At 71.7% G+C, this 57,671-nt stretch carries 46 protein-coding genes (1 of these 46 running past the window's edge); 25 read left to right on the top strand and 21 right to left on the bottom strand.

Annotation, left to right across the window (positions count from 1 at the left end; all coding sequences use genetic code 11):
• The 3 genes in view from ACFWJ8_RS15845 to ACFWJ8_RS15835 are tightly spaced (at most 47 nt apart) and all read left to right on the top strand, a layout consistent with a single transcriptional unit that may run on beyond the window.
• Positions 1-808, top strand: the 3' portion of a protein-coding gene (locus tag ACFWJ8_RS15845; RefSeq protein ID WP_378813325.1) for an ABC transporter permease. Its footprint begins 74 nt before the window's first position; the window shows 808 of its 882 coding nt (coding positions 75-882); the start codon falls outside the window, past its left edge; its stop codon occupies positions 806-808.
• The gene (locus ACFWJ8_RS15840; protein WP_378813323.1) at positions 805-2,349 is read left to right on the top strand and encodes an ATP-binding cassette domain-containing protein; all 1,545 of its coding nucleotides are present in this window, start codon (positions 805-807) and stop codon (positions 2,347-2,349) included. Before ACFWJ8_RS15845 ends, ACFWJ8_RS15840 begins: the two co-directional genes overlap by 4 nt.
• Positions 2,350-2,396: 47 nt before the next feature.
• Complete coding sequence (locus ACFWJ8_RS15835) at positions 2,397-4,028, top strand: hypothetical protein (RefSeq protein ID WP_378813321.1); 1,632 nt, start codon at positions 2,397-2,399, stop codon at positions 4,026-4,028.
• Between the two features lie 10 nt (positions 4,029-4,038).
• On the opposite strand, the gene ACFWJ8_RS15830 is transcribed toward ACFWJ8_RS15835, so the two are convergent.
• Entirely contained in the window at positions 4,039-5,772 is a 1,734-nt protein-coding gene (locus ACFWJ8_RS15830) for a hypothetical protein (RefSeq protein ID WP_378813320.1), read from the bottom strand.
• A 120-nt stretch (positions 5,773-5,892) separates the two neighbouring features.
• Here ACFWJ8_RS15830 and ACFWJ8_RS15825 point away from each other — a divergent pair, with 120 nt between their 5' ends.
• From ACFWJ8_RS15825 to ACFWJ8_RS15815, 3 genes are read left to right on the top strand one after another with little or no spacing between them, the layout of a single operon-like run.
• Positions 5,893-6,867: an ABC transporter permease gene (locus ACFWJ8_RS15825; protein ID WP_378813318.1), complete on the top strand. Its 975-nt coding sequence runs from the start codon at positions 5,893-5,895 to the stop codon at positions 6,865-6,867.
• Entirely contained in the window at positions 6,864-7,856 is a 993-nt protein-coding gene (locus ACFWJ8_RS15820) for a carbohydrate ABC transporter permease (RefSeq protein ID WP_378813316.1), read from the top strand. The genes ACFWJ8_RS15825 and ACFWJ8_RS15820 overlap by 4 nt, the downstream gene beginning before the upstream one ends.
• Before the next feature lie 59 nt (positions 7,857-7,915).
• A complete protein-coding gene (locus ACFWJ8_RS15815; RefSeq protein ID WP_378813314.1) occupies positions 7,916-9,550 on the top strand; it encodes an extracellular solute-binding protein in 1,635 nt (544 codons plus the stop codon).
• A gap of 57 nt (positions 9,551-9,607) precedes the next feature.
• On the opposite strand, the gene ACFWJ8_RS15810 is transcribed toward ACFWJ8_RS15815, so the two are convergent.
• The 6 genes from ACFWJ8_RS15810 to ACFWJ8_RS15785 form a co-directional block, all read right to left on the bottom strand.
• A complete protein-coding gene (locus tag ACFWJ8_RS15810; protein WP_378813312.1) occupies positions 9,608-12,265 on the bottom strand; it encodes a transglycosylase domain-containing protein in 2,658 nt (885 codons plus the stop codon).
• A 77-nt stretch (positions 12,266-12,342) separates the two neighbouring features.
• A complete protein-coding gene (locus tag ACFWJ8_RS15805) occupies positions 12,343-13,257 on the bottom strand; it encodes an oxidoreductase (protein ID WP_378813310.1) in 915 nt (304 codons plus the stop codon).
• Positions 13,258-13,319: 62 nt separating this feature from the next.
• A complete protein-coding gene (locus ACFWJ8_RS15800) occupies positions 13,320-14,408 on the bottom strand; it encodes a mandelate racemase/muconate lactonizing enzyme family protein (protein ID WP_378813308.1) in 1,089 nt (362 codons plus the stop codon).
• Between the two features lie 35 nt (positions 14,409-14,443).
• On the bottom strand, positions 14,444-15,610 hold the full coding sequence (locus tag ACFWJ8_RS15795; RefSeq protein ID WP_378813306.1) for an ROK family protein: 1,167 nt from the start codon (positions 15,608-15,610) through the stop codon (positions 14,444-14,446).
• Positions 15,611-15,662: 52 nt separating this feature from the next.
• Entirely contained in the window at positions 15,663-16,613 is a 951-nt protein-coding gene (locus ACFWJ8_RS15790) for an acetylxylan esterase (protein WP_378813304.1), read from the bottom strand.
• A complete protein-coding gene (locus ACFWJ8_RS15785; protein ID WP_378813302.1) occupies positions 16,603-19,011 on the bottom strand; it encodes a glycoside hydrolase N-terminal domain-containing protein in 2,409 nt (802 codons plus the stop codon). The genes ACFWJ8_RS15790 and ACFWJ8_RS15785 overlap by 11 nt, the downstream gene beginning before the upstream one ends.
• Positions 19,012-19,146: 135 nt before the next feature.
• Between ACFWJ8_RS15785 and ACFWJ8_RS15780 the strand changes: the two genes are divergently transcribed.
• The 4 genes from ACFWJ8_RS15780 (at position 19,147) to ACFWJ8_RS15765 (ending at position 25,402) form a co-directional block, all read left to right on the top strand.
• Positions 19,147-21,333, top strand: a complete 2,187-nt coding sequence (locus ACFWJ8_RS15780) for an alpha-galactosidase (protein WP_378813301.1) — start codon at positions 19,147-19,149, stop codon at positions 21,331-21,333.
• A gap of 84 nt (positions 21,334-21,417) precedes the next feature.
• Positions 21,418-23,877 carry a X2-like carbohydrate binding domain-containing protein gene (locus ACFWJ8_RS15775; RefSeq protein WP_378813299.1) on the top strand — a complete coding sequence of 820 codons (2,460 nt, stop codon included), beginning with the start codon at positions 21,418-21,420 and terminating at the stop codon, positions 23,875-23,877.
• Positions 23,878-23,980: 103 nt separating this feature from the next.
• A complete protein-coding gene (locus ACFWJ8_RS15770) occupies positions 23,981-24,904 on the top strand; it encodes a S1C family serine protease (protein WP_378813298.1) in 924 nt (307 codons plus the stop codon).
• 69 nt (positions 24,905-24,973) lie between these two features.
• Positions 24,974-25,402, top strand: a complete 429-nt coding sequence (locus ACFWJ8_RS15765; RefSeq protein ID WP_378813296.1) for a nitroreductase family deazaflavin-dependent oxidoreductase — start codon at positions 24,974-24,976, stop codon at positions 25,400-25,402.
• Here the strand turns inward: ACFWJ8_RS15765 and ACFWJ8_RS15760 are convergent.
• Positions 25,399-25,971, bottom strand: a complete 573-nt coding sequence (locus tag ACFWJ8_RS15760; RefSeq protein ID WP_378813294.1) for a TetR/AcrR family transcriptional regulator — start codon at positions 25,969-25,971, stop codon at positions 25,399-25,401. The two genes, ACFWJ8_RS15765 and ACFWJ8_RS15760, sit on opposite strands and share 4 nt — an antisense overlap.
• Positions 25,972-26,065: 94 nt before the next feature.
• Here ACFWJ8_RS15760 and ACFWJ8_RS15755 point away from each other — a divergent pair, with 94 nt between their 5' ends.
• Positions 26,066-26,494 carry a hypothetical protein gene (locus tag ACFWJ8_RS15755; protein WP_378813292.1) on the top strand — a complete coding sequence of 143 codons (429 nt, stop codon included), beginning with the start codon at positions 26,066-26,068 and terminating at the stop codon, positions 26,492-26,494.
• Between the two features lie 34 nt (positions 26,495-26,528).
• On the opposite strand, the gene uxaC is transcribed toward ACFWJ8_RS15755, so the two are convergent.
• Positions 26,529-27,938: a glucuronate isomerase gene (uxaC, locus tag ACFWJ8_RS15750; protein ID WP_378813290.1), complete on the bottom strand. Its 1,410-nt coding sequence runs from the start codon at positions 27,936-27,938 to the stop codon at positions 26,529-26,531.
• A gap of 24 nt (positions 27,939-27,962) precedes the next feature.
• Positions 27,963-28,979: a LacI family DNA-binding transcriptional regulator gene (locus ACFWJ8_RS15745; protein ID WP_378813288.1), complete on the bottom strand. Its 1,017-nt coding sequence runs from the start codon at positions 28,977-28,979 to the stop codon at positions 27,963-27,965.
• 152 nt (positions 28,980-29,131) lie between these two features.
• Between ACFWJ8_RS15745 and ACFWJ8_RS15740 the strand changes: the two genes are divergently transcribed.
• Genes ACFWJ8_RS15740 through ACFWJ8_RS15720 form a run of 5 tightly spaced genes read left to right on the top strand, consistent with a single transcriptional unit; the run spans position 29,132 to position 34,548 of the window.
• Entirely contained in the window at positions 29,132-29,980 is an 849-nt protein-coding gene (locus ACFWJ8_RS15740) for a sugar phosphate isomerase/epimerase family protein (RefSeq protein ID WP_378813286.1), read from the top strand.
• Complete coding sequence (locus ACFWJ8_RS15735) at positions 29,977-31,137, top strand: Gfo/Idh/MocA family protein (RefSeq protein ID WP_378813284.1); 1,161 nt, start codon at positions 29,977-29,979, stop codon at positions 31,135-31,137. The genes ACFWJ8_RS15740 and ACFWJ8_RS15735 overlap by 4 nt, the downstream gene beginning before the upstream one ends.
• Positions 31,134-32,444: a mannitol dehydrogenase family protein gene (locus ACFWJ8_RS15730; RefSeq protein WP_378813282.1), complete on the top strand. Its 1,311-nt coding sequence runs from the start codon at positions 31,134-31,136 to the stop codon at positions 32,442-32,444. Before ACFWJ8_RS15735 ends, ACFWJ8_RS15730 begins: the two co-directional genes overlap by 4 nt.
• Entirely contained in the window at positions 32,441-33,679 is a 1,239-nt protein-coding gene (manD, locus tag ACFWJ8_RS15725) for a D-mannonate dehydratase ManD (protein WP_378813279.1), read from the top strand. The genes ACFWJ8_RS15730 and manD overlap by 4 nt, the downstream gene beginning before the upstream one ends.
• 11 nt (positions 33,680-33,690) lie before the next feature.
• On the top strand, positions 33,691-34,548 hold the full coding sequence (locus ACFWJ8_RS15720) for a sugar phosphate isomerase/epimerase family protein (RefSeq protein ID WP_378813277.1): 858 nt from the start codon (positions 33,691-33,693) through the stop codon (positions 34,546-34,548).
• A gap of 58 nt (positions 34,549-34,606) precedes the next feature.
• Here ACFWJ8_RS15720 and ACFWJ8_RS15715 read toward each other — a convergent pair whose 3' ends face one another.
• The 9 genes from ACFWJ8_RS15715 to ACFWJ8_RS15675 all read right to left on the bottom strand — a co-directional run bounded on the left by ACFWJ8_RS15715 (position 34,607) and on the right by ACFWJ8_RS15675 (position 44,273).
• A complete protein-coding gene (locus ACFWJ8_RS15715) occupies positions 34,607-35,704 on the bottom strand; it encodes a Gfo/Idh/MocA family protein (protein WP_378813275.1) in 1,098 nt (365 codons plus the stop codon).
• Entirely contained in the window at positions 35,689-36,603 is a 915-nt protein-coding gene (locus ACFWJ8_RS15710; RefSeq protein WP_378813274.1) for a hypothetical protein, read from the bottom strand. The genes ACFWJ8_RS15715 and ACFWJ8_RS15710 overlap by 16 nt, the downstream gene beginning before the upstream one ends.
• Entirely contained in the window at positions 36,600-37,889 is a 1,290-nt protein-coding gene (locus tag ACFWJ8_RS15705) for an ROK family transcriptional regulator (protein ID WP_378813273.1), read from the bottom strand. Before ACFWJ8_RS15705 ends, ACFWJ8_RS15710 begins: the two co-directional genes overlap by 4 nt.
• Entirely contained in the window at positions 37,886-39,142 is a 1,257-nt protein-coding gene (locus tag ACFWJ8_RS15700) for an enolase C-terminal domain-like protein (protein ID WP_378813272.1), read from the bottom strand. The genes ACFWJ8_RS15705 and ACFWJ8_RS15700 overlap by 4 nt, the downstream gene beginning before the upstream one ends.
• Positions 39,143-39,162: 20 nt before the next feature.
• Positions 39,163-40,044, bottom strand: a complete 882-nt coding sequence (locus ACFWJ8_RS15695; RefSeq protein ID WP_378813271.1) for an NAD-dependent epimerase/dehydratase family protein — start codon at positions 40,042-40,044, stop codon at positions 39,163-39,165.
• Complete coding sequence (locus ACFWJ8_RS15690) at positions 40,041-41,012, bottom strand: carbohydrate ABC transporter permease (protein WP_378813270.1); 972 nt, start codon at positions 41,010-41,012, stop codon at positions 40,041-40,043. The genes ACFWJ8_RS15695 and ACFWJ8_RS15690 overlap by 4 nt, the downstream gene beginning before the upstream one ends.
• Positions 41,009-41,923: a carbohydrate ABC transporter permease gene (locus ACFWJ8_RS15685; protein WP_378813268.1), complete on the bottom strand. Its 915-nt coding sequence runs from the start codon at positions 41,921-41,923 to the stop codon at positions 41,009-41,011. The genes ACFWJ8_RS15690 and ACFWJ8_RS15685 overlap by 4 nt, the downstream gene beginning before the upstream one ends.
• A gap of 100 nt (positions 41,924-42,023) precedes the next feature.
• Positions 42,024-43,406: an ABC transporter substrate-binding protein gene (locus ACFWJ8_RS15680; RefSeq protein ID WP_378813266.1), complete on the bottom strand. Its 1,383-nt coding sequence runs from the start codon at positions 43,404-43,406 to the stop codon at positions 42,024-42,026.
• A 180-nt stretch (positions 43,407-43,586) separates the two neighbouring features.
• Positions 43,587-44,273 (bottom strand): alpha/beta fold hydrolase, encoded by a 687-nt coding sequence (locus tag ACFWJ8_RS15675; protein WP_378813263.1) that lies wholly within the window; start codon positions 44,271-44,273, stop codon positions 43,587-43,589.
• 118 nt (positions 44,274-44,391) lie between these two features.
• On the opposite strand from ACFWJ8_RS15675, the gene ACFWJ8_RS15670 reads away from it, so the two are divergent.
• Entirely contained in the window at positions 44,392-45,171 is a 780-nt protein-coding gene (locus ACFWJ8_RS15670; RefSeq protein WP_378813261.1) for an AraC family transcriptional regulator, read from the top strand.
• A gap of 15 nt (positions 45,172-45,186) precedes the next feature.
• Here the strand turns inward: ACFWJ8_RS15670 and helR are convergent, their stop codons facing one another.
• Together helR and ACFWJ8_RS15660 are read right to left on the bottom strand one after the other, a co-directional pair.
• A complete protein-coding gene (gene helR, locus ACFWJ8_RS15665) occupies positions 45,187-47,325 on the bottom strand; it encodes an RNA polymerase recycling motor ATPase HelR (RefSeq protein WP_378813259.1) in 2,139 nt (712 codons plus the stop codon).
• A gap of 183 nt (positions 47,326-47,508) precedes the next feature.
• The gene (locus ACFWJ8_RS15660; RefSeq protein WP_378813258.1) at positions 47,509-48,234 is read right to left on the bottom strand and encodes a FadR/GntR family transcriptional regulator; all 726 of its coding nucleotides are present in this window, start codon (positions 48,232-48,234) and stop codon (positions 47,509-47,511) included.
• A 134-nt stretch (positions 48,235-48,368) separates the two neighbouring features.
• On the opposite strand from ACFWJ8_RS15660, the gene ACFWJ8_RS15655 reads away from it, so the two are divergent.
• The 8 genes from ACFWJ8_RS15655 (at position 48,369) to ACFWJ8_RS15620 (ending at position 57,396) form a co-directional block, all read left to right on the top strand.
• A complete protein-coding gene (locus ACFWJ8_RS15655; protein ID WP_378813255.1) occupies positions 48,369-49,967 on the top strand; it encodes an ABC transporter substrate-binding protein in 1,599 nt (532 codons plus the stop codon).
• 62 nt (positions 49,968-50,029) lie between these two features.
• A complete protein-coding gene (locus tag ACFWJ8_RS15650) occupies positions 50,030-50,986 on the top strand; it encodes an ABC transporter permease (RefSeq protein WP_378813253.1) in 957 nt (318 codons plus the stop codon).
• Between the two features lies 1 nt (position 50,987).
• A complete protein-coding gene (locus ACFWJ8_RS15645) occupies positions 50,988-53,054 on the top strand; it encodes a dipeptide/oligopeptide/nickel ABC transporter permease/ATP-binding protein (RefSeq protein ID WP_378813250.1) in 2,067 nt (688 codons plus the stop codon).
• Positions 53,051-53,857 (top strand): ABC transporter ATP-binding protein, encoded by an 807-nt coding sequence (locus ACFWJ8_RS15640; protein ID WP_378813248.1) that lies wholly within the window; start codon positions 53,051-53,053, stop codon positions 53,855-53,857. The genes ACFWJ8_RS15645 and ACFWJ8_RS15640 overlap by 4 nt, the downstream gene beginning before the upstream one ends.
• 11 nt (positions 53,858-53,868) lie before the next feature.
• A complete protein-coding gene (locus ACFWJ8_RS15635) occupies positions 53,869-54,843 on the top strand; it encodes a dihydrodipicolinate synthase family protein (RefSeq protein WP_378813245.1) in 975 nt (324 codons plus the stop codon).
• Positions 54,843-55,802, top strand: coding sequence for an ROK family protein (locus ACFWJ8_RS15630; protein WP_378813243.1), 960 nt, complete (start codon positions 54,843-54,845; stop codon positions 55,800-55,802). The genes ACFWJ8_RS15635 and ACFWJ8_RS15630 overlap by 1 nt, the downstream gene beginning before the upstream one ends.
• Complete coding sequence (locus tag ACFWJ8_RS15625; protein ID WP_378813241.1) at positions 55,799-56,494, top strand: N-acetylmannosamine-6-phosphate 2-epimerase; 696 nt, start codon at positions 55,799-55,801, stop codon at positions 56,492-56,494. Before ACFWJ8_RS15630 ends, ACFWJ8_RS15625 begins: the two co-directional genes overlap by 4 nt.
• The gene (locus ACFWJ8_RS15620) at positions 56,491-57,396 is read left to right on the top strand and encodes a DUF4862 family protein (RefSeq protein ID WP_378813238.1); all 906 of its coding nucleotides are present in this window, start codon (positions 56,491-56,493) and stop codon (positions 57,394-57,396) included. The genes ACFWJ8_RS15625 and ACFWJ8_RS15620 overlap by 4 nt, the downstream gene beginning before the upstream one ends.
• The last annotated feature ends 275 nt before the right edge of the window (positions 57,397-57,671 follow it).

Below are 57,671 nucleotides of genomic sequence, written 5' to 3'. Positions count from 1 at the left end.
CGGCGCCTGGGCCGCCCTCCTGCGACGCCCGACGTTCACCCTCTCGGCGGTCGTCATCGTGTGGTGGGTGTTCGTCGCGATCGCGTGGCGCTGGTTCGGGCTGGACCCGTTCGGCGACACCGGTGCGAAGCTCGCCCCGCCGAGCCCGGAGCACTGGTTCGGCACCGACCGCATCGGGCGCGACGTGTTCGCCCGCGTGCTCGCCGGGGCCGAGTCGGCGCTGCTCATCGGCCCGCTCGGAACGCTCATCGCCACCGTCCTCGGCACGGCGCTCGGCCTGATCGCCGGGTACCGGCGGGGCTGGGTCGACCAGCTCTTCATGCGCACGTTCGACGTGTTCCTCGCGCTGCCGACGCTCATCTTCTTGCTGGTGATCGTCGGCGCCTTCGGGAGCAGCCCGCTGGTGCTGGCGGGCGCGATCGGCGTGCTGTTCGCTCCCGGCATCGCCCGCATCATCCGTGCCGAAGTGCTCGTCGAGATGGGCAAGGACTACGTCACGAGCGCGCAGGTGCAGGGCGAGCGCACGGGGCTCATCCTCGCGCGCGAGCTGCTGCCCAACGTGTGGCCGCAGGTCGCGGTGCAGGCGGCGCTGAGCATCGGCGGTGCGGTGTTCGTGGCATCCTCGCTGTCGTTCCTGGGACTGGCGGCCGCGCCCCCGTCGCCGGACTGGGGACTCGCCGTCAACGAGAACCGCGCGTACCTGCAGGGGGCGTGGTGGACGCTCGTCTTCCCGACCCTCGCGATCGCGTCGCTCGTGGTGTCTGTCAACCTCGTGGCCGACAACCTGAAGGAGGTGCTGCGCGGATGACAGGTCTCGTCTCGGTGCGCGGGCTCACGATCGACCACCGCGTCGACGGCGGGCTGCGCACCGCCGTGCAGGACGTCGACCTCGACATCGCCGAGGGCGAGGCCCACGGGCTGGTGGGCGAGTCGGGCTCGGGCAAGAGCACGATCGCGCTGGCGCTCACGCGGTACCTCCCGAAGGGCGCACGGGTGCACGCCGACCAGCTCCGGGTGGCCGGGCGCGACGTGCTCGGGCTCGACACCCCTGCCTTGCGCGCGTATCGCCGCGATGACGTCGGCGTGGTGTACCAGGAGCCGTCGCGTGCGCTCAATCCGACGGCATCCATCGGCGCGCAGGTCGCCGAGGCCCACCGCCTGCGCGGTCTTGCCCGGCCCGCCGCGCGCGAGGCGACGCTCCACTCGCTCCAGGAGGTGGGACTGCCCGACCCCGAACGGCTCGCGGCACGGTACCCGCACGAACTGTCGGGCGGGCAGCAGCAGCGCGTCATGATCGCGATGGCGCTCGCTGCGCGACCGCGTCTGCTGATCCTCGACGAACCGACGACCGGGCTCGACAGCCAGGTGCAGGCGGAGGTGCTCGCGCTCATCGGCCGCCTGCAGCAGCGCCTGGGGTTCGCGAGCCTGCTCATCAGCCACGACCTGCCGCTGGTCGCCGCCCACAGCGACCGCGTCGGCGTGCTCGAGCACGGCCGGCTGCGGGAGACGACCTCGTCGGCGCGGCTCGTCGTCGATCCCGCGCACGAGTACACGCGGCGGCTGGTCTCGGCGATCCCCGCGTTCGACGGCGCGGTGCGCGAGAGAGTGGATGCCGCCGGCCCGCCGCTCCTCGTCGCCACCGGCCTGCGCAAACGGTACGCCGGGCACGCGGCCATCGACGGCGTGGACCTGCACATCGGGCGCGGCGAGACCCTCGGGATCGTCGGGGAGTCGGGGAGCGGCAAGACGACCCTCGGCCGCGTGGTGGCCGGGCTCACGGCGTTCGACGGCGAGGTCGTGCTCGATGCGCCCCGCACTCCGCCTCCCGTGCAGATCGTGTTCCAGAGCCCCGACGCCTCGCTCAACCCGCGCCGCACGGTGCGGCAGACGCTGCGGCGGGCCATCGAGCTGCTGCACGGCGACGGCACGCCCGAAGGCCTGGTGGCGCAGACCGGGCTCCCGGCCGACGTGCTCGACAAGCTGCCGCATCAGCTGTCGGGCGGGCAGAAGCAGCGTGTCGCGATCGCACGGGCGTTCGCGGGCAGGTCACCGCTCATCGTGTGCGACGAGCCGACCTCGGCGCTCGACGTGACGGTGCAGGCGACCGTCGTCGATCTGCTGATCGACCTGCAGCAGCGAACGGGCGTCTCGTACCTCTTCATCTCGCACGACCTCGCCGTCGTGCGGCGCATCTCGCATCGGGTGGCCGTCATGCAGCGCGGGCGCCTGGTCGAGACGGCTCCCGCGTCCGAGATCTTCGGCGGGGCGCGGCACCCGTACACGCAGAGCCTCATCGCGGCGGCCCGTCACGGCCGCGGCGACCGGCCCGCGGATGCGATCGCGAACTGACCGGGATTCTCTGCCCGTTCACAGAGGATGAGGAGCACGCTGAAGGGGTGAGCGTCTCACCGGAGAGGTTCGGGTCGGGCCCGGTCGGCGCCGCCGGAGCGCCGGTGGCGGACCGGACGCCGGCGGCGGCTGCGGCGAGCGATCGCGAGTCAGCGTCGCATGAAGCGCCCGGCGTCGACCCCCTCCGGCTGGGACGCGCCGCCGGGATCGTCGGGGTCGTCGCAGCGCTCGTGAGCATGGCCGGCTCGTGGATCCCGTCGCTGTGGGGCGACGAGGCCGCGAGCGTGCTGTCGGCCACGCGCCCGCTCGACAGCCTGCTGTCGATGCTCACCCGCGTCGACGCCGTGCACGGCGCGTACTACCTCGGGCTGCACGAATGGGTGCGGCTGTTCGGGTCGGGCCCGTTCGCCGTGCGGCTGCCGTCGGCGCTCGCGATCGGCGTGTGCGCGGCGGCCGTGACGTGGCTGTGCGGGCGGCTGGGCGGGGCCGGCCGCCCCGGGTCGATCCGGTTCGCCGTGCTCGCGGGCGCCGTGACGGCCGTGCTGCCGCGACTGACCTACGCCGGCGAGGAGGCGCGCGGCTACGCGTTCTCCGCCGCCCTCGCGACGCTGCTCTGGGTCGTGGCCGTCGAGCTGCTTCGGCGAGGGATGCCGTCACGCCGCGGCTGGGCCGTCTACGCGGTCGTGCTCACCGTCGGCGTCTACGTCTTCCTGTATCTGGCGCTCCTCGCCGTCGCGGTGGGCGTCGTGCTGGCGACGGACCGCGACCGGCGCCGCCACCTGCGGCACTGGGCGGTCGCGTCGGGCGCTGCGCTCGTCGCGGTGAGCCCGCTGCTCGTGCTCGCCCAGCTGGAGAAGCATCAGATCGCCTTCCTCGCCCACCGCGACGTGGTGACGCCGAACACGGTGCTCGTCAAGATGTGGTTCGGCGCGTGGCCGTTCGCCGTCGTCGCGGGGGCGCTGATCGTCGTGGCGGCGGTGCTCTGGGTGCGCGCACGGGTGCGGCGGCGGCAGGAGCCGCAGCTCCTCGACCTCGAGACGGTCGCGCTCGCCTGGCTCGTGATCCCCACCGGCGCGCTGCTGCTCGCCAGCACCGTGATCGCCGACTACACGCCGCGATACGGCACGTTCGCCGCCCCGGCCGCCGCGATCCTCATCGCTCTCGGGGTGCGGCGGCTGGACGGCATCCACTGGTCGCGTCGGATGCCGCACACCGCGATCGCCGCGATCGCCGTCGCCGCGGTGCTCGTCGCCGCGGCTCCGGTGTGGGTGGGACAGCGCACCGCGTGGGCGAAGAACCAGTCCGACTGGAACGACATCGCCGCCACCGTGCAGGGCCACGCGCAGAGCGGAGACGCGATCGTGTTCGACGACTCGGTGCGGCCGTCGCGCCGACCGCGGCTCGCGCTCGACACCGACCCGGCGGCGTTCGCCACGGTCGACGACGTGCTGCTCAAGACGCCGTACGCCGACAGCGCCACGTGGCACGCGACGACCTACGGCATCCCGGAGGCGGCCGCGCTCGGGCGGTTCACCGGCGTGACGCGGGTGTGGCTGGTCGAGTACGAGAGCGGCGCGGCGCCCGACACGTGGGGTGTCGCCGACCTCGAGGCGCTCGGCTTCCGCGTCGCGGAGCACGTCGACCTGCATCGCAGCGACGTCTACCTGCTGACGCGCTGATCCGGCGACCTCAGCGGCAGAGGTCGACAGCCGGCGGCTCGGGTCCGTCCCAGTCGACTCGGCCGCCGGCATCCACGTGGATCACGGGCGGTCCTCCGTCGGCGAGGTGCACGCGGTTCTCCCGGGCTACCAGGGCCCGCAGCCCCCGAAGCTCGGCGAACAGCGGCTCGGCGAGCTCGACGTCGTTGCCCTCGAACGTCACCGCGCCGTGGACCGGCAGACCACCGGAGGGGACGCCCGGGGCCACCTCGAGCACGCCGGCGGTGACGTCCCGGAAGACGTTGCCGACGATCGCGACGTCGGTGACGGGGCCGGACTCCCACCAGTCCGACGCGTCTGCGGCGATCTGGATGCACGGCATCGCGATGCCCTCGAAGCGGCACCCCTCGATGCGGACCGGGCGGCGGGTGGTCACCAGGATGGCGCGCGTCGGCACTCGCCGGAAGGCGCACCCCGAGATCGTGACCTCGGGGGTGCGGGTGAGGTTCTCGGCGGCGAGGAGGCCCGCGTGCGCCGCCGCCAGCACGTCGGGGGGCAGCGGCTCGGCGAGCCCGACGCGGATCGGCAGCCCCGCCGACGCCAGGTCGCGCCCGCTGGGCCCCGTCGCGCGCCGGACGGTCGTCGCGTGCACCGGCTGCAGCGTCCGTCGGTCGACGAGCTCGATCTGCTCGCCCTCGCCGAACGAGGGGAACCCGGCGGTCTGGTCGTGGCGGTACTCGAGCGTGACGGCATCCCGCTCCGCCGCGGCGACCGCGAGATACGTGCCGTGCACGTTGATGGGGTCGTCGTGGGGGCCGTCGAACTCGCAGTCGCGGATCGTCACGCGGCCGCGCATGCCCGAGCACTGCACGAAGTCCGCGAATCCTGCGGTCACGCGTCCGTCGCCCTCGGGCGCGCGGAACACCACGCCGTCGAGGGTGAGATCCGCGCTGTTCTGCGCGACGAGCCCGAATCCGTGCAGGTAGTCGATGCGCAGGCGTCGCAGCGCCACGTCCGCCGAGTCGAGCACGAGCATGCCCGGATGGTCGCGATCCGTCTCGCGCAGCTGATAGACCAGCCCCCGATCGTCGGGAGGGGATGCCGTCGCGTACGAGATCCGCAGGGTCCGGGCATCCACGCGCTCGACGGCGGCGACGTCGTCGAACAGCGGGCAGGGGGCGCGCCGCACGCGGCCGGTCGCCGGATCGCACACCTGGCTGTACGCGAGCGCGTTGCGCCCCGCCCAGTAGAGCTCGCCGGTGAAAGGCGAGCGCTCGGACCGCCACACGACATCGGTGCCGTCGAGGTCGAACCCGTTCTGAGCCGGGACGGTGAGGACCCGCCACGCGCCGGCGGCGTCGACACCCGCATCCGCCACCGCCACGTCGATCACCGTGGGCACCGCCCAGTCGATCTCGAGCCCCTGGACGTCGACCCCGCGGCCGTCGATCACCGCGAGGGAGGTCTGTCTGCCGTGCACGACGAGCCGGGCGCCGTCGGCCTCGACCGAGAGGTCCGTCACCCCGTCGAGCAGCATGCCGATCGACTTCTCCGCGAAGCGCGGGTCGATGCCGACGGTGTTCGAGACGAACAGCTCGCGGTGGATCGAGGTCTCGGGCCACAGGTGGAAATCACCCGGCGGGAGCACCAATCTGGCGCGTCCCGGCGTGGATCGGGCCGCGTCGATCGCGGCCCGGAGAGCTTCGCCGGCGTCGTCCGCGCCCGGCTGCCAGCCGTAGTCGCGCACGTCGAAGAGAGCGGACACCCAACGCCTCCTTACGAGGGCCCCGAAGCGACGTTCCCAAAAAAGGTCGGATCATTCGGTAGCGGAATCGAGATCGACAACATAATATTACGACGTAAAGTAACTCCCCGGAGGATCCAGATGAAGCTCAGTGCCGAGCAAGCGCCGCCCATCGAGGCGGTGATCGAGCAGCCGCCGCGTGTGTCGAATCGCACCCGATTCGTCCGCAGCCTGCGGCGCTACTGGCAGCTGTACCTGCTCCTGCTGCTGCCCATCGTGTGGTTCATCGTGTTCCGCTACGTGCCGATGGCCAACGCGGTCATCGCGTTCAAGAACTACAACCCCATCGACGGCGTGTGGGGGAGCCCGTGGGTCGGGTTCGACAACTTCGAGCGACTGTTCCGCAACCCGGTGTTCCCGCGCCTGGTGGGCAACACGTTCATCCTCGCGCTGTACACCCTGATCGCGAGCCTCCCGCTGCCGATCATCCTGGCGCTCGCGCTCAATGAGGTGCGGCTGCGGTTCTTCAAGCGCACGGTGCAGCTCGTGACGTACGCGCCGTACTTCATCTCGACCGTGGTCATCGTGTCGATGACGATCCTGCTGCTCTCGCCACGCGTCGGACTGCTCGGGCGCACGTTGAGCTTCTTCGGCGCCGGCCAGGTCGACCTGCTGGCGAACGCCGACTTCTTCCGGCACATCTACGTGGCGACCGACCTGTGGACAACCACCGGGTACTCGGCGGTCATCTACCTCGCCGCGCTCGCCTCGGTCGACGTGTCGCTGTACGAGGCGGCCAAGATCGACGGCGCCTCGCGGCTGCAGAAGATCCGCCACGTCGATCTGCCGGCGCTCATGCCGACCGCCACCATCATCCTCATCCTGGGTGTCGGCAACATCATGGCGATCGGGTTCGAGAAGGCGTTCCTGCTGCAGAACCCGTTGAACCTGTCGACATCCGAGATCATCCCGACCTACGTGTACAAGACGGGCATCCTCAACGCGAACTTCAGCCTCGGAGCCACGATCGGTCTCTTCAACGCGGTGATCAGCCTCGTGCTGCTGCTCGTCGTCAACACCGTGTCCAAGCGCGTCACAGGAAATGGGTTGTGGTGAGCACTGTCATCAAGAACGAGGCGTTCCTCGCCGAGGAGGCCGCGACGGCCGCCGTGGTCGTGCCCGGTCGCAACCGCAACCGCCGGCGCTCGCCGTACCTGGGCGTCAAGGTCAAAGAGACCAAGGGCGACCGTGCCTTCGTGATCGCCGCCTATGTGCTGCTGACGGTCTTCCTGCTGGTGGTGCTGCTGCCGCTGCTCAACATCATCGCGAGCTCGCTGTCCAGCCCGCGGGCGGTGTCGTCGGGGCAGGTGCTGTTCTGGCCGGTCGACCTCACGTTCCTCGGCTATCAGGAGGCGCTCGGCAACCCCGCGATCCTGCGAGGCTTCGCCAACTCGGTCTTCTACACCGTCGTCGGCACCCTGATCAGCGTCGCCGGCACGGTCGCCATCGCCTACCCGCTGTCGCGGCAGAACCTGTTCGGCCGCAAGGTGCTCACCGGCGCCGTCGTCTTCACGATGCTCTTCAGCGGCGGCGTGATCCCGATGTACCTCGTCGTGCAGTCCCTCGGACTGCTCGACACCCGGTGGTCGATGCTGCTGCCGAACGCGATCGGCGTGTGGCAGGTCATCATCGCGATGGTGTTCTTCCGCTCCTCGATCCCCGACGAGGTCTACGAGGCGGCACAGCTGGACGGCGCGAGCGAGCTGCGCATCCTCTGGACGATCGTGCTGCCGCTGGCGAAGCCGCTCATCGCGGTGATCGCGCTCATGTACGCGATCATGCAGTGGAACTCGTACTTCGACGCGCTCATGTATCTGCGCAACGCCGACCTCCAGCCGCTGCAGCTCGTGCTGCGCGGGCTGCTGATCCTCAACGACACCGGCGCCGGCGGCGGCGACGTCACCGAGCAGCTGCGGCGTCGCGAGCTCGCCGACCTGCTGCGCTACTCGACCGTCGTCATCGCGACCGTGCCGATGCTCGTCGTCTACCCGTTCGTCGCGAAGTACTTCAACAAGGGGATCATGGTCGGCGCCGTCAAGGGCTGACCCACCCCTCCCACAGACCCACCACCACTCGAATGACCCGGGCAAAGGAGATTCCGGCAATGAAACACAGCATGATCCGAGGCGTCGCAGCCGTCGGCGCCGTCCTGGCGATGACCGTCGCCATGGCGGCGTGCACCCCCGCGGCCGACGACGACAACGGCAAGCTCGTCGCCTTCGGCCCGCAGGGCGACAACGGTTCGCTCAAGGACAACCTGTTCACGCAGGAGGTCGAGAAGAAGTTCGACATCGACTTCGACTGGCAGACGACGACCTACGACGGCAGCGTCGCGGGCGAGAAGCGCCAGGTGTCGCTGGCGAGCGGTGACTATCCCGACGCGTACTTCCTGGTGCCGTGGGTGGACGCCTTCTCTCGCAGCGAGATCCTCAAGTACGGCCAGCAGGGCGTGCTCGTGCCGCTGGACGACCTGATCGACGAGTACGCGCCGAACCTCAAGGAGCGCTTCGAGGAGAAGCCCGACTGGAAGCAGTCGGTCACGGCTCCCGACGGCCACATCTACGCCATCACCCAGTGGAGCGAGTGCTTCCACTGCAGCTTCCCGTCGAAGCTGTGGATGAACACGACGTGGCTCGACAAGCTCGGCCTGGAGGCCCCGACGACCACCGAAGAGCTGCGCGACGTGCTGCGGGCGTTCAAGAACGACGACCCGAACGGCAACGGGCAGGCCGATGAGGTGCCGCTGAGCGCCTCCGCCGCGGAGCCGATCATGAACTTCTTCATGAACGCGTTCACGTACGCACCGGTCGGCGGTCCGTCGAGCCCGCCGCCGCTGGTGATGGACGACGGCAAGGTGCAGCTCGCTGCGACGTCCGATGCGTGGCGCGAGGGTCTCAAGTACCTCGAGTCGCTGGCGGCCGAGGGTCTTCTCGACAAGGGGTCCTTCACGCAGAACGGCGACGCCCTGAAGGCGCTCGGCGACAACGCGGGCGCCGAGATCCTCGGTTCGGCCGCGGTGCTGCACCCGTACGAGTTCGTCACGGCGAACTCTCCGGACGGCCGCGACACGCACTACGACGCGATCGCACCGGTCGCCGGCCCCGACGGCACGCAGCTGGCCACGTGGAAGTCGCCGGTCAACCCGCTCGGCATGTTCGCGCTGACCAACAAGTCCAGCGAGGAGGAGCGCATCAAGGCGATCAAGCTCATCGACTACATCGTCACGGACGACGGCACGAAGCGCGCCGCGATGGGCCCCGAGGGCGAGGCCTGGGTGCCGGCCGAGGCCGGCGACGTCGCGCTCGACCCCGAGCTCGACCCGACGTTCCGCCCGCTGACCTACGACGAGACGTCCAACGCGGCGTGGCGCTCGATGGGCCAGTACTGGGACTCGCTGGAGTTCCGCAACTCGCAGGTGTTCCCCGAGGACATCTACACGACCGACGGCTACGAGCGCCGGCTGCTCCAGGCGACGCAGCTGTACGAGCCGTACCAGCCGGACGAGAGCATCCTGTTCCCGGCCGAGAAGCTGTGGCCGGACGCCGACACGTCGGCCGAGCTCGCCGACCTGCAGACGAACATCGCGAACTACGTCACCCAGGCGCAGGCCGAGTTCGTCACGGGTCAGCGTGACATCAACGACGACGGCGCGTGGCAGGCGTACCTCAGCGATCTCGACGGTCTGGGCCTGTCCCAGTTCCTGCAGATGGAGCAGGACCTCTACGACGCCCTGAAGTAGTCGCACGAACCCCGGACGAGTGGATGCCGTACCCGCGGCATCCACTCGTCCGCTGTGTCACCCGTGGGTGCCGGTGCCGGTGCCGGTGCCGCTGTTGCCGGTGCCGGTGCCGGTGCCGCCGGTGTCGGTGTCGGTGTCGGTGCCGTTGCCGTTGCCGTTGCCGTTCCCGTCCCCGGTGCCGTCGTTCCCGTTCCCGGTGCCGTCACCCGGGCTTGAGGGCGACATGCCGGTGCTCGGGTGGAGCGTGACCGTCGTGCCGGCGGTGACGCGGCCCGCACCCGGGTCCTGGGTCGCGACCAGCCCGGCGGCCACGTCGGAGTCCACGGCGTCGCCGACGCTGACGGTGAACCCTGCCGTCTCGAGCCGGCTCTGCGCGTCGGCGACGCTGAGACCCGTGACATCGGGGAGCGTGACCTGCGCGGTCTTGACGAGATCCGCGTCGGGCGTCGGGAACGCGTCGCCGCCGTAGGCGGCGTTCGCGGCCGACTGCACGGCCTTGCCGATGCGGTAGCGGATGTCCGACAGCCGGTTGCCGTTGTAGCGCGTGTTGAAGACGTCGCCGAAGCCGTCGGCGTTGCCGGCCCACGTGGCTGTCGTCACCTTGGTGCTCGACTCGATGAGCCACGTCTGCCATGCCTCGTGCGTGCCGGTCTTGCCGAGCACGGGCGTGCCGTCCCAGGGGTTGCCCTGCGTACCGCTGCCGCCCGAGGCCATCACGCCCTGGAGCGCGTAGGCGGCGGTCGCGGCGATCTCGGGATCCAGTGCGGCGGTGCACGAGTGCTCCAGCCCGGCGACCTCCTTCCCGTCGGCGTCCGTCACGCGGTCGATCGGAGTCGGCTCGCAGAAGGTGCCGCCGTTCGCGACGGTCGCGTAGGCCGCGGCCATCGCGATGGGCGACACCGCGGCGGTGCCGATGACCGAGTTGAGGTTCTTCATCGTGATCGCGTCGCCGTCCGCCTGTGTGACGCCCAGGCGGCTCGCGACCTTCTCGATGTCGCACAGATCGAGCTTCTCGGCCATCGCGAAGTACCCGGTGTTGAGCGAGCTGGCGGTGAACTGCAGCGGCGTGCCCCACTTGCCCGCAGCTTTTCCGAAGTTGTTCACGAGGGTGTTCGAGGTGTTGGTCCAGTCGCCCTCGCACGAGTTGGTGAGGTGCTCGAACACGCGCAGCCGGCCATCGAGCGACTCGTTGACGGAATGCCCCTTCTCGAGCCAGTCGAGCAGCGTGAACAGCTTGAACGTCGAGCCGGCGTTGAAGCCGGTGGAACCTCCGGTGGCGAGGTCGCCGGCGAACACGAGCGACGAGTAGGAGGGGTCGCCGTCGTGTGCCGCGTCCTCGCTGAACGTCGTGTTCTGCGCGATCGCGAGGATGCGGCCGGTCGAGGCCTCGATGCTGACCGACGTCGATCCGAACCGGCCGGTCGCGGCATCCTTCGCCGTCGGCATGTCGGCGGAGGCCGGCGCGTACGTCGTCATCGCCTGCTCGGCGGCGGACTGCACGCGCGAGTCGAGCGTCGTGTACACGTTGAGACCGCCGCGCTGGAGGGTCTGCAGGCGGTCGGCGCGGGTCTCGCCGAACGCCGGATCGTTGAGGATCGTGTCCTTCACGTACTGGCAGAAGTAGGCGGCGCCGCCGGCGGCCGCGCATCCGGTCACGGTGGGCGTGATCGTCGGGGAGATCGGCTCGATCGCGGCAGCCACGTACTGGTCGTGCGTGATCTTCTTGTCGGCGAGCATGCGGCTCAGCACGTACAGCTGGCGCCCCTTGGTGGAGGTGTAGCCGTCGGCGGCGGCGACGTACTGTTCCTGCGTGATCGTGCCGTCGGCCAGCAATGAGTCGAGCGCCGCGAGCTCGTTGCCCTGCACGTCGTCGACCGCGCCGTCGGGCGCCTTGTTGAGCTTCGCGCCGTCGGACGTCGTGATCGACCCGTCCGTGCGGTCGATGCGGTAGCTGTTCGGGTTCTGCACCATGCCGGCGAGCGTGGCGGCCTGGCCGAGCGTGAGGTTCGCCGCGGACGTGCCGAAGTAGTACCGCGCGGCCGACTCGATGCCGTAGGTGGTGCCGCCGAAGTTCGCGATGTTGAGGTATCCGAGGAGGATCTCGTCCTTGGAGTACTTCTGCTCCAGGGCGATCGCATACCGCATCTCCTGCAGCTTGCGCTCGATGCCCTCGGTGCCGCTGGACGTCGTCGCGTCCGTCCAGCACGCGTACTTCTCGTCGGAGGTCTTGGCGCTCGCCTCGCACTGCTGGACGAGCACGTTCTTGACGTACTGCTGGCTGATCGTCGATCCGCCCTGCGTCTCGCCGCCACCCGCGAGGTTCGACAGCACCGCGCGGGTCGTGCCGATGGCGTCGACGCCGCCGTGATCGTAGTAGCGCGGGTCCTCGCTGGAGAGGATCGCGTCGTACATCACCGGCGCGACCTGGTCGTACGAGACCGGTGTGCGGTCCTGCTCGAGGAACTTCGCGAGCAGCACCGGCTGCCCGGTGTCGGGGTCGGTGGCGTAGAAGTTGCTCGGCAGCATGAGCTGGTCGATCTCGAGCGTGCTCGGCAGGTCGTCGAAGAGAGTGAGCGCCCCGCTGGCCGCACTGCTGGTGAGGGCGACGGCCGGGGTGACCGTCGCGGCGATCAGCACCCCGGTGACGGCGCTGAGGCCCACCAATCCGGCGAGTCCGGTGAGGATCCCTCTTTTCGGGCGCGACGAATCAGGCATGGTTCCGAGGGTAGGAACCCAGCCTGTGCGGTCACGGAGCGCCGCCTATGCGTGAGGTGGATGCTCCCCGCCCAGGTTCACCGGTTCGGCAGCGAGGCCGGGAACCCGACGCCGGTGAGCTGCTCCGAGGCGTCCCACAGGCGCCGGGCGACCTCGGCGTCGGACGCCGCCGCGGAACGGTCGACGAGCACCGGCGCGCCGCGCAGCTCGAGCCGCCCGCCGGGGCCGGCGTAGCTCGCCCCCGGCAGGTCGGCGACGGCTGCATAGAGGGTCGGCCGTGCGCCGCCTGCCGGATCCTGGGCGACGAACCGGTTGCCGAACAGCATGAGGGCGCGTCGGACGGCGTTCGCGTCGTGGCCCTGCAGCTCGGTGGCCGCCCAGCCCGGGTGCGCGGCGAGGGCGCGCACCGGAGAGCCCGCCTCACCGAGCCGCCGCTGCAGCTCGAGCGTGAACAGCAGATTCGCGAGCTTGGACTGGCTGTACGCCGCGCCTGGGGAGTACTCGCCGTCGAGGGCGAGGTTGTCGAGATGGATCCGCGTGCCCCGTGCCCGGTGCATGCCCGACGAGAGGGTCACGACGCGGTCGGTGATGTGCGGGAGCAGCAGGTTGGTGAGGGCGAAGTGGCCGAGGTGGTTGGTGCCGAATTGCATCTCGAAGCCGTCGGCGGTGCGGGCTTGCGGGAGGTTCATGACGCCCGCGTTGTTGATGAGCACGTCGACCGGGGCATCCCACGCCCCCGCGAACGCCCGCACCGAGGCGAGGTCGGCGAGGTCGAGCCGGCGCACCTCGATGCTGCCGGGGATGCCGGCGGCCGCGGCCTCGCCGCGCACGGTGTCGCGCACGGCCAGCACGACATGAGCGCCGGCTGCCGCCAGGGCGCGGCTGGTGGCGAGCCCGAGCCCGCTGTTCGCCCCGGTCACCACGACGGTGCGTCCGGACTGGTCGGGGATGTCGGAGACGCTCCAGGACGGAGCCTTCGTCGCGCGGGCCATGGGCCCAATGTAGGCCGTGAGGCCCGGCGCCGCGTCCTTCGGAAGCGCCCCGGCGCCGGTCTTCACGCCACGCGCAGGTTCTCCAGGGCGTCTTCGTCCCACGAGATGCCGATTCCGGGGGCGTCGGGGGCGGTTGCGCTCCCGTCTGCGACGACGAGGTCGGCGGACGTGACGGCGCGCAGCTGCGGGATGTACTCGACGATGCGACCGTTCGGGACGGCGGCGACGAGGCTCACGTGCAGCTCCATCAGGAAGTGCGGGCACACCGGCACGTTGAAGGCTTCGGCGAGGTGCGCGATCTTGAGCCATGGGGTGATGCCGCCGACCCGCGCGACGTCGGGCTGGACGATGGTGGCGGCATCCCTCGCGAGGTACTCCTTGAACTGGCCGACCGAGTAGAGCGACTCGCCCACGGCGATCGGGATCGTCGTCGACTCGACGAGCTTCGCGTGCGCCGACACGTCGTCTGCGGGCAGCGGCTCCTCGAGCCACGAGATGCCCGAGGGCTCGAGGGCTCGGGCCAGCGCGCGAGCGTCGGCGAGGGTCAGGCCCTGGTTGGCGTCGACCATGAGCCGGTAGCCGGGACCGACGGCCTCGCGCACCGCGGCGAGGCGCTCGACGTCGCGGCGCGCATCGGGCGAGCCGACTTTGAGCTTGGAGCCGTGCCAGCCGCCGTCGCGGGCGGCGAGCGTGTTGGCCACGAGCGTGTCGGTGTCGATGTGGAGCCAGCCGCCCTCGGTGTCGTACAGCGGCACCTCCGGGTTCGCACCACCGGCGGCCCGCCACAGCGGTTCGCCGTCGCGGCGGCAGCGGGCGTCCCACACGGCGGTGTCGATGGCCGCGAGCGCGAGCGATGTGATGGCGCCGACGGTGGTGGCGCGTGTCTGTGTGAACGCGTGGCGCCACACCGCCTCGGGGCGGCGGACGTCCTGTCCGACGACAGCGGGCAGGAGGTGGTCCTGCAGCATCGACAGCACGGCGCGCCCACCGGTGCCGATCGTGTAGGAGTATCCGCGCCCGGGTGTGCCGTCCGACGTCTCGAGGTCGACGACGACGGTCTCCTGCTTCAGGAACGACTGCACCGCGTCGGTGCGGACGGTCTCGACGGGGATGTCCACGAGCATGGCTCGGGCGTGCGTGATGACGGACATGTCTTCTCCGGACAGGTGGATGCCGCGCAGCGGCGTCAGCGGACCAGTGACTGGATGGCGGCCGCGGCGGCGCCCCGTGCCCAGTCCTGGAAGGTGTGCGGCCGCACCACGATGCGGCACTGGGCGGCAGCCCCGAAGGCGTGCGCGGCGAACGCGTCCCGCAGCGTCGCGTCGTACAGGTCGAAGTCCGCGACGCCTTCTCCGCCGATGATGACGAGCTCCGGACCGGTCAGGTTGACCAGTGTCGCGATCGCGGTGCCGACGAGGGCCGCCGCTTCGCGGAAGGCGGCGTCGGCGACCGGGTCGCCGGCGTGGGCGAGGCGCACCGCCTCTTCGATGCCGATGTCGCGTCCGAGCGCGGCTGACAGCGACGCCTCGATCGCAGGGGTCGAGGCGACGGCCTCGACGCAGCCACGGCGCCCGCACGGGCAGATGCGCGACGGGTCGGCCAGCGGCAGATGCCCGATCTCGCCGGCGACCCCGTAGGCGCCGGTGACGACCTGCCCGTTCAGGTGCAGGCCGCTGCCGATGCCGCGGCCGATCGTGACGATCGCGAACGATTCGGTGCCGAGCCCGACGCCGAACCAGTGCTCGCCGACGGTCAGGGCGTGCACGTCGTTCTCGAGCGTGACGGGGCGGCCGAGGCGGTGCTGCAGCTCGGCGCCGAAGGCCTCGTCGGACCAGCCCATGATGGCCGACTCGCGGACGACGCCCGCCGCGGTGTCGACGTCACCCGACACCGACACCCCGACACCGGCGATCGCGTCCGCCTTGTCGCCGAGGCCCGCCTCGAGCGCCGCCACGACCTCGACGATCGTGTCGGCGGCGGTGTGCGGGTCGTGCGCCGCGAGCGGGCGGCTCTCGCACACGAGGACGTCGGTCGACAGATCGGTGGCCACGCCGATCACCTCGTCGACGTTGACCTTGACCCCGAGCATGACCATCGCGCCGGGCACGATCGAGACCGGCGCGGCGGGGCGGCCGGGGTTGCCGTCGCGCTGCGTCGCCGGCGGGGCGTCGACGAGCCCTGCGGCGACCAGCGGCGAGACGGCCTTGGTGACGGCGGCCTGCGACAGACCGGTCTGGCGCGCGATGTCGATGCGGCTGATGGGGCTGCGCGTCAGGATGGTGGCGAACACCCTCGATCCGGCTTCGGACGCCGTGCGGATGAGCGTCGTGCGCGCGGCGGTGTCGTGGTCCATCGGTTCCCTCGGTCGTTGTGGTTACGGTAGCGAATCTGCGCGGTCGGCGCCGTCAGGGCGCCCCGAGCCGGGCGGCGGCGAACTCGAGCGCGTTCTCCTCGTCGAGGTCGCCGCCCGCCTCGTGCCCGTTGTAGGGCCACAGCACGATCTGCTTCGGCCCCGCGTAGGCGGTGAAGGCGGGCAGGACGGTTCCCGGGGGTGCGATGCCGTCGCGCAGGCCTGTGCTCAGCAGCGCGGGCGCGGTCGCGCGCTTGGCGTGGTTCACGCCATCGAAGTAGCGCAGCGTGTCGAGCGCTGCGGCGGTGTCGAGCCGGCGGTCGGCGAAGTACTGGGTGAGCAGCGCATAGGGGTGCTCGACGCTGAGGTCGGCGGCGCGATCGAGTTCGCACAGGAACGGCGCCTGCACGATCGCGACCGCGAGGTCGGGCACGAGTCCGGCGATCGCGAGCGCGATCCCGCCGCCTTGGCTCGCCCCCATGGCGCCTACGCGCCCCGCGTCGACGAGATCGAGCGAGCGCAGCGCGTCTACGGCGCGCACCGCGTCGGCGTAGACGCGCCGGTAGTAGTACTCGGAGGGCGAGCGGATGCCGCGCGTGAGGAACCCGCCCGCCGACGGACCGCCGTCGGGGTGGTCGTCGTCGGTGTCGCCGTGGCCCTGGCCGCGGGCATCCACCACCAGATGGGCGTAGCCGGCGGCGGCCCACCGCAGGTCGCGCAGCGCGTGCCCGCGCCCGTTGCCGTAGCCGAAGAACTGGACGAGCCCCGGCAGGGGGGCGGTCGCGCCGTGCGGCACGCGCAGCCACGCGTGGATCGGCGTGCCGCCGAAGCCGCGGAAGGTCACGTCGAACACATCGATCACGGCCAGGCGCGTCGGCCGCGGCTCGATCGTGACGTCGAGCGGGTGCCGCCGGGTCTCGGCGAGGGTGCCGGCCCAGAACGCATCGAAGTCGGACGGCTCGGTCTGGGTGGTCGGCTCGTCGACGAGCGTGAGCTCACCGCGCATCGTGGGCTCCGATCGCGAGGGCGGAGGCATCCACGAGCCCGTCCAGTGGCACCTCGACGGCGCCGCCCGCCGGCACGCGAAGTGCGATGCGGCGGTCGCCGTACGCGACGGAGATCACGCGATCGTCGCCGCGGATGCTGCGCACCGTGGCCGCGGCGAGCAGGCCGTCGCGCCACGCGAGGTCGACGACCAGTCCCGTGCGGGCGCCGAGCCCCTGGGCGTCGCCGTCGGTCCACGCGGCGGGAAGCGCGGGCAGCAGCCGCACGACGCCGCCGTGGCTCTGCACGAGGAGTTCGGCGATGCCGGCGGGGAAGCCGAGGTTGCCGTCGATCTGGAACGGCGGGTGCGTGCTGAAGAGGTTCGGCAGCAGGCCGCCCCACTCCGAGCCGTCGACGGGGCCGTGGCGGGTCGCATCGCCGTCGAAGGGCGCGAGCGCCTCTCCGAGGAGGGCGGCGGCCGCGTCGCCGTCCCCGATGCGGGCGCGCATCAGGATCTTCCACGCCCAGGACCAGCCCATGGCCCCGTTTCCGCGGGCGTCGAGCAGGCGCACGCCCGCCTCGAACAGCTCGGGATCGCGCTCGCGCGTGAGCACGTCGAGGGGGTGCAGGCCGATGAGCGGCGACAGGTGGCGGTGCAGGGGCTCGGACTCGACGACCTCGGCCGACCACTCGCGCAGCCGCCCGTCCGCGCCGATGCCCACGGGGGCGAGGGCCGCGAGCGCCCTGTCGATCTCGTCCGTCAGGGGGTCATCGACGCCGAGCACCGCGATCGCCGTCAGCGCCCGCTCGAACAGCGCGCGGATGAGGAAGAGGTCGGATGCCGCCGTCAGGCCGAGCGCCGTGTTCTCGCCGTCGGCGGCGATGAACGAGTTCTCGGGGGAGGTCGACGGCGAGGTGCGCAGGGTGCCGTCCGCTCCCGGGACCAGCCAGTCGAGGCAGAACTCCACGGCGCCGCGCATGACCGGCCAGATGCGGGAGCGGAGCAGGTCGACGTCGCCGCCGAACTCGTACGCGTCCCACACGCTGTGCGTGAGCCACACGCCGCCCATCATCCAGATCGCCCAGCTCGGAGCGCCGTGGCCGCCGCCGACCGGAAGGCTCCACCCCCAGAGGTCGGAGTTGTGGTGTGCCACCCAGCCGCGCGCGCCGTAGAGTTCGCGGGCGACGTCGGCGCCGGTGCGCGACAGGTGCTCGACGAGCGCGAGCAGCGGCTCGAACGCGTCGTCGAGGCCGAGCGCGGGGGCGGCCCAGTAGTTCATCTGGGTGTTGATGTTGATCGTGTAGTTGGAAGACCAGGCGGGGCGCAGCTGGTCGTTCCAGATGCCCTGCAGGTTCGCCGGCGGCCCGCCGGCTCGAGAAGACGATGCGAGGAGGTAGGCGCCGTACTCGGCGATCACCGTCGCGCGCAGCTGTGCGTCGTCGCCGTGCAGGATGTCGCGGTCGACGTCCCACACGCCCTCCCGGCGACCGCCGATCGCGAACCGCGCCCGAGCGTGGCGCCGGCGGTCGGCGACATGCTCGGCGAGCAGCGCGGACGGCGCGCGGCGAGCCGCGGCATCCACGCGCTGCCTGGCGCGGTCCCGGATCGCCTCACGGGAGGCGGTCCGCCACTCCCCGTCCGCGTCGGCCCACCAAAACTCGGCGCGGGACGAAGTGGAGAGGGCGATCAGCAGCCGGTGAGCCCCGCGGACGGTCGCGCGCGCGGGCGCGGCGTCCACGGAACCGTCGGTGTCCAGTGCGACCGCGACGGCTGCGAAGGCGTCGAAGTCGGCACCGGCCTCGGCGTACCGCAGCGGCGGTTCGACGGAGGTCTCATGGAGCGGGGCGCCGTCCACGGGGATCTCGACATCGAGACCCAGACCGTCGGGCGCGCTCCACAGGGGCGAGGTGAGCGAGAGGGATGCCGCGAACGCGACGTCGGACGTGAGTTCGACGATCAGCGACTGCGCGGGGACCGACACCCACGAGCGGCGGACGACGGTGCCGCCCGGCACGCGCAGCGCCTCGGTCAGCACGCCCTCGTCGAGGTCGAGCTCGCGGGCGGGCGACGCGGGGGCGGCCCCCTCGATCGCGACCGACAGGTCGGCGAGCGGCAGGTACTCCTGCGAGTACGGGCCCTCGAACGACATGAGCAGGCGCTCGGCCGTGCGGACGTCGCCCGCGTCGAGGGCGGCGCGCACCTCGGCGAGGCGCGCGGGTCCGGCGCCGCCCGCGAGCACGTCGCGCAGTGCGGCGGCAGGGCCGTCGGGCGCGCCCGACCACACGGTGGCGTCGTTGAGCGCGTACCGGCCGGCCGCGCCGCCGAAGGCCATGGCGCCGATGCGCCCGTTGCCCAGCGGTACGGCCGCCTCCCACCGGTCGGCGGGGGCGCTCCACGACAGTCGCAGGGTGTCGCTCATCTCGGTCCTCAAGGTCTCGGCCCCGGAGATCGCGGGTATCGGGCACCTTCGCCCGCAGACCTCGGATCTTTGCTTGCGACGCCAGCGTAAACATGATTAATTACCGATGTCAAGAAACTCGACGGAGGACTTCGAATGGTCAACGGTGACGGAGCCGTCCACACTTTGCGCGCCGCCGGCGTCGCGCTGGTCGTAGACCTGGCGGGCGCGCACCCGCGGGTGCTGCATTGGGGCGCCGACCTGGGCGATCTCGGTGCGGACACCGCCGATGCGCTGCGCGCGACGGCGGTGCCGGCGGTGCTCAACAACTCGCCTGACGTGCCCCGCGTCTTCTCGGTGTGGCCCACCGAGCAGGACGGCTGGGCGGGCACGCCCGCTCAGGCGGGCCACCGCGGCGGCACCGCCACCACTCCGCGTCCGCGCCTGGTCGACGCCGACGTCGTCCAGGCCGAACAGGGCGGCGGGCGCATCGCGATCCGCTTCGACGACGCCGTCGCCGGCACCCGCGCGCGCCTCGAGTACGGGCTGGACCCCGCCGGCGTGCTGTCGGTCGACCTGTCGATAGAGAACCCCGCGGAGGCGGCATCCCCGTACCTCGTCGACGGGCTGCGCGCGCTCGTGCCGCTGCCCGACCGGGCGGGCGAGCTGCTCGACTTCACCGGCAAGTGGTGCCGCGAGCGGTCGCCGCAGCGCCTCCCGTTCTCGTTCGGCACGCACTCCCGCCGCGCCCGCCGCGGCAAGCCGGGCCACGACACCCCGTTCCTCCTCGTCGCCGGCACGCCGGCGTTCGGGTTCGGGCAGGGAGAGGTGTGGGGTGTCCACCTCGCCTGGAGCGGCGACGGCGAGTACCTCGCCGAACGGCTGCCCGAGGGCGCCGGGGTGCTGTCACGCGTCTTCGGCGCAGGCGAGCTGCTGCGGTCGGGAGAGGTCGTGCTGCAGCCGGGCGAGCGCTACGACGCACCGACCGTGCTGTTCACGTGGTCCGACCGCGGCCTCGACGGGCTGTCGGCACGGTTCCACCGGCGGCTCCGCGCCCGGCGCAGCCACCCGTCGGCGCCGCGCCCGCTCGTGCTCAACACGTGGGAGGCCGTGTACTTCGACCACGACCTCGAACGCCTCGTCGAGATCGCCGACCGTGCCGCCGAGGTGGGTGTGGAGCGCATCGTGCTCGATGACGGCTGGTTCCAGGGACGCCGCGACGCCAACGCCGGGCTCGGCGACTGGCTCGTGGACGAGCAGGTGTGGCCCGACGGACTCGGCCCGTTCGTCGACGCCGTCCGCGCGCGCGGCATGCAGTTCGGCCTGTGGTTCGAGCCCGAGATGATCAGTCCCGACTCCGACCTCGCCCGTGCGCACCCCGACTGGGTGCTCGCCCCGCGAGAGGGCGTCGGCCCGACTGCGCGCAGTCAGCACGTGCTCGACATCGCCAACCCCGAGGCGTATGCGCTCGTGCTCGAGCGCATCAGCGCGCTGGTCGCCGAGTACGACATCGACTACCTCAAATGGGACCACAACCGTGACCTCGTCGAGCCCGTCGCGCGCCGCGCGGAGGGAGACCGGCCGCTCGTCCACGATCAGACCCTGGCGCTGTACCGGCTGCTCGACGAGCTGCGCGCGCGTCACCCGCGGCTCGAGATCGAGACGTGCTCGGGCGGCGGCGGCCGTGTCGACCTCGGCATCCTCGAGCGCACCGACCGCGTCTGGGCGTCTGACTGCAACGACCCCGTGGAGCGCGCCCGCATCGAGCGCTGGACCCGCCTGCTCGTGCCGCCGGAGCTCATCGGCTCGCACCTCGGCGCGCACCGGTCGCACACGACGTCCCGCGAGACGGACCTGTCGTTCCGCCTCGCCGTCGCCCTGACCGCGCACGCCGGCATCGAGACCGACCTGACCGCCGCCGGGCCCGAGGACCTTCGCACGATCACCGCGTGGGCGGGGCTGTACCGCGAGCTGCGCGAGCTCATCCACACCGGGCGCATCGTCAACGCCGACCTCGCCGACGATGCCACGATGCTCACCGGCATCGTCGCGCCAGACGGCGGGCGTGCGCTGTTCACATGGGCGCGCCTGGCGACGTCGCCCGACGGGCAGGGCGGCCGCGTGCGCTTCCCGGGCCTCGACGCCGCCGCGCGCTACCGCGTGCGCGTGCGTCCGGAGCTCGGCGCCACCAGCCGGCACGAGGTCGCCGACCCGGAGTGGATGCGCCCCGCCGCGAACGGCGGAATCGAGCTGCCGGGAGCCGTGCTCGCCGTCGCCGGCGTGCCGCTGCCCACCCTCAACCCGCAGCAGGCGCTGCTCTTCGACGTCGTGAAGGTCGCCTGACCGCCCGCTGACGTCTCACCGACTTCTGGGAACCGCGCGATGGGGCGCGGGGTTCGCCGATGAACCCACCGCAGAGAGGAAACCATGAACACCAGGAACCGCCATGCCCTCGGGCAACGGTGGCTCGCGGCGCTGGCTGTCGCTGCCGTCGGCACGCTGACCCTCGGATTCGGGGGCGTCGCGGCCCACGCGACGCCCCGGGCCGAGGCATCCGCCCCCGCTCCCGCCGCCCCCGCGGCGCTGGCTCCCGACGACGCGCTCGGTGCGCGGCCGTACATGGGCTGGAGCAGCTACAGCATGCAGGTCTACGCGGGCAACGGATCGACATGGATCACCGCGGACCAGATCATCGCGCAGTCCGATGCGATGCATCAGAAGCTGCAGTCCGCGGGCTACGACCACATCAACATCGACGCGGCCTGGAACGACGGCGTCGACGAGTACGGGCGCCCCACTCCGAGCGCGAAGCTGTACCCGAACGGCCTGCAGGCCGTGATCGACCACATCCACGCCAACGGGCAGAAGGTCGGGCTCTACGCGATCCCCGGCATCTCGCCGCAGGTGTACGAGGCCGACCTGCCGATCTTCGGCGCCCCCGACTGCTCGACCGGCGACATCGTGAAGCAGCCGGTCCAGCAGGCGGACTACTGGGGCATCGGCTACCGCATCGACTTCTCGAACCCGTGCGCGCAGAAGTACGTCGACTCGATCGCCGACATGTTCGGCGAGTGGGGCATCGACTTCCTGAAGTTCGACAGCGTGACCCCGGGCTCGGGGATCAGCGACCTGTCGCTGGACGCCCGCGACGACGTCAAGGCGTGGTCGCAGGCGCTGCAGCGCAACGGGATCTGGTTCGAGCTGTCGTGGGCGCTCGACATCCGCTACGCCGACTACTGGGCGCAGTACGCGAACGGCTGGCGCGTCGAGTGGGACGTCGAGTGCTACTGCGAGAAGACGGCGCTCACGAACTGGAACAACATCGCCCGCCTCTTCCCGCGCGCAGCGGACTGGTGGCGCTACGCCGGGCCCGACCGCGGGTGGAACGACTTCGACTCGCTCAACGTCGGCAACGGCAAGATGGACGGCCTGACCAAGGACGAGCGCCGCACGGCGGCGACCCTGTGGGCGGTGTCGGCGGCGCCGATGTACGTCGGCAACGACATGACGCAGCTCGACGACTACGGCGTCCAGCTGCTCACCAACCCCGAGGTCATCGCGGTGAACCAGGCCGGGCGTCCGGCGCACCCCGTGTCGACGGCATCCCCTCAGCAGACCTGGTACACCGCCAACCCCGACGGCTCGGTCACGGTCGCCGTCTTCAACCTCGGGCAGACGGATGCCGACATGACGGTGTCGCTGGCCGACGTGGGCCTGTCGGGCTCGGTGAAGGTGCGCGACCTGTGGGCGACGAAGAACCTCGGCAAGGCCGAGGGGTCGTTCGTCGCGACGGACGTGCCCGTCCACGGCACGCGGCTGTTCACCTTCACTCCTGCCAAGGGGGCGACCGTCGCGCTGAACGACGACGACGCGCAGCTGAAGTACGAGGGAGCGTGGTCTCGCAACGGCGGTGAGGAGCAGGTCGCGGCCTCGCAGTCGCTGACCGTCTCGGTGTTCGACTCGTCGAAGGGCGGCACCGCGCCGGCCACCGGCTCGTCGCGCGTCATCGCGGTCAACGACACCGACCCGGGCATCGCGTACAGCGGCAACTGGGGCCACAGCGGCGGCCGCGGACTCGGCGACTACCAGGACGACGTCCACTACGGCGAGGCCGACGGATCGGCGTTCCAGTACTCGTTCGTGGGCACCGGCGTCGACTGGATCACCGAGACCCATGAGTCGCAGGGCGACGCCGAGGTCTACATCGACGGCGTGCTCGCCGCCACGGTGAGCACGTACCAGGCCGAGGGGCGCGGTGCGCAGCAGGTCGTGTTCAGCAAGCGCGATCTGCCGAACGGCAGCCACACGATCCGCGTCGTGAAGAAGTCGGGGCAGTTCATGCTGCTCGACCGGCTCGACGTCGTGCAGGAGAGCCTGCTCGACATCGACCACGTCGCGTTCGACCGCGCCGCCCCCGAGGACGCCGCCGTCCACGTGCTGCGCGACCCGGGCGAGCTGCTGGGCGTGTACCGTGACGGCACGGCGCTCAAGAGCGGCACGGACTACACGGTCGACGGGGATGCCGTCGTCTTCGGCGCCGCGTTCCTCGGGGCGCTGGCCGACGGCGACACCGCGCTGGAGTTCCGCTTCCGTGGTGATCTGCGCGACGACGTGCACGCGACGAAGGACGACGGCGCGGCCGTGGCGCTGACGTTCTCGGGCACCGCGGTCACCGTGAAGGGCCCGATCGCGCCCGACCAGGGCACCGTCGAGGTGTACCTCGACGGCAAGCTCGTCGACACCGTGGACCTCCACGGCGACGCGCGGCTCACGCAGCAGAAGCTGTTCGAGAAGAGCGGTCTCAAGAAGGGGCAGCACACGCTGCGGCTGGTCAAGGCGTCGGGCGATGTGCTCCGCGTCGACGCCCTGTCGTACGTGACGGGCTGACCCCGTGGGCGGGCCGGGGCGACGCGACGTCGCTCCGGCCCGTGCCGCGTCCGCCGTGCGCGAACTCGGGCCGCGCCCGCCGTGGCGGCGCGACACTGGGTGCGTGGACGATCACGAGGCGCTCGACGCCTACTCCTCGACGGTGATGCGCGTCGCCCAGGCGGTGCTGCCGTCCGTGGCCGCGGTCAGCGTGCGCACCCGCCAGGGAGCCGGTGCCGGCAGCGCCTCGGTCATCACGGCCGACGGCCATCTCCTCACGAGCGCGCATGTCGTGGAGGGCGCCGTGGGCGTCGAGCTCGCGTTCCCCGACGGCACTTCGGCCGAGGCATCCGTCGTCGGCGCGGATCCGCTGTCGGACCTCGCCGTCCTCCGTGCGCACGGCGAGACGCCGCCACCTGTGCGGATGGGGGATGCCGCCACCCTCGGCGTCGGCCAGCTCGTCGTCGCCCTCGGCAACCCCCGCGGCCTGTCGGGCAGCGTGACCGCCGGCATCGTCTCGGCGCTCGGCCGCTCGCTGCCGACCCGGTCGGGTCGCGTCATCGACGAGGTGATCCAGACCGACGCGGCGCTCAACCCCGGCAACAGCGGCGGGGTGCTCGCCGACAGTGCCGGACGGATGGTGGGTGTCAACACCGCCGTCGCCGGGATCGGACTCGGGCTCGCCGTCCCCATCAATGCGACGACGCGCGAGATCATCGACGCGCTCCGCACGACCGGCCGTGTGCGGCGGGCGTGGCTCGGCATCGCCGGCTCGACCGTGCCGCTCGGCCCCGACGTCGCCGCGAAGGCAGGGTCGAAGGTCGGGATGCAGGTCGTCTCGATCGTGCCCGACAGCCCGGCCGCGGTCGCCGGCGCCCGCGTCGGCGACATCGTGCTGTCGCTCGACGGGGTGGCGATCCTCAACCCCACCGCCCTGCAGCGGCGCATGGTCGAAGGGGCGATCGGCCGCCGCCTGGAGATGACCGTGTGGCGCGGCGGTGCACTCGTCGACGTGGTCGTCGAACCCCAGGAGCTCCGCGTCGGCTGACGGCCCTCACCCCTGCCGGGCGCCCCTACGCTCGGTGTACCCCACCCCACAACAGACGGAGGACGCGAGATGTCTGACCCCAACGACTGGAACGCGCACACGATCGCCGAGTTCCGCGCCAACAAGGGCAAGGTCGGCGGCTACTTCGAGGGCGCGCCGATCGTGCTGATGCATCACCGCGGACGCAAGAGCGGCGCCGAGCACGTGACCCCGGTGATGTACCTCGCGAACGAGTCGGATCCCGACAGCATCTACGTCTTCGCGAGCAAGGCCGGCGCACCCACGAACCCGGCCTGGTACTACAACCTGCGGGACGCGGGCGCCGGTCGCGTCGAGGTCGGCGAGGAGCAGTACCCGGTGACCGTGAGCGAGGTCCGCGGCGCCGACCGGGACCGGATCTATGCCGAGCAGGTGCGCCGGTTCCCGGGCTTCGGCGAGTACGAGGTGCGCACGGAGGGCGTCCGCACGATCCCCGTGCTGGAACTGCGCCGGGCCTAGCGCGGCCGCGTCGCCGGCGCGCCCTCCAGCTGCGTCGCGAACACCGCCGCCGCGTGGTCGAGCGGAGCGAGGCTGCGCTCCGCCCGGCACAGCACGACGGCGCCCTCGCTGATCGCGAGGAGCGCCGTCGCCTGCTGCGCGGCGGTGCCGGCATCCATCCCTCCGGATGCGAAGAGCTCGGCGAGACGGCGCTGCCAGGCGGTGAAGACGCCGCCCGCGGCGTCGAGGAGCGCTGCGGAGTCCGCGGCGACGGTCACGGCCAGCACCGAGCAGCCGGCGCGATAGTGCGTGCGCGTGAGCAGGGTGCGCCAGGAGGCGAAGAAGCGGTCGGCGACGTCTCGCGCCGGGTGACCGTCGAGGCCCGCGAGCTGGTCGAGCGAGCGTCGCGCCGCGCGCTCCAGTGCGGCGGCGATGAGCTCGTCCTTGCCGCCCGGGAAGTGGTGGTAGACGGATCCGCGCGGTGCCTCGGCGAGCTCGAGCACCTCGGCGATCGACGCCCCCTGCAGCCCCCGCGTCGCGAGCAGGCGGATCGCTGCGTCGATCATGCGGTCGCGCGTGCCGGCTTCCATCGTTCTCCGTTCGGCGGCCGTCTCTTGACCGCGGTGACTCGAGGGTAGATGATGCTCATAATATGACGGTCGTCATACATAGAGGAGGCGCACCATGCCGATGATCGACATCTACGCGACGGCCGGGACCTTCCCCGATCCGCATCGGCTGGCGAGGGATGCCGCCGCCGCCGTCATGCGGGTCGAGCAGGTGCCCGACATCCCGATGTTCCGCAGCAACACCGCCGCGTTCGTCCACGAGCTCCCGCCCGGCGCGATCTCGAACGTCGACGGGGACGGCGGCTACGTGCGCGTCCAGGTGCTGACGAACGCCGGCGCCCTCGATCGCGACAAGCAGCTCGCCGTCGTGGCCGAGCTGACCGCGCTCGCCGCCGCCGCGGCGGGCGATCCGGCGCTCGCCGAGCGCACGTGGGTGCTGCTCACCGAGGCGCCGGCCGGCGGGTGGGGCCTGTGGGGGCACGCCCACACGAACGAGGAGCTGGTCGTCGCCGCACGCGCCGAGATCGCGCGCCTGCAGGCCTGACACGCCTGGAAGCGGCCGGCCGGCGATCGGCGGCTCAGCCGTCCAGGCGGAAGACGTGGCGGGGGAGCGGGCCGACGAGGTCCGCGGCGATGCGGTGCGCCTCCGCCTCGGGGAGGCGGCCGGTGGCGACGAGAGTGGCGAGCCACCCGGCATCCATCCGCCTCGCGACGTCGTGGCGGGCGGGGATCGACAGGAACGCGCGGGTGTCGTCGATGAAGCCGCTCGTCTTGTAGAAGCCGGCGGCGTCGGTGACCGCCTCGCGGTAGCGGCGGATGCCGTCGGGGGAGTCGAGGAACCACCACGGCGCCCCTGCGAACACCGCGGGGTAGAAGCCGGCGAGCGGGGCGATCTCGCGGCTGAACGAGGTCTCGTCGACGGTGAACAGCACGAGCCGGAACGCCGGGTCGGTGCCGAAGTCGCGCAGCAGCTCCCGCAGCGGCACGGAGTACGACGTCGGCAGCGGCAGGTCGTGGCCGGTGTCGGGCCCGAAGCGCTCCAGGGTCGGGGTGTGGTGGCCCCGCAGCACTCCCGGGTGCAGCTGCATCACGAGGCCGTCTTCGGCCGACATGCGGGCGAGCTCCCACAGCATGTGCGCGCGATACGCGGCGGCATCGGATGCCGGCACGTCGCCCGCCCGCGCCGCGGCGTGGATGCGCTCCAGCTCGGCGGGTTCGGCGCGTACCGCCCACGCCTCGGCGACGCCGGTGTCGGTGGAGGTGGCGCCGGCGGCGCGGAAGACCGCGCGCCGGTCCTCCAGCGCGGCCACGAGGCCCGCGTGCGTGCCGCAGTCGATGCCGCTCGCAGCGGTCAGATCGTCGAGCGCCGTGCGCCAGCCGGGCGCCGACGGATCGAGAAAGCGATCGGGGCGGAAGGTCGGGATCACGCGCCCGCTCCACGAGGGGTCGGCGGTCAGCGCGCGATGCGCGGCGAGGTCGTCGGCGGGGTCGTCCGTGGTCGCGAGCACGTCGATGCGGAACTGCTCGTACAGCCGCCGCGGGCGGGACGCCGGATCGGCGATCCAGGCCGTGATCGCGTCGAACTGCTGGTCCGCGTTCGCCGCGGAGGGATGCCGGTCGAGTCCGATCACGTTCTGCAGCGTGTCTTCGAGCCACACCCGCACCGGCGTCGCCGCGAACACGTGCCAGTGCGATGCGAACGCGCGCCACACCTCGCGCGGCGGGGCGGCCGCGCCGGCGGGACCGCGACCCAGCGCGTCGAGCGGGACGCCGTGGGCGTGCAGCAGCCGCAGCACGTAGTGGTCGGGGGTGACGAGCAGGTCGGCGGGGTCGGCGAACGGCGCGTCGTCGAGCAGCAGCCGGGCATCGACATGACCGTGCGGCGACACGATCGGCGCGTCGGCGACCGCGGCGTGCAGCTCCGCCGCGAGGCGGCGCACGCCGGCGTCGGCGGGGAACAGGCGGTCGGGTGAGGCGGACAGGCGCACGGGGTTCCGTTCGGAGGCGGCGGGTCAGGCGGACGCGGGCGCGGGGCCGCTGCTGCGGCGGGCGCGGAGGTAGGTGGGCAGGATCGCGCGCGTGCGGCCGGAGCCCGTGCCCGCGATCGTGTGGAGCAGCATCGTGACGGCGACGCGTCCGGCCTCTTCGATCGGCGCGGCGATCGTCGTCAGCGGCGGGTCGCAGAAGTCGGCGCCGAAGATGTCGTCGCAGCCGACGATCGACAGGTCCTCGGGCACGCGCACGCCGCGCTCGCGGAGGCGCCGCAGCATGCCGAAGGCCAGCACGTCGTTGAACACGATGCACGCGGTGGCCGTGCCGACGACGGCGTCGGCGGCCGTCGCGCCGGCCTCGGCGTGCGGCATCCACGGTCCGCTCTGCTGCAGGTCGACGTCGAGCTCGGCTGCCGTCGACTGCAGCGCCTGCCAGCGCCGCGCACTCGACCACGAGTCGGCGGGGCCGCCGACGTACGCGATGCGGCGGTGGCCGAGCGAGCGCAGGTGCAGCAGCGCCTGGCGTGCGCCGTCGGGCGTGTCGATGATGACGCTCGGCACGCCGGGGACGTCGCGGTTGACGGTCACGAGCGGCTGCCGCTGAGCGAGGGTCGCCAGCTGCCGTTCGTCCAGGCGCGACGCGGCGAGGATCACGCCGTCCGCCGACTTGCGCATCAGGTCGATGGTGTCGGCCTCGATCTCGGCCGACTCCTCGGTGTCGACGAGCAGCTGCGCGTAGCCCGCCGCCCGCAGCTGCCGCTGCGCCCCGCGGATGAGGCCGAAGTAGAAGGGGTTGGCGATGTCGGGCACGAGCAGCGCGACCGTGCGCGTGGTGCCCGAGACCAGCGACCGCGCGTGCGAGCTCGGCACGTACGACAGCTCGTTGGCGGCCGCCACGACGCGCTGCCGTGTCGCTTCGCTCACGCGCCCGGGCACGGTCAGCGCGCGCGAGACGGTCGAGGTCGCGACGCCCGCGAGACGCGCGACGTCGCCGATGGTCGCGGGGCGCGGGGTTGCGGCATCCGTGTCTTCGCTCATGCCTCTCCCTTCCAGCCGCCTGTTCTGAAGCGGTGGATGCCGGCGGTCGGTGTGAGCCTAGCCATGGTGGCAATCATTGGCAAACGATTGCACGTCGCTGCGCGGCGCGACTAGCCTGATCCCCGCACACGCTCCCCCCGAACGAGAATGCGATGACGAACGACACGAGCACGACCTGGCAGCTGTCCGGCTTCGGCGACGAGATCGACCCCGACCCGCGCATCCAGTGCGCCGTGCTGTCGGCGCTCGGCGCCCGGCACATCGAGGTGCGCTCGGCGTGGGGCGTCAACATCGTCGACCTCGACGACGACCGTCTTGCGGCCCTCGCCGCGACGATCCGCGACGCGGGCATGGGCGTCTCGGCCATCGCGTCGCCCATCGGCAAGAGCGAGCTGAGCGAGCCCGTCGAGTTCGAGCTCGGCCGCCTCGACCGCGCGCTGCGCGCGGCCGACGTGCTCGGCTCGCGCTACATCCGCCTGTTCTCGTTCTGGTGCCACGAACCGGATGCCGCCGCCCGCGGCCGTGACGAGATCATGGGCCGCATGGGCACGTGGGCCGCGCGCGCCGAGCAGGCGGGCGTCACGCTCGTCCACGAGAACGAGAAGCACATCTACGGCGACGTGCCCGAACGGGTGCTCGACATCGTGCAGACGGTCGACTCGCCCGCCCTGCGCCTGGCGTGGGACAACGCCAACTTCGTGCAGGTCGGCGTGCGCCCGATCACGGACGGGTGGGCGCAGCTCGCGCCGTACGTCGCCTACCTGCAGGTCAAGGACGCCCGGATCGCCGGCGGCGAAGTGGTGCCCGCCGGCGAGGGCGACGGCGAGCTGCGCGAGACGATCGCGAACCTCAGGGATGCGGGCTTCTCCGGCTTCGCATCGCTCGAACCCCACCTCGCCGACGTCACCGCCACCGGCGGCTTCTCGGGTGCTGCGGCCTTCGGCCGCGCGGCCCGGGCGTTCCGTTCCCTCACCGACGACGCAGGAGTGACCCTCGCATGACCACGACATCCACCCCTCTCGCCACCGCGATCGTCGGCTGCGGCGTCATCGGCCGCACCCACGTGGAGTCGGTGCTCGCGTTCCCCGAGCTCAGCCTCGTCGCCCTCATCGACCCCGTGCGCGAGCGCGCCGACGCCCTCGCCGACGAGGTCGAGGTCGGCACCGGTGCGCGCCCGCAGGTCTTCGCCTCGATCGAGGACCTCGTTGCGGCATCCGTCCCGGTCCAGCTCGTCGTGATCGGCACGCCGAGCGGCCTGCACGTCGAGCAGGGCGTCGCCGCTCTCGAGGCGGGCGCGCACGTGATCATCGAGAAGCCGCTCGACGTGGACCTGGTGCGGGCGCGCCGGCTCGCCGACGCGGCCCGCGCACACGCCGGTCAGGTGTGCACGATCATCAGCCAGCACCGCTTCGACCCGGCGAGCCGGATCGTGCACGCCGCGATCGAGTCCGGCGGCTTCGGTCGCCTCACCTCCGCGGTCGCGACGGTGCCGTGGTGGCGCTCGCAGGGGTACTACGACTCCGGCGACTGGCGCGGCACATGGGCGCTCGACGGCGGCGGCGCCCTCATGAACCAGGGCGTGCACACGCTCGATCTGCTGCTGTGGTTCCTCGGCCGGCCCGTGTCGGTGAGCGCCGAGTTCGCGCTGCTCGCGCACGAGGGTGTGGAGGTCGAGGACACCGTCGTGGCCACCATCACGTTCGATTCCGGCGCGCTGGCCGTGGTGCACGCGACGACCGCCGGGTACCCGGGGCTCGCCGTCCGCCTGCAGGTGCAGGGCTCGGCGGGTTCCGCCGTGATCGACGCCGACGAGCTGCAGTACATCCATGTGGCAGGCGACGACGTGGCCGCCGACATGGGTCTGCTCGGCGGCGGCAACCAGCGCGACCGCTACGACCTCGAGCCCGCGAACGGCGAGGCGCCCGTCGACGCCACGCAGTCCGCCACCGGCCACGAGCGCCAGTACCGCGACCTGCTCGACGCGGTCAGCGAGGGCCGCGACCCGATCGTGACCGTCGACGAGGCGCTCTTCACCCTCGCGACGGTGCGCGCCGTGTACGCGTCGGCGACGACGGGGCGCAAGGTCGCGATCGACGACGTGCTCGCCGGCGCGTACGACGACGTCGAGCTCGTCGTCCCGATCCCGCAGCGCGCATGAGCACCCCGTCCGTGCGGATCGCGCACGTCGGACTCGGCGCGTTCGTCCGCTCGCACGAGGCCTGGTACACCGAGCTCGCCAACCGGGCCGCCGCGGCGGAGGGCGGCGAGCAGTCGGGCATCGCGGCGTTCACCGTGCGCTCGCCGCGCGCGGCCGAGCAGCTGTCCGCGCGCGGCCACCGGTACCCTCTCGTGCTCCTCGGCCGTGACGGCGAACGCGTCGAATGGATCGAGTCCATCGCCGAGGCCCACGACGGCGCCGACACGACGCGCTGGCGCGAGGCGGCGTCATCCGTCGCCGTCATCACGGTGACGATCACCGAGGCCGGGTATCGCGCGAGCGAGCAGGAGGCCGCCGACGACCGTGAGGCGCTGCGCGCGGGCGTGCTGCCGGTCACGGTGCCCGGCCGGCTCGTCGACGGGCTCCGCGCCCGCCGTGACGCCGGTGCCGGCCCGGTCGCGATCGTCAGCTGCGACAACCTGCGCGACAACGGCGGCGTCCTCGCGCGGGCGGTGCTCGGGCTCGCGCGTGACGTCGACGCCGGCCTCGCGTCGTGGATCGAGCGCAACGTCTCGTTCGTGTCGACCGCCGTCGACCGCATCACCCCCGCCGCCGATCCGGCGATGCTGCCGGACGGGCTGCGCGACGACCCGACCGCGCTCGTCGCGGAGGAGTACGGGTCGTGGATCCTCTCGGGCGGCTTCCCCGCCGGGCGCCCCGCGTGGGAGGTCGCCGGCGCCGAGTTCGTCGACGACATCGTGCCGTACGAGCTGCGCAAGCTCTGGCTGCTCAACGCCGGGCACACCCTGCTCGCGTCGCTCGGGCTGCTGCGCGGGCACGAGACCGTCGCCCGAGCGATGGACGATCCGGTGTGCCGCGCGGCCCTCGACGAGTTGTGGACGGACGCCGCCGACGTGCTGCCCTTCGCGCCCGACGAGATCGCGCGCGTGCGCTCCGCGATCGCCGAGCGCTTCGAGAACCCCCGCATCCGTCACGAGCTGCGCCAGATCGCCCGCGACAGCGCGCTCAAGCTGCGCGAACGCGTGGTCCCCGTCATCGCCGAGCGCCTCGCGCGCGGGCTCGGTCCCGGCGACGGCGAGCTCACCGCGCTGGCCGCCTGGGGCGCCGCCGTCCGCGCGGGCGTGCTCGAGGGCCCGGCGCTCGGTGCGACGGGAGAGGATGCCGCCGCCGCCGCGGCCACGATCGTGCAGACCCTCGCCCCCGAGCTCGCCGCGTCGCGCGACGGCGCCGAGGTGACGGCATCCACCGCTCTTCTCATCCGCACTCTCGAAGGGAACGCATCGTGATCATCGACAAGGCCGAGGTGATCGTCACCAGCCCGAACCGCAACTTCGTCACGCTGAAGCTCACGACCGACGACGGGCTCACCGGCCTCGGCGACGCCACCCTCAACGGGCGCGAGCTCGCGGTCGTCGCCTATCTCACCGAGCATGTCGTGCCGCTGCTGCTCGGCCGGGACGCGCACCGGATCGAGGACACCTGGCAGTTCCTGTACCGGTCGGCCTACTGGCGGCGCGGCCCCGTCACGATGGCCGCGATCGCGGCCGTCGACATGGCGCTGTGGGACATCAAGGGCAAGGCCGCCGGCATGCCCGTCTACCAGCTGCTCGGCGGCGCGTCGCGCAACGGCCTGCTCGCCTACGGCCACGCGTCGGGCACCGACCTGCCGTCGCTGTTCGACTCGGTGCGCGACCACCTCGAGCAGGGGTACAAGGCCATCCGCATCCAGACCGCGGTGCCGGGCCTCAAGGCCATCTACGGCATCGCGGCGCAGTCGTCGTTCACCGGCGGCGGCGAGGAGCGGTACGACCACGAGCCCGCCCGCCGTGGCGCACGGCCCGTCGAGGAGGACTGGGACACCCGACCGTACCTCCGCCACCTGCCGACGGTGTTCGAGGCGGTGCGCAACGAGTTCGGCCCCGAGCTCCCGCTGCTGCACGACGGCCACCACCGGATGACCCCCATCCAGGCCGCGAAGCTCGGCAAGGCGCTGGAGCCGTACGACCTGTTCTGGCTCGAGGACTGCACCCCGGCCGAGAACCAGGAGGCGCTGCGCCTGGTGCGCCGGCACACCACGACGCCGCTCGCGATCGGCGAGATCTTCAACACCGTGTGGGACTTCAAGGACATCATCCGCGACCAGCTCATCGACTACGTGCGCGGCGCGGTCACCCACATGGGCGGCATCACGGCGCTCAAGAAGACGCTCGACTACGCGGCGCTCTACCAGATCAAGTCGGGCATGCACGGGCCGACCGACATCTCGCCGGTGGGCATGGCCGCCGCCCTGCACCTGGGGCTCGCGATCCACAACTTCGGCATCCAGGAGTACATGAAGCACGGCACGCGCACCGACGAGGTGTTCCAGCAGTCCTTCACGTGGCAGGACGGCCTGCTGCACCCGGGAGACAAGCCCGGACTCGGCGTGGAGCTCGATCTCGACGAGGCGGGCAAGTACCCGTACGAGCAGGCCTACCTGCCGTACAACCGCCTCTCCGACGGCACCGTTCACGATTGGTGAGGAGACGACACATGGCACGCATCGGCGTACAGGCGATGATGCTGCGGGGCGCCATCGAGGAGCTCGGCGCCTACGAGGCGATCCGCCGCACGGTCGACGTCGGGTATCGGGTCGCCGAGCTGTCGGCGACCCGGCTGACCCCCGAGGTGCTGGCGGAGCTGCGGCGCGCGCAGGACGACTTCGGTTTCGAGGTCTGCTCGACCTCGGCGGGGATCGGGGCCGCCGGGGCCGCCAATCCGTCGCTGGAGACCGAGTTCGACAAGGTGGTCTCCGACACGAAGGCGCTCGGCGCCGGCATGGTGCGCATCGGGATGCTCCCGATCCCGATGCTGCGCTCGCTCGACAGCGTGCTCGAGTTCTGCCGCGTCGCCGACGCGGCGGCGGTCCGCCTCGCCGACGAGGGCATCGCGCTGTACTACCACAACCACCATGTCGAGTTCGCGAAGACCGACGGCCGCTACCTGCTCGACGTCATCGCGGATGCCTCGCCGCACGTCGGGATCGAGCTCGACGTGCACTGGATCCAGCGCGGCGGCCTCGACCCGGTGCGCGTCATCGACCAGTACGCCGGGCGGGTGAAGCTCGTGCACCTCAAGGACTACCGGATCGGCTGGCCGGCCGCGGAGACGATCGATGCCCTCGAGCGCGGTGACCACGCCTCATTCCAGGAGGGCTGGAAGGGGCTGGTGCAGTTCGCCGAGGTCGGCGAGGGCAACCTCGACTGGCCCGCGATCATCGCCCACAGCCTCGACGCCGGGGCGGAGTACCTGCTCGTCGAGCAGGACGAGCTCTACGGCCGCACGGTGTGGGAGTCGCTCGCGATCTCGCGCCGCCACCTCGTCGAGCTCGGGCACGACGCCCTGTTCTGACGCCGCCGGCACGAAGGCCCGACACCCCGCGGGGTGCCGGGCCTTCGTGCGTGGCGACTCAGTCGCGGAGGCCTCCGGGCGCTGTCGACAGCGGCACCACCGGCGGGCGCTCGCACGTCGACGCCACCGTCACGGGGGCGTGCTCGTCCGCGGCGCGCAGCAGCGAGGTCATGACGTCCAGCACGTGCAGCGCGATGTCGCCGCTCGCACGCCCGACGGGGCCGGCGCCGCCCGCCGCCAGGTCGGCGATGCCGTACCCGCGGGCCGCGTCGACGTAGCCGGCGCTCGGCTCGAGGGTCACCCACTCGCCGTCGAGCGCGTGCAGCCGCACGTCGCCGGCGAAGCCGTTCGGGTCGGGCACGACGAGCGAGCCCGCCTCGCCGTGCACCTCGATGTTCGAGGCGCGCGTCGCGACCGCGTCGAAGCTCATCACGAGCGTCGACAGCGCCCCCGACCGGTGGCGCAGCACGCCCGTGACGTGGGTCGCGACGTCGACCGCGATCGTCTCGCCCGCCCGCGCGCCCGAGCCGATGACGCGGGTCTCGCGGGTGCGCGAGGCATCGCCGACGACGGACTCGACCGGGCCGAGCAGGTTCACGAGCGCCGTCACGTAGTACGGCCCCATGTCGAGCAGCGGACCGCCGCCCGGCTGGTAGTAGAAGTCGGGATTCGGATGCCACCGCTCGTGGCCGGGCGTCACCATCGTGGCCGTCGCGGCCACCGGCCGGCCGATGAGCCCGTCGTCGATCGCTCGCCGTGCGGTCTGCACGCCCGTGCCGAGGACCGTGTCGGGGGCGCAGCCGAGGGCGACGCCGGCCGCGTGGGCGGCATCCACCATCGCCCGGGCGTCGGCCATCGTCGCCGCCAGCGGCTTCTCGCCGTAGGTCGCCTTGCCGGCGGCGATGGCCTTGAGCGCGATCTCGGCGTGAGCGGCCGGGATGGTGAGGTTGAGGACGAGGTCGACCTCGGGGTCGGCGACGAGCTCGTCGACGGTGAGGGCCCGCACGCCGAGGTCGGCGGCGACCGCCTCGGCGCGGCCGGGGAGCGCGTCGGCGACGGCGGTGACCCGCACGGCGTCGAGCCGTTCGAACGTCGACAGGTAGGCGCCCGAGATCGCGCCGAGGCCGACGATCCCGATTCTCAGCGGCTGGTCCATGGTTGTTGTGCCTTTCGTGGCGTCGGCGTCGCGTGGGGGAGCGGCGCGACGCGGGTGAGGGAGAGCGAGAACTCGGCCGCCACGGCACCGTGGGCGGGGACGACGATGGGGCCGAGCGTCTGTTCGGTGTGGTCGTACGGACGGGAGGCGGGTTCCAGCGCGATCGTGCTGGTCGCTCCCCACCAGGGGAATCCGGGGGTGAAGCGATGCTCCTGCCACACGTGCAGCTGTGGGAAGAGCACGGGATCCCAGGCCAGGACGGCATCCCATCCGCCGCCGCGCAGGCGGGCGAGGCCGCGCGCGCCGGACGGCACCGACTGGAAGCCGCCGTGCCCTTCGCCGGGCTGCGGGAAGCGCACGTCGACGACGTCGCCGTCGACCATCAGCGATGCTCCGGGGCTCGCCAGCACCTCGGCGAACGCCGGGTGCTCCGTCCACGTGACGGCGACGTCGCCGCCCGACGTGTTCTCGAGGCGCTGCTGCACGCGCACGCCGTCGGCGGTCGCCTCGGTGCGGCGGCGCAGCAGCAGCGGCACCGTGGCGAGCGCCACCTCGAGCGTGCACGAGGCGTCGTCGAGGGCGACGGTGCGCCACCGACGCCAGGCCGCCTCGCCGTGGAACGGGTGCGCGACCCCGTCCACGGTGCGGTCGTCGCCGGCGTTGGGGAGAAGTGGATGCCACCCCCCGGCGTAGCGCTCGTGCCAGCGCCGGTTGGAGTCGACGGTGGGCGGCGACTCGGGCACCTCGGTGTCGCGGCCGTCCAGCCGCAGCAGGAACTCGGTGCCCGAGGCGGTGTCGACGATCGACGAGATGCGCGCTCCGGACTCGTGGACGGCCACGGCGAAGCCGCCGCCGGGCGAGCGCAACGCGTGCCGGCGGCCGGGGTCAGCGGCGGTCATCGCAGATCGTACGGCTGCGTGCGCCGGACCATCGGGGCGAACGAGGCGTGGAAGATCGTCGATGCGGCGCCGATGGCGCCGGCCTCGCCGGTCACCACCGAGCGCTCGACGGCGACGGTGCGCGCGCGGTGCGCCGTCGGCATCGTGTTGACGGCGCGTTCGATGGTCGACACCACGATCTCCTGCAGCTCGGGCTCGAACGCCGGGCCGCCGACGACGATCGTCGACAGGTCGAGCACGTCGACGAGCGCCGAAGCGCCGAGGGCGATGACGTCGGCCACCTGCTGCACCGCGGCGATCACGGTGGCGTCGCCCGCGCTGATCTCGGCGCAGAACTCGCGGTAGGTCGTCGCGGTGCCGGCGTAGCCGAGCTCGCGCGCGATCTCGGGGATCGCGACAGGCGGGTTGCACTCGCGCACGAGCTCCGGGCGGCCCGACCCGTCGACGCGGCCCAGCCGGATCGCGCACAGCTGGCCGAACTCGCCGGCGTTGCTGCTCACCCCGCGGTACGCCTCGCCGTTGAGCACGAGGCCGGAGCCCATGCCGGTGCCGAAGTAGAGGTACACGAAGTCCTGCGCGCGGGCCGTGCGCCCCACCCAGCGCTCGCCCACGGCGGCGGCGGTGCCGTCCTTCTCGACGACGACCGGGTACGGCAGGCGCTCGTCGAGCAGCCGGTGCAGCGGCACGTTGCGCCACGCCTGCGACAGCGGCAGGTCCAGCAGGTCGCCGTCGGCGGTGATCGGTCCCGGCACGGCGACGCCGACCCCCAGGAACGTGCCGCGGTCGATCTTCGACGTGGCCAGCACGTCCTCCACGTTCACCGCGATGAGCTCGACCAGGTCGGCCGGCGACACCTCGGAGTCGAGATGGATGCTGCGCCGCTCCAGCTCCCGCGCGTCGAGGTCGACGAGCACGACCGACACCACGTCGGGGTCGACGAGGATGCCGACCGCGTGCGCGGCCTCGGCCCGCAGGCGCACCGGGGTGCGGGGCTTGCCGAGCCGCTCGGAGCGGGTCTGCTCGCCCTCCGCGAGCAGTTGCCGTTCCAGCAGGACGCGCAGGATGCGCGACACCGACTGCTGCGTGAGGCCGGTGCGCTCGGCGATCTCGGTGCGGCTGATGGTGCCGGCCTGGCGGATGGTCTCGATGATCGCGACCTCGTTGAACGATCCGAGGTCGTGCTGGTTGGCGCCGGGGCGGTCGCGGTCGTTGACGGCGCGCGGGTTGCGGCGCGAGTTCGGCGCCGTCGCCGTCCGACGGGTGCTGCGATCGGTGGTGTCGGTCACGGTGCCTCCAGTGCTCCATCGGGGCGTCGTACACCGGCAGCCCATGCGTCATGCCCGGACAGCTCGGCCGGGAATCGTGCAGCGGCGTCCTCGTCGATGTCGATCCCCCAGCCCGGCGCTTCATTGGGCCGAAGCCAGCCGTCCTCGATGCGCAGAGTACCGGGAAACACCTCGTGCGTGGCGTCGTTGTAGACGTGACCCTCCTGGATGCCGAACGCCGCCGAGGTCACGTCCAGGGCGACGTTCGCGGCCGCGCCGATGGGCGACGTGTCGCCCGGGCCGTGCCAGGCGGTGCGCACGCCGCTGAGCTCGGCGAGGTCGGCGATCTTGCGCGCGGGCGTCAGCCCGCCGATGTCGGACACATGGCTGCGGATGAAGTCCACCCCGCCGTCGCGCACCAGATGCACCGCGTCGGTGAGCGACGTCGTGAGCTCGCCGACGGCGATCGGCGTGCCCGACGCCGCGCGCACCTCGGGCAGCCGGTCCCAGTGCTCGGGCGGCAGCACGTCCTCCAGGAAGAACAGCCGGTACGGCTCGAGGGTGCGCGCCAGCCACACCGCCTCGGACGGGGTGAGGCGCGAGTGCACGTCGTGCAGCAGCTCGATGTTCTCGGGCAGGGTCTCGCGCGCGGCCTCGAACAGCGCCGGCACGCGGCGCAGGTAGTCTCGTGCGCTCCACCCGTTGCCGTACGGCGCGTCGGGGTACTCGGTCGGCACCGCCGGTGCGCCGTACCCGCCACCGCCCGGGGTGGACAGCTGCAGGCGCACGTGCCGCCAGCCCTGCGCGATGAGCTCCTGCGCGTGGTCCATCGTCGCCTCGATCGTGCGGCCCGACGCGTGCAGGTAGGTGTCGGCGGCCGCCCGCACCTTGCCGCCGAGCAGCTCGTGCACCGGCATCCCGGCACGCTTGCCGGCGATGTCCCACAGTGCCTGGTCGATGCCCGAGATCGCGTTGTTGGTGACCGGGCCGCCGCGCCAGTAGCCGGAGAACCCGGCGAGCCGGGTGAGGTCGCCGATGTCACCCGGGTAGCGGCCGATGAGCAGGCGTGCCAGGTGCTCCTCGACGAAGGTCACCACCGCGCGGTACCGCTGCGTGAAGGTCGCGCACCCGAGTCCGTACAGGCCGGGCTCGTTCGTGTCGATCCGCACGACCACGAGCGGCGTGCCCTCGGGCGCGGTCGTGATCGCGCGCACCGAGGTGATGCGCAGGTCCTCCCGCGGAGACCACGGGTTGGCGAAGGTGTCGAAGGGCATCGGTGGGCTCCTGGTCGTTTCTACAGATCGTCGGGAAGGTCGAGCGTCTCAAGCGGGATCTCGTGGTGCGCCTCGAACCCGATCAGCTCGCGGGCGGGCGTCAGGTCGATGGGCACCTCGCGCTCCACGAATCGCCGCAGTCGCGGCGCTTGCGGCGCGTACCGCTGCAGCAGGTCCTCGGTGCGGTACGGGGCGAGGGTCGAGTCCGCCGCGAGGAAGAACGCGTGGGCGCCGGTGGTGGATGCCGTCAGCGACAGTTCCACGGCGCGGGCGGCATCCTCCGTCACGAGGTACGACCACCCTTCGCGCAGGCCGTCCCGCGGCGAGGCCGCGATCTCCTCTGCGATCTCGGCCAGGTTGTCGGCGCCGTTCACGTGCGGGAACCGCAGCGTCACGATGTCGATGCCCCAGTGCCGCCAGGCCATGCGCGCGGTGTTCTCGTCGTTGCGCTTGGACAGCGAGTACCAGTCCGCGATGTCGGTGGGGATGTCGGTGTCGAGCGGGTAGTACGCCGGGGTGACCTCGTGGATGTTCTGCGGCAGCCCGTACGAGTTGATGCTGCCGGCGACGACGGCGCGGGGGAGACCTCGCGCCCCCGCCTGGGCGAGCACGTTGAAGGTCGACACCACGTTGGTCGAGTAGACGTCGTACGCCGGGGCGATGTCGCGGTGCGCGAGCGCCGCGAGGTGCACGACGAGGTCGACGCCCTCGAGAGCCCGGGCGACGTCCTCCTGCGAGCGAGTGTCGCCCACGATGACGCGGTCGGCCTCCAGTGCCGGGTTCGCCTCGCGCGAGAGCGCGGTGACGGATGCCCCGGCCCGCTGCAGTCGCGCGCTCGTGACCACCCCGATCCGGCCGGACGCGCCGGTGACGAGCACGCGTGCTCCGTTGAGGTCGCTCATCCCTTGATCCCTCCCGCCGTGCCGACGCCGCGCAGGAACTGCTTCTGGAAGATGAGGAACAGCACCACGGGGATGATGAGGCTGAGGAACACCGCCGCCATCTTCACGGCGAGGGGTGTGGGTCCGCTCGCGAGCGTCGGCAGCATCACCGACACGGGCTGCAGGCCGGGGCTCGGCAGCACCAGCATCGGCCACAGGTAGTCCTTCCACGAGCCGATCGCGGCCAGCAGGGCGACGACGCCGATGATGGGGCGCGACAGCGGCAGCACGATGGTCCACAGCACCCGCAGCGGCCCGGCGCCGTCGATCTTCGCGGCCTCGAGGATCTCGCGGGGGACCGAGTCGAAGAATCGCTTGAGCACCACGACGTTGAACGCGCTCGCCGCGGAGGGCAGCCACACCGCCCAGAAGGTGTTGAGCAGGCTGATGTGGAAGAGCGGAAGGTCGAGCACCGTGAGGTACAGCGGCACGAGCGAGATCACACCGGGGAGGAAGAGGGTGGCGAGGATCGCGCCGCTGAGCAGGGGAGCCCACTTCGGCTTCAGGACGCTCAGGATGTAGGCGGCGAGGATGCTGATGACGAGGGTCGCCAGCGTCGAGCCGAGAGCCACGATCACGGTGTTGCGCAGCGACGAGCCGATCTCGGCCCCGTTCCACGCACGGACGAGGTTGCTCCACTCGTTGGGGGTGAACCAGATGCCCATCGGGTCGGTGATGATGGCCTGCGTGTCGCTGATCGAGGCCTTCGCGGACCACAGCAGCGGTCCGAGACCTGCGAACACGAGACCGACGAGCGCGAGGCCCTGGATGATCCACAGCCAGATGCGGACGCTGCGGCGCTTGCGGTCGGCGAACGAGATCGCCCCGCGCTCCTTGGGCGCCTCCGGGGCGCGGCGGCGGCGCTTGCCGGGACGGTTCACGACGAGGGTGCGGGTCGCCTCGTCGAGCGGCATGTCCTGGTAGGTCATGAGGTGCTCCATCTCCGGGTCGCCCAGAGGTAGACGCCCGACAGTACGCACAGGAACGCCGCCAGCATGACGCTGAGGGCCGTGGCCGCGCCGAAGTCGCCGTAGACGAATGCGTAGTTGTAGATCTTGAGGAGGACGGTCTGGGTCGCGTTGTTCGGACCGCCTCCCGTGAACAGGAACGGCTCTGTGAAGATCTGGAACGTGCCGATGAGCTGGAGCAGCATCATCACGAGGATCACGCCGCGCAGCTGCGGGACGGTCACGTACCACATGCGCTGCCAGATGCTCGCGCCGTCGATCTCGGCCGCCTCGTACAGCTCGGTGCTCACCGAGCGCAGTGCGGCGATGTAGATGATGGCCGTGGAACCCGCGCCCGCCCATGTCGCGTACAGCACGATGGACGGCATCGCCATGGCCTCGGAGTTCAGCCATGGGAACGGCCCGAGTCCGATCCAGCTCAGCATGGTGTTGAACATGCCGGTCGCGGAGGGGTCGTAGAAGAACTTCCACAGCAGGATCGCCGCGACCGGGGGGACGATCGCCGGGAGGTACGCGAGGGCGTTGTAGAGGCCGTCGTACTTGCGCAGCTCGTTGATGAGCACGGCGAGGATGATCGGGATCGGGAAGCCGAAGACGAGCGCCAGCAGCGCGAAGTACGCCGTGTTGCCGACGGCCTGGGCCAGGCCCGGGTCGCTCAGCACGTACTCGAAGTTGCTGATCCCCACCCACTGCGCGGGCAGGATCAGGTTGGTCTTCTGGAAGCTCAGCGTCAGGCCCTGGAGGATGGGGCCCCAGCTGAAGTAGGCGAACACGAGCACGACGGGGATGGCGAACAGCACGGAGTGCAGGCCGCCGCCGAGGTACCAGGTGCGGAGGGTGCGCGGACGGCGGGCGGGAGGGGGCGTCTCCACCGGCCGCGACGGTGCGGTCTTCTCTAGGACTCGGGTCATGATTGCCTCGAATCTCCGGGTGGATGCCGGCGGCCGGGGCCGCCGGCATCCACGTCGGCGATCAGCGCGCTGCCTGCGCGATGATCCCGTCGACCACGCCGTTTGCCTCCTTGATGGTGGCGGCGATGTCGGCGTTCTCGTCGGTGAGGATCTTCTGCACGACCGAGTCGAGCGCGGCGTAGGTCTGCTGCGTCGCAGTCGGCGGCTCGGGGATCAGCGGGAGCGTGGAGTCGACGTAGCCCGAGAAGTGCTCGCGGGGGACGTTGACGTAGTCCTTGATCCAGCCGAGGTAGCGCTCGTCGATGTCGGGCGACACCGGCGGCAGACCGGGGATGCCGACGGGGTTGCCGGCCTCGGCGTCGGCGCTGGCGAGCTCGACGGCCTTGTCCTCGTCGAAGTACTTCTCGAAGTCGTAGAACTTCACCCACCGGGCGGCGGCGAGCAGCTCGTTGGGCGTCGCCTTCGCGTTGAAGAGCTTGAGCGAGCCGCCGGTGAGCGTGCCGTTCTGGCCGTTCGCCTGCGGCAGTGCACCGACGCCGACGGCGTCGGGGTCCATGCCGAAGTCCTTCACGACCATGCCGTAGAGGTCGGGCGCCTGCATGATGATGCCGATCTTGCCGGCGGCGAAGTCCTGACGTGCAGCTTCCTGGTCGTAGAGGAACTGGCTGCCCATCGAGTTGTCCTCCCAGCGCATGTCGTGCAGGAGCTGGAGAGCCTCGGTGGTGGCGTCGCCCATGACGGCCTTCTTGCCGCCCTCGTCCTGGATGGTGCCGCCCATGCTGTAGGTCATGGTGGTCAGCATCCAGCCGCCGGTGTTGTTGGTGGTCAGCTGGGCGTAGCCGGCGACGCCGGGCACCTTCTCGCTGATGATCTTGGCGTCCTCGCGCACCTCGTCCCACGTCGTGGGCGCCTTGTCGGGGTCGAGCCCGGCCTGCTCGAAGATCGCGCGGTTGTAGGCGAGTCCGACTGAGAACAGGCCGGTCGGCACCGAGTAGATGTTGCCGTCGTCGTCCTGCACGTTGGCGAGGGCGAGCGGGTTGAGGTCGTCGACCATGTCGAGTTCTTCGAGGTACGGCGTCATGTTGGGCAGCTGGCCGTTGTCGATCAGCTCGTGGCTGTACGTCAGCGAGACGTTCATGACCGTCGGCAGCGTGCCGCCGGCGAGCTTCGCCTGGAACGTCTGCGCGTCCCAGGCCTCGGTCGAGGTCTTGACGGTGATGTTGGGGTACTGCGACTGGAACTTGTCGATCTGCTTGTCGAACGCCTTGCGGTCGTCGGGCTTGTCAGCCGTCGGGTAGTCGCCGACCGTGATCGTGACGTCCGCCTCGGGGTCGGCCTCGCCCGACGCGGGGGTGTTCCCGCCGCCGCCGCTGCAGGCGGCCAGTGCGGTCAGTGCGCCGATCGTGCCGAGCGCGATGGCTGCGCGAAGTGCTGGTTTCTTCATCGAAACTCCTCGGGGGATTGCAGGTGGTGATCGTGCTGTGACGAGCGATTCGCCAACGTCGACGACTATAAAACCAAGAGTGTTATTAAGTCAACGACTCTCGCGCCGGCCGATCGCACCGGCCTCCTCGTCGACGGTGGCGGAGCGCGGGGCGGCGAGGATCCGATGATTCGCGATCGGTCAGGCGGACTGGTCGAGCAGCAGCTCGGCGACCGCCCGCGGGGCTTCTCGCATCGCGTTGTGCCCGGTCGGGATGTCGTGGACCCGCCAGCCGGGGTCCGACGCAAGGCGGGCGCGCAGCCCGGCGAACGGCGTGTCGTCCTCCCATCCCGAGCAGTAGACGAAGTCACGCCGAGGCACGCGGTCGACGGCACCCGTCAGTCGGACCCGCTGCACGAGGGAGGACAGCGGGTGGGGGCGGCGCCGAGGCTCGCCGCCGTCCGGCGCACGGAAGGGCGGACGGACGGCGTAGCCCGTGTCGGCTGCGCCTTCGATGAACGCGCGGCGGTACGCGTCGGTCGTCAGGGACCAGCAGGAATCTCCGTCGCGCGGAACGTAGGCGTCGAGGTGGACCAGGCGAGAGACGCGGGTCGGTGCGCGGTCGGCCGCGGCCGAGATCACCATGCCGCCGTAGCTGTGGCCGACGAGCGTCGCATCGGTGAGGTCCGCAGCCTGCAGCACGCGCACGATGTCGTCCGCATGCGTGTCGAGGTTGGCGCGCGCCACGGACTCGTCGTCATCGCCCGGTCGCAGGCCCGTCAGCGTCAGAGCATGCACGGTGTGTCCGGCCGTCTCCAGCAGCGGGGTCACGGCGTCGAATGCCCAGGAGCCATGCCATGCGCCGGGGACCAGGATGAACGTCGCCATCTGGACCCTCCTCTCGTGAATTGCGTGCAGGAAGACCAGACGACCATCTCCGCGGGGTGGCCGGCCACCGATAAAGTGCCTCATGATGCCCGTAGCCCGCCAAAGTCCTCTCCCCGCGGTGACGTCGCTCGTCTGGCCGTCCGGCGGTCGACACCTGTGGCGATCCGGCGGCTCGAGCGCAGTGCAGTCCCATGCCCGCGGTCATCTCGTCTACGCCGCTGCGGGAGTCCTGACCGTCCAGACCGACCGTGGGACGTCGATCGTCCCCGCCGACCGGATCGCCTGGACTCCGGCGCGGGTCGCCCATCGGCACACGGCCCACGGCAGCACCGACATGCGGATCGTCTTTCTGCCGCCGTCGCTCGCCGGGCGTGTCCCCGACCGCCCCGCGGTGTTCCTCGCGAACGGGCTCGCGCGTGAACTGCTGCTCACGCTCACGAACCCGCAGGACTCCGACGGCAGCACCACGGCCTACAGCCCATCGGCGCGTGCTCGCCTGATGCGTGTGCTCGTCGATGAACTCAGAGAGGCGCAAGAGCAGCCTCTCCACCTGCCGGAGCCGCAGGACGATCGCCTCCGGGCCGTCGCACGGATGCTGGCCGACGATCCCGCGGACAGCAGCTCGCTCGCCGAGCTGGCCCGGAGGGCAGGGGCCGGCACACGCACGCTCAGCCGGCTGCTTCACGACGAGCTCGGCATGACGTTCTACGAGTGGCGCAGCCAGCTGCGCATCCATCGCGCCCTCGTGCTCCTGGCCGACGGGCACGACGTCACCCAGACCGCCCACGCCTGCGGATGGGCGAACCCCAGCGGCTTCATCGCCGCCTTCACGGCCATCATCGGCAGCACTCCCGGGCGCTACCAGTCCAGCCGTCAGCAGGCGACGCGCGATCCGTGACCACGCCCGGCAGCGTCACCCCTCGAGGATCGCGAGCCGCTGCGTCGCGCGGGTCATCGCGACGTACCGGTCGACCGCGCCCTCGATGCCGTCGCCGAACGCGTCGGGCTCGACCAGCACCACCAGGTCGAACTCGAGCCCCTTGGCCAGCTCCGGGCTCAGCGACCTCACGCGGTCCCGAGCCGGGAACGACGGATCGCCGATGACGCAGCCGATGCCGTCGGGGTGCGCCTGGAACCACTGCTCGACGATCGCGTCGCGTTCCGACACCGGCGCGTGGAGCACCGGCACACCGCTCGTGCGGATCGACAAGGGCACGTTCGCGTCGGGGATCGCCGCACGGATCACGGGTTCGGCCGCGGCCATGACCTCGCTCGGCGTGCGGTAGTTGACGGTCAGCGAGGCGATCTCGACCTGCGTCAGCCCGGCGCGCTCGAGGCGCTCCCGCCACGACTCGCGGAAGCCGTGGCGCGCCTGCGCCCGGTCGCCGACGACCGTGAAGCTGCGGGACGGGCACCGGGCCAGCAGCATCCGCCACTCCGCGTCGGTGAGCTCCTGGGCCTCGTCGACGACCACGTGCGCGAACGGGCCGGCGAGCAGGTCGGGGTCGAGCGCGTCGAGGACGGACTCGTCGACCAGGCTGTTGCGCAGGTCGTCGCCGTCGAGCCACGTCATCATCTCGTCGCCGGCCTCCTTGAAGCGGTCCACGACGTGCGCCATGTACTCGCGCTCCTCGGCGAGCCTGGCCTCGCGCTCGCGACGGCGGCGTGACGCGCCCGGATCGCCCAGGCGCCGGCGTGCGGCGTCGAGCAGCGGCAGATCCGAGACGGTCCAGGCCGCGGCATCCCCTCGCTGCAGGAGCTCGATCTCGCCGGCCGAGAGCCACGGTGCGCAGCGGCGCAGGTACGCCGGGACGCTCCACAGATCCGCGACGAGGACGGATGCCTCGACCAGTGGCCATGCGCGCCCGAACATGCGGGTCAGTGCCTCGTTGCGTGCGAGGGCCCGCCGGAGCTGATGCAGCGGGACCTCCTCGCCGTCGAGCTGATCGGTGAGGATGTCGAGCACGGTGTCCCACACCTGGTCGCGGGCCTCGTTGTGCGGCAGATCCGACTCGGCGGACGCGAACGCCTCCTTCCAGTCCTCGGGAGTGAGCGACACCTCGCCCCACTGCGTGCCGATCACGATGCCCTGCGTCGGCGGCTCCTCGTACAGGGCCACGGCGGGCTCGATCGCGTCGACCATGCGGGCGTCGGCCTTGAGTCGGGCGATGCGGGGCTCGTCCTCAGGGTGCGCGGCGCTGCCCTCGGCGACGAGGTCGCGCAGTGTGCACGTCTGCACGCTCTCCTCGCCGAGCGAGGGCAGCACGTCCTCGACGTACGACAGGTAGGCAGAGCTCGGCCCCACGAACAGCACGCCGCCGTGGCCTTCGCCCAGCAGCGGATCCGCGTAGACGAGGTACGCGGCGCGGTGCAGCGCGACCACGGTCTTGCCGGTCCCCGGGCCGCCGTCCACGACGAGCGCACCGCGTGAGCCGGCGCGGATGATGGCGTCCTGATCGGCCTGGATCGTGCCGAGCACGTCGCGCATGCGCGGCGACCGGCTCGCGCCCAGGCTCGCGATGAACGCCGACTGGTCGTCGAGCGCGGCCGTCTCGTCCAGTCCTTCGGCGGTGAACACCTCGTCCCAGTAGTCGGTGATGCGACCGCCGGTCCAGCGGTAGCGGCGGCGGCTCACCAGGCCGTGGGGGCTTGCGAAGCTCGCGGCGAAGAAGGGCTCGGCCGCCGGCGTGCGCCAGTCGACGAGCAGGCGCCGGCCGCCGGCATCCGTGAGTCCGAACCGGCCGATGTACACCGGGTCGGAGCCGTCGGCGGGCACCATGCGGCCGAGGCAGGCGTCGAGGGTGAAGCGGCGCAGCATGCGCAGGCGGGCCGAGAGCCGGTGGATCTCCAGGTCGCGCTCGAGCGCGGACTGGCCGCGGCCGCCGGGGCGCAGGCGCACCTCGTCGAGCTGCGCCTCCAGTCCGGCGGTCTGGCGGGCGAGGGTGTCGGCGATCGCGGCGAACCAGCGTTCATCGGCGGCGATCAGTGCGGGGGCGGACTTGGCGGCAAGGCGTTCGGGCAGGTGGAAAGCGCTGACAGAGGGGGGATTCACGGCATCGACTCCAGGCGAGGATCGGGCGGCGCACGCGTCGCGACCGACCAGTATGCGCCCCCGAGGGGCCCTTGCCGCAAGGCCCCCTCCCACGGGTATCCTGGAAGTGCAGGCGGGGGCCTGTCCGACGAGCGGCTGCCGCGCGATGCGCGCCCGCTCGTCCTGTATCTCCGGGGCCTTCCGTCAGCTCTCGCGACTGCCGGCCGCCTGGGTCAGTGAGCGCTGCAGCGGGCCGTAATGCTCGATCACGGCGCGCCGGTAGGCCTCGCCGTCACCGCGGCGCGCGGCGTCCAGCATGTCGCCGTGGGCGCGCGCGGTCAGCTGGATGTCGGCGGGCGGAGCGATGTCGAGCTGCGGCACGACCGCGGTGTGGACGTCCCAGAAGGCGCCGACGAGCTGCTCCGCGAGGCGGTTGCCGGTCGCGGCGAACAGGCTCGTGTGGAACGCGCGGTCAGCCTCGAGGAAGGTCTCGCCGTGCTCGGCCTTGTCGACCATCTCGTCGACCATGGCCTGGAGTGCGGCGGTGTCGGCGCCCTCGATGGCGGCCACGACCTTGTCGGCCATCGCGAGGTCGAGGGCGAGGCGCACCTCGACGACCTCGCGCAGTGCGTCGATCGAACCGTCCGGGGCCAGCACGCCCCGGAACACCAGGGCCTGCACCATCGGATCCAGCGACATCTTGCCGACGTATGTGCCGTGGCCGTGGCGCACGTCGACGATGTCGAGCGTCGACAGTGTGCGGATCGCCTCGCGCACCGAGGAGCGCGACACGTCGAGCGTCTCGCACAGCTCCGCCTCGGTGGGGAGGGGGTCTCCGGGTCGCAGGTTGCGCGTGAGGATGAGCTCCTTGATCTGATCGGCGGTCGTCGCGCGTCGCATGCGCGATGCGCGCTGGTCGATCGAGGTCATCCGGCCCCTCCGTTCGTGGGTGGTGTACGTAACGAGTTCGTTTCGCCCATTGTGGCGGTCGCGAACCTGTGTTTATAGTACGTCAGACGTCTGATGTCCTACAAGGCGTCGTTCCCTCACCATTTGGAGCACCCATGAACCGAAACACGACCCGCTCCCGTCGCGGTCGTTTCGCGGTCGTAGCGGCAGGCATCGTGGCCACTGCGCTCGTGCTGGCCGGCTGTGGATCGTCCGGATCCGCCGCGCCCGACAAGACCGAAGCCGCCGCCGAAGTCGACCCCGACGGCATCATCGAAGCCGGCATCTCCTACGCGCTCAGCGGCAGCTTCGACCCGATGATCGCGTCGGGCGCCGTGACCGTCGCCGCGAACTGGCACATCTTCGAGGGGCTCGTCGACCTCGACCCGGTGACGAAGAAGCCGTACGCGGCACTGGCCGCAGACCTGCCGACGCAGGTCGACGACACGACCTACGACATCGACCTGCGCGAGGGTGCGACGTTCCAGAACGGCGAGCCCGTCACCGCAGACGACGTGGTCTTCAGCTACGACCGCGTGCTCGATCCCGCCAGCGGTTCGCTGTTCACGACCTACATCGGCTTCATCGAGTCGGTCACGGCGGTCGACGAGGACACCGTCGAGATCAAGACGAAGTTCCCCTTCTCGCTGCTGAACGAGCGGCTGGGCATCGTCAAGATCGTCCCGAAGGCCCTCGTCGAAGCCGACCCCGAGGGATTCGGCGCCAACCCGGTCGGGTCCGGCCCGTACTCGCTCGTCTCGGCGGTGCCCGAGGACAAGCTGGTCTTCGAGGCCTACGAGGACTACAACGGGCCGCGCCCGGCGAAGGCCGCCGGCATGAACTGGAACCTGCTCGCCGACTCGGCGGCGCGCGTGACGGCGATGTCGTCCGGCACCATCCAGGCGATGGAGGACGTGCCGTACATCGACGTCGACACGCTCGCCTCGACCGTCGACGTCGAGAGCGTGCAGTCGTTCGGCCTGCTGTTCATGATGTTCAACCTGCAGGCGCCGCCGTTCGACGACGCCCGGGTGCGCCAGGCGTTCTTCTACGCGATGGACATGGACAAGATCATCGGCACCGGCATGCTCGACAACGCCACCGCGGCCATGTCGTTCCTGCCGAAGGAGTGGCCGAACTACAACGAGGCCTCGACCGTCTACAGCTACGACCCCGAGAAGGCGAAGGAGCTGCTCGCGGATGCCGGCGCCTCCGACCTCTCGATCACGCTGCTGACCACCGACACCGGCTGGGTGAAGGAGGTCGCCCCGCTCATCCAGGAGTCGCTGGAGTCCGTCGGCGTGAAGGTGACGCTCGACATCGGCCAGTCCGGCGCGCAGTACGCGAAGGTGGATGCCGGCGACTACACCGTCATGGTCGCCCCGGGTGACCCGTCGGTGTTCGGCAACGACCCCGACCTGCTCATGAACTGGTGGTACGGCGCCAACGTGTGGACGCAGACCCGCACGCACTTCGCCGACACCCCCGAGTATGCCGAGCTGCGCGAACTGCTCGACACGGCGGTCCAGCAGACCGGTGACGAGCAGCAGCAGACGTGGAACGACGCGTACGACCTCCTCGCCGAGCAGGCCGTGCTGTACCCGCTGTTCCACCGCAAGCTCCCCACCGCGTGGAGCGGCGAGGACCTCGTCGGCTTCGCCCCGGTGCCCACGACCGGTCTGTCGTTCCTCGACGTCGGCGTCGCCGCCCAGTAATCCGCCTTCGGCCGGGGCGCGGCATCCCGAACCGCGTCCCGGCCCCCTCGGAAGGACCTCACGTGTCCAACACGCTCCGCCTCATCGGCAGACGGCTGCTGCAGCTGCCGCTGATGATCCTCGGCATCACGTTCCTGGTGTTCTTCGTGATGTCGTTCTCGCCGGTCGACCCGGCCCGCACCGCGCTCGGCGAGACCGCCTCCCCGGAGGCGCTCGAGGCGTACCGCGCCTCCCACGGCCTCAACGACCCGCTCCTCGTGCGCTACATCGCGTTCCTCGCGGGGCTGCTGCACGGCGACCTCGGCACGTACTCCGCGCGGAGCCTGCCGGTCGCCGACGAAGTGGCCCGCGCGTTCCCCATCACGCTCTCGCTGACCCTGTTCGGTCTGCTGATCGCCGTCGTCGTCGCATTCGTGCTCGGCGTCCTGGCCGCCGTGTACCGCGACAAGTGGCCGGACCAGATCATCCGCGTGCTGGGCGTCGGCGCCCTGTCGACGCCGTCGTTCTGGCTCGCGATCCTCCTCATCCAGCTGTTCACGCTGCAGCTGGGGCTGCTGCCCGCCTCGGGCAGACTGCCCGAGTTCAGCGAGGATCCGGCGGGATGGCTCGCCCGCATGACGCTTCCCGCGGTGGCGCTCGCGATCCCCGTCATCGGGCAGCTGTCGCGCGTCGTGCGCACGTCGATGGTCGAGGAGCTCGACCGCGACTACGTCCGCACCGCCCTGGGCGCCGGCATCCCCCGCGTCATCGTGGTCGGCCGCAACGTGCTGCGCAACGCGCTCATCACCCCGGTCACCGTGCTCGGCCTGCGCATCGGGTATCTGCTCGGCGGCGCCGTCGTCATCGAGGTGATCTTCGCGATCCCCGGCATGGGCACGCTGATCCTCAACGGCGTGACCAACAACGAACCCAATCTCGTCCAGGGGGTGACGCTCGTGGTCGCGCTCGCGTTCGTCGTGATCAACATCGTCGTCGACCTCCTGTACGTGCTCATCAATCCCCGAATCCGGGCGGTGTGACATGCGACGCAAACTGACAGAACGCCTCTCCACGCCGGGGCTGCGCTTCGGCGCGGTGTCGACCGGCACCGTGATCTGCCTCGTGATCATCGGCATCATCGCCCTGGCCGCGATCTTCGCGCCGTTCGTGGCTCCCTACGACCCGCTCGCGTCGGGTCCGGCGGTGCAGCCGCCGAGCGCCGAGCACTGGTTCGGCACCGACCGGCAGGGCCGCGACATCTTCTCGCGACTCGTCTACGGCGGGCGCTACTCGCTGACGATCGGCCTCGGCGCGACGATCGCCGCGCTGATCGCCGCCGCGGTGCTGGGCACGATCGCCGCGACAGCGCCGAAGTGGATCGCCGAGACGCTCATGCGCGTCATGGACGTCGTCATGTCGTTCCCCGGCATCGCGCTGGCCGCCGTGTTCGTCGCGGTGTTCGGGCGGTCGCTCCCGGTGCTCATCCTCACGATCGCCTTCCTGTATGTGCCGCAGCTGACCCGCATCGTGAGGGCCAACATCCTCGACCAGTACGGCGAGGACTACGTGTCGGCGGTGCGGGTGATGGGCGCCTCGACCGCGCGGATCATCGTCAAGCACGTGGCGCGCAACACGATGGCGCCGGTGCTGGTGTTCGCGACGGTGCTGGTCGCCGACGCGATCGTGTTCGAGGCATCCCTCTCGTTCCTGCAGGCGGGCGTCCCCGACCCCGAGCCGTCGTGGGGCAACGTGATCGCCGCCGGCCGCAACCTGCTGATGAGCGGGGCCTGGTGGGCGACGTTCTTCCCCGGTCTGCTGATCATGGTGTCGGTGCTGTGCCTCAACATCGTGTCGGAGGGCATGACCGACGCGATGGTCGCCCCGAAGGCGCGGAAGCTGAGCACGGAGGCCGTCTCGACCGAGGAGTCGACGACCGCGCTCGAGGCCGTGCAGGCCCCGACGGGCGAAGACACGTCCGCGGCCGACGTCGCCGACGGCACAGCGTACGAGAAGGCCGTGCCGGTCGTCACCGTCGCGACGCCGACACTCGAGGCGAGCACCGCCGCGGTGCCGCTGGACGAACGGCTCGCCCAGCTGCGCGTTGTCGAGTCCGCACGGACCGACCGGCTCGTGTACGAATCGGATGCCGCACCGCTCCTGGACGTGCAGGACCTGTCGATCTCGTTCCCGCGTCACGGCGATGTGGCCGTCGTCGACCGGGTGAGCTTCACGGTCCGCCCGGGCGAGACGATGGCGCTCGTCGGCGAGTCCGGCTGCGGCAAGTCGATCACGTCCCTCGCGATCATGGGCCTGCTCGATGGGAGCGCCACGGTCACCGGGCGGATCATGTTCGAGGGCCGAGACCTGCTGGAGCTGCCGGCCGGTGCGCGCAACGCGCTTCGCGGCGACGACATCGCGATGATCTACCAGGATGCGCTCAGCTCGCTGAACCCGGCGATGCTGATCCGCTCGCAGATGAAGCAGCTCACCTCCCGTGGCGGCACCCGCTCGGCTGAGGAGCTGCTGACGCTGGTCGGGCTCGACCCGGCACGCACGCTCGCGTCGTACCCGCACGAGCTGTCGGGCGGTCAGCGGCAGCGTGTGCTGATCGCCATGGCGCTCACGCGCGACCCGAAGCTCGTGATCGCCGACGAGCCGACCACCGCGCTCGACGTCACGGTGCAGGCGCAGGTGATCGAGCTGCTCAACTCGCTGCGCGAGAAGCTCGGGTTCGCGATGGTGTTCGTGTCGCACGACCTGGCGCTCGTGGCCGAGATCGCGCACCGCATCACGGTGATGTACGCCGGGCAGGTCGTCGAGCAGGGCACCACCCGCGAGATCCTCACCCAGCCGGTGCACGAGTACACCCGCGGGCTGCTCGGGGCGGTGCTGTCGATCGAGTCCGGCTCGGACCGTCTGCACCAGGTGCCGGGCACCGTGCCGTCGCCCAGGGACTTCCCCGCGGGCGACCGGTTCGCCCCGCGCTCGTCCGACCCCGGACGCGGCAAGGGCGTCACGCCGGTGCGCCGCCGCATCGAGGGCACCGAGCACTCCTACGCCGCGCATCCCGACGATGCGCCCGTCCAGCCCATCGGAGGTGCGCGATGACCGAGTCGATCATCGAGCTGCAGGACGTCCATGTGCGCTTCAAGACGCGCACGTCGGGCTGGTTCCAGAAGAGCTACGTCGATGCGCTGGCCGGCGTCTCGCTCACGGTGAAGCGCGGGCAGACGCTCGGCATCGTCGGCGAGTCCGGGTCGGGCAAGTCGACGGCGGCGAAGGTGCTGGTCGGGCTGGAGCAGCCGACGTCGGGCACGGTCGTGTTCGACGGCGAACCGGTCACCGCGTTCACGCGCGGCGTCCGCCGGCGGATCGGCCGCGTGCTGTCGGTCGTGTTCCAGGACCCCGCGACCGCGCTCAACGCCCGCATGACGATCCGCGACGGGCTGCTCGATCCGCTGCAGGTGCACGGGGTGGGCACGCCCGCCCAGCGCGAACGCCGGGTGCGTGAGCTGATCGGACTGGTCGGGCTGCCGGCATCCGCTCTCGACGCTCTGCCGGGCCAGCTCTCGGGCGGTCAGCGGCAGCGCGTCGCGATCGCCCGCGCACTCGCCCTCGAACCGCAGGTGATCGTCGCCGACGAGCCGACCTCGGCCCTGGACGTGTCGGTGCGCGCGCAGATCCTCAACCTGCTCACCGACCTCAAGAACGACCTCGGGCTCGGGATGGTGTTCATCTCGCACGACATCCAGACCGTCCGGTACCTGTCCGACGAGATCGCCGTCATGAACAAGGGGCGGGTGGTCGAGTTCGGCCCCGCCGCCCAGGTGTTCGACGACCCGTCCGATCCCTACACCCGCACGCTGCTCGGCGCCGCGCCGTCGCTGCTCGACCCCACTCCGCTCGGCTGAAAGAACCTTCGATGTCTGCTTCCTCCACTCCGCTGTTCACCGGTGTCGTCCCTCCGGTCGCCACTCCGCTCCTCCCCGACGGCGGTGTCGACCACGCCTCGCTCGAGCGCCTCGTCGACTATCTCGTCACCTCGGGCGTCCACGGCCTGTTCGCGCTGGGCTCCACCGGTGAGACGGCGTACTTCACCGACGACCAGCGCGTCGAGATCCTGCGCACGATCGTGTCGGCCGGCGCCGGCCGCGTGCCGGTCATCGCCGGCGCGATCGACCTCACGTCGGCGCGCATCGCGGCCCTGGGGCGTCGCCTGGTCGAGACGGGGGCGGATGCCGTCGTCACGACCGCCCCGCTGTACACGCTCAACTCGCCCGGCGAGGTCGATAGACACTTCCGTGCCATCGCCGCGGGCGTCGACGCGCCGCTGTGGGCGTACGACGTGCCGGTGCGCGTGCACTCCAAGCTCGGGCTCGGGCTGCTCATGGACCTCGCGACCGACGGTGTGATCGCCGGGGTCAAGGACTCGTCCGGCGACGACGTCGGGTTCCGCCGCCTCGTCGCCGCGAACCAGGCGGCCGGCCATCCGCTGCAGCTGCTCACCGGGCACGAGGTCGTCGTCGACGCCATGCTGCTCGCGGGCGCCGACGGCGTGGTGCCCGGCTTCGCGAACGTCGAGGCGACCGGGTACGTGCGGCTGTGGGATGCCGCCGTCCGCGGTGACTGGGCGGCCGCGCGCGCCGAGCAGGAGCGCCTCAACCGTGCCTTCGAGATCGTGTTCCAGCCGCAGGGCCTCTCGGGCGATGCGACCGGTGTGGGCGCGTTCAAGGCGGCGATGAAGGCGCGCGGCATCATCGACCACGCCACGATGGCGTTCCCGACGCAGCCGCTCGACGAGATCGCCGTGGAGCGCATCCACGGCATCCTCGCCGAGCTCGACCTGCTGCCCGACGCGACGCGCACGGGTGCGGCGTCCCCCGGCTCGGCATCCTGATGACGGAGGTCGTGTTCGCCGTCGACATCGGCGGGACGAAGACGACGGCCGCCCTCGCCGACCGCGACGACGTCGTGCTCGACACCGCGACCGTGCCCACCCCTGCGGGGGAGGGGCCGGAGGCCGTGGTGCGTGCTGTCGTCGGCCTGGCCGCCGAGCTCGCCGAGCGCGCGGGCGGCCCGGGTGCTATCCGGGTGTGCGGCGTCGGGGTGGCGACCGCCGGTGTGGTCGACGTGTCGGCGGGCGGGATCGTGTCGTCGACCGACACGTTCGCGCGCTGGACCGGCACGCCGCTCGCTGCCCGGCTCCGCGAGGCGCTCGGCGACCTGCTTCCGCCCGGGGCCCCGATCCACGTGCAGAACGACGTCGACGCCCATGCGCTGGGAGAGTTCCGCCACGGGGCCGCGGCCGGTGCCCGCAGCGCGCTGGTGGTGGCGGTCGGCACCGGCGTCGGCGCCGGGGTCGTGGTCGACGGCGTCGTGCTGCGCGGCGCGCACCATGTCGCCGGTGAGATCGCGCATCTGCCGGTCCCCGGCGCGGAGCACCTGCGGTGTCCGTGCGGCCGAGCCGGGCACCTGGAGGCCATCGGCTCGGGCGTGGGTCTGCACCGCCACTACCTCGCACTGGGCGGGGACCCGGAGGTCGCCGATGCCCGCGGCGTCGTGGCGCGCTCCCGCGGAGGCGACCCGATCGCGCGCCGGGCGCTGGTCGAGTCGGCCGCGGCCGTGGGCCGCGGGATCGCCGGCGCCGTCACGCTGCTCGACCCCGAACGCGTCGTCGTGACCGGCGGAGTGGCGCAGATCGGCGAGGATTGGTGGACTCCGATGACCGCGGCGTTCGCCGCCGAGGTGATCGACGCCCTGCAGGACGTCGTCATCGCGCCGGGCGAGCTGGCCGCGGACGCGCCGCTGCGCGGGGCCGCGGCATCCATCTGGGAGAAATGCGAGGTCATGACATGAGGTTCTCGGCGACCGAGACGCTGAACCGGCTCGACGGCGGACTGATCGTGTCGTGCCAGGCCTACCCCGGCGAGCCGATGCGCGACCCGCGGACGATGGCACAGGTCGCGCGCGCCGCGGTCGTCGGGGGAGCGGCGGGCATCCGGCTGCAGGGCCTCGACGACATCCGCGCGGCCGCCGACCTCGACGTGCCCGTCGTGGGCCTCGTGAAGGCCGGCGACGCCGACGTGTTCATCACGCCGACGCTCGAGCACGCGCTCGCGACCGCCGCCGCCGGCGCTGACATCGTCGCGCTCGACGGCACGCGCCGCCCGCGACCGGACGGTCTCACGCTCGCCGAGACCATCGCCCGGCTGCGCGACGAGCACGACGTCCTCGTGATGGCGGACTGCGGCTCGCTCGACGACGCCGTCGCCGCCGAGGTCGCGGGGGCGGACCTGCTCGGCACGACCCTGTCCGGGTACACGCCCGAGCGCCCGAAGACCACGGGACCCGACCTCGAGCTCATCGCGCTGATCGCGGCACGGTGCGAGCGGCCGATCGTCGCCGAGGGGCGCATCCACTCGCCCGGGTCCGCGGCCGCCGCCCGTCGCGCCGGTGCTTTCTCGGTGTGCGTCGGCACGGCGATCACGCACCCCTCGACGATCACGTCGTGGTTCGTGGACGCGCTCGCCGAGACCGCACGGTCGTGAAGCCCGTCTACATCAGCGCGTACGCGGCCTCGCCCGCGTTCACCCGGTGGGATCCGGCGCTGGAGGCTGAGCTGCTCCCCGCGCTGTGCGCGCTGCCCGGGGTCGTCGGCCTCGAGGTGCCGTGGCTGGGCGCGCTGCATCCGCACGATCCGGAGTGGTTCGTGCGCCACGTGCCGCCGGGTGCGCGCCTCGCCGTGACACCGCTGCCGTGGGTCATGCGCCGCACCGCAGAGAACCCCTCGTACGGGATCGCGTCGGGGGATGCCGCCGGCCGAGCCGCCGCGCTCGACGACCTGCGGCGCGTGCGGGCCGACATCGGGCGCCTCGCCGGCTCCGTCGAGCTCGTCGCACTCCACACCGCCCCGCGCGGGGGCGGGGACCCGGTCGCCCTGTCCGCCTCGCTCGACGAGCTCCGCTCGTGGGATTGGGGCGGTGCCCGGCTGGTGATCGAGCACTGTGACGCGGTGCGACCCGGCCGGCCGTTCGAGAAGGGGTTCCTCGCCCTCGCCGAAGAGCTCGCCGCGCTCGACGGCAGCGACATCGGTCTGTGGCTGAACTGGGGCCGTTCGGCGATCGAGCTGCGCGACCCCGACGCGGTGACGACCCAGATCCGGGATGCCGCCGCCTCGGGCCGCCTCGTCGGCCTGACGTTCTCCGGCGCTGCCGCCGAGGACGGCCCGTACGGCGGCGCCTGGGTCGACGGACATCCTCCCCTGCTGTCGGCGGACCCGGACTCGAAGTCGCTCCTCGACGACGCGCACGTGGCCGAGGCGCTCGCTGCGGCGCCGGAAGCTCCGGCACTGGGCCTCAAGGTGAGCCGCCTGCCGTCGGACCGCACCGCCGCCGACGTCGTGGCGACCGTCGCCCGCAATCTCGACGTGCTGCGTCGCCTCGGCGCCTGACGGGCGCCCGTCAGGCGCGCGCAGCGCGCCATCCTGCGGGACACGCCCGGGATGCAGCGCTGATTCGACGCGCGGCCCGAATCGGCGTAATGTTCTTGTTGTTCGCCCCAAAGGGTAGAGCGAAGGGCCTGCTGGTCCGGCTCCCCTCAAGTTGCGAACACCTCACTCCCTGAAGCAAGAGTCGCTGGTGCGGCTGGTGGTTCGGTGGGTGTAAGGTTGTGAAGTTGCCCTGGGGTGATGGTCGTGAGGCTGGAACCCGGGTGCGTCCGATCTTT

The organism is Microbacterium sp. NPDC058389 (genome assembly GCF_042722305.1).
Classification (GTDB): domain Bacteria; phylum Actinomycetota; class Actinomycetes; order Actinomycetales; family Microbacteriaceae; genus Microbacterium.
Note: the sequence above shows the minus strand (reverse complement) of the source record. Positions and strands in the feature narration are given on the sequence as shown.

Bases quoted from the DNA above. Each gene is read 5' to 3' on its own strand.
- ACFWJ8_RS15655 (WP_378813255.1), top strand. From the start codon at position 48,369: ATGAACCGAAACACGACCCGCTCCCGTCGCGGTCGTTTCGCGGTCGTA.
- ACFWJ8_RS15780 (WP_378813301.1), top strand. From the start codon at position 19,147: ATGGTCAACGGTGACGGAGCCGTCCACACTTTGCGCGCCGCCGGCGTC.
- ACFWJ8_RS15810 (WP_378813312.1), bottom strand. From the start codon at position 12,265: ATGCCTGATTCGTCGCGCCCGAAAAGAGGGATCCTCACCGGACTCGCC.
- ACFWJ8_RS15690 (WP_378813270.1), bottom strand. From the start codon at position 41,012: ATGACCTACCAGGACATGCCGCTCGACGAGGCGACCCGCACCCTCGTC.
- ACFWJ8_RS15635 (WP_378813245.1), top strand. From the start codon at position 53,869: ATGTCTGCTTCCTCCACTCCGCTGTTCACCGGTGTCGTCCCTCCGGTC.
- ACFWJ8_RS15795 (WP_378813306.1), bottom strand. From the start codon at position 15,610: ATGGACCACGACACCGCCGCGCGCACGACGCTCATCCGCACGGCGTCC.
- ACFWJ8_RS15700 (WP_378813272.1), bottom strand. From the start codon at position 39,142: ATGCCCTTCGACACCTTCGCCAACCCGTGGTCTCCGCGGGAGGACCTG.
- ACFWJ8_RS15805 (WP_378813310.1), bottom strand. From the start codon at position 13,257: ATGGCCCGCGCGACGAAGGCTCCGTCCTGGAGCGTCTCCGACATCCCC.
- ACFWJ8_RS15640 (WP_378813248.1), top strand. From the start codon at position 53,051: ATGACCGAGTCGATCATCGAGCTGCAGGACGTCCATGTGCGCTTCAAG.
- ACFWJ8_RS15740 (WP_378813286.1), top strand. From the start codon at position 29,132: ATGACGAACGACACGAGCACGACCTGGCAGCTGTCCGGCTTCGGCGAC.
- ACFWJ8_RS15720 (WP_378813277.1), top strand. From the start codon at position 33,691: ATGGCACGCATCGGCGTACAGGCGATGATGCTGCGGGGCGCCATCGAG.
- ACFWJ8_RS15625 (WP_378813241.1), top strand. From the start codon at position 55,799: ATGAGGTTCTCGGCGACCGAGACGCTGAACCGGCTCGACGGCGGACTG.
- ACFWJ8_RS15790 (WP_378813304.1), bottom strand. From the start codon at position 16,613: ATGCGCGGTGAGCTCACGCTCGTCGACGAGCCGACCACCCAGACCGAG.
- ACFWJ8_RS15815 (WP_378813314.1), top strand. From the start codon at position 7,916: ATGAAACACAGCATGATCCGAGGCGTCGCAGCCGTCGGCGCCGTCCTG.
- ACFWJ8_RS15755 (WP_378813292.1), top strand. From the start codon at position 26,066: ATGCCGATGATCGACATCTACGCGACGGCCGGGACCTTCCCCGATCCG.
- ACFWJ8_RS15695 (WP_378813271.1), bottom strand. From the start codon at position 40,044: ATGAGCGACCTCAACGGAGCACGCGTGCTCGTCACCGGCGCGTCCGGC.
- ACFWJ8_RS15630 (WP_378813243.1), top strand. From the start codon at position 54,843: ATGACGGAGGTCGTGTTCGCCGTCGACATCGGCGGGACGAAGACGACG.
- ACFWJ8_RS15660 (WP_378813258.1), bottom strand. From the start codon at position 48,234: ATGACCTCGATCGACCAGCGCGCATCGCGCATGCGACGCGCGACGACC.
- ACFWJ8_RS15825 (WP_378813318.1), top strand. From the start codon at position 5,893: ATGAAGCTCAGTGCCGAGCAAGCGCCGCCCATCGAGGCGGTGATCGAG.
- ACFWJ8_RS15745 (WP_378813288.1), bottom strand. From the start codon at position 28,979: ATGAGCGAAGACACGGATGCCGCAACCCCGCGCCCCGCGACCATCGGC.
- ACFWJ8_RS15785 (WP_378813302.1), bottom strand. From the start codon at position 19,011: ATGAGCGACACCCTGCGACTGTCGTGGAGCGCCCCCGCCGACCGGTGG.
- ACFWJ8_RS15730 (WP_378813282.1), top strand. From the start codon at position 31,134: ATGAGCACCCCGTCCGTGCGGATCGCGCACGTCGGACTCGGCGCGTTC.
- ACFWJ8_RS15735 (WP_378813284.1), top strand. From the start codon at position 29,977: ATGACCACGACATCCACCCCTCTCGCCACCGCGATCGTCGGCTGCGGC.
- ACFWJ8_RS15645 (WP_378813250.1), top strand. From the start codon at position 50,988: ATGCGACGCAAACTGACAGAACGCCTCTCCACGCCGGGGCTGCGCTTC.
- ACFWJ8_RS15775 (WP_378813299.1), top strand. From the start codon at position 21,418: ATGAACACCAGGAACCGCCATGCCCTCGGGCAACGGTGGCTCGCGGCG.
- ACFWJ8_RS15715 (WP_378813275.1), bottom strand. From the start codon at position 35,704: ATGGACCAGCCGCTGAGAATCGGGATCGTCGGCCTCGGCGCGATCTCG.
- ACFWJ8_RS15760 (WP_378813294.1), bottom strand. From the start codon at position 25,971: ATGGAAGCCGGCACGCGCGACCGCATGATCGACGCAGCGATCCGCCTG.
- ACFWJ8_RS15765 (WP_378813296.1), top strand. From the start codon at position 24,974: ATGTCTGACCCCAACGACTGGAACGCGCACACGATCGCCGAGTTCCGC.
- ACFWJ8_RS15680 (WP_378813266.1), bottom strand. From the start codon at position 43,406: ATGAAGAAACCAGCACTTCGCGCAGCCATCGCGCTCGGCACGATCGGC.
- ACFWJ8_RS15675 (WP_378813263.1), bottom strand. From the start codon at position 44,273: ATGGCGACGTTCATCCTGGTCCCCGGCGCATGGCATGGCTCCTGGGCA.
- ACFWJ8_RS15800 (WP_378813308.1), bottom strand. From the start codon at position 14,408: ATGTCCGTCATCACGCACGCCCGAGCCATGCTCGTGGACATCCCCGTC.
- ACFWJ8_RS15710 (WP_378813274.1), bottom strand. From the start codon at position 36,603: ATGACCGCCGCTGACCCCGGCCGCCGGCACGCGTTGCGCTCGCCCGGC.
- ACFWJ8_RS15840 (WP_378813323.1), top strand. From the start codon at position 805: ATGACAGGTCTCGTCTCGGTGCGCGGGCTCACGATCGACCACCGCGTC.